Annotated in this window: 32 protein-coding genes (2 of these 32 cut by a window edge); 14 read left to right on the top strand and 18 right to left on the bottom strand. The window is 71.5% G+C overall.

Going from position 1 to position 57,671, the window contains the following annotated elements; genetic code table 11:
• The 6 genes from WMF39_RS23170 to WMF39_RS23145 form a co-directional block, all read right to left on the bottom strand.
• Positions 1-745, bottom strand: partial view of an AAA family ATPase gene (locus tag WMF39_RS23170; RefSeq protein ID WP_437747633.1) — the 5' portion only. The gene continues 512 nt to the left of window position 1, outside the view; the window shows 745 of its 1,257 coding nt (coding positions 1-745); the start codon lies at positions 743-745; its stop codon lies beyond the left edge, outside the window.
• 119 nt (positions 746-864) lie between these two features.
• On the bottom strand, positions 865-1,752 hold the full coding sequence (locus WMF39_RS23165; protein WP_437747632.1) for a hypothetical protein: 888 nt from the start codon (positions 1,750-1,752) through the stop codon (positions 865-867).
• Between the two features lie 530 nt (positions 1,753-2,282).
• Positions 2,283-3,275: a hypothetical protein gene (locus tag WMF39_RS23160; RefSeq protein ID WP_437747631.1), complete on the bottom strand. Its 993-nt coding sequence runs from the start codon at positions 3,273-3,275 to the stop codon at positions 2,283-2,285.
• Entirely contained in the window at positions 3,272-4,279 is a 1,008-nt protein-coding gene (gene mvaD, locus WMF39_RS23155; RefSeq protein ID WP_437747630.1) for a diphosphomevalonate decarboxylase, read from the bottom strand. The genes WMF39_RS23160 and mvaD overlap by 4 nt, the downstream gene beginning before the upstream one ends.
• Positions 4,276-5,304, bottom strand: coding sequence for a mevalonate kinase (gene mvk / locus WMF39_RS23150; protein ID WP_437747629.1), 1,029 nt, complete (start codon positions 5,302-5,304; stop codon positions 4,276-4,278). Before mvk ends, mvaD begins: the two co-directional genes overlap by 4 nt.
• Positions 5,301-6,413 carry a polyprenyl synthetase family protein gene (locus WMF39_RS23145; protein ID WP_437747628.1) on the bottom strand — a complete coding sequence of 371 codons (1,113 nt, stop codon included), beginning with the start codon at positions 6,411-6,413 and terminating at the stop codon, positions 5,301-5,303. The genes mvk and WMF39_RS23145 overlap by 4 nt, the downstream gene beginning before the upstream one ends.
• Positions 6,414-6,634: 221 nt before the next feature.
• On the opposite strand from WMF39_RS23145, the gene WMF39_RS23140 reads away from it, so the two are divergent.
• Complete coding sequence (locus WMF39_RS23140; protein ID WP_437747627.1) at positions 6,635-8,614, top strand: DUF6345 domain-containing protein; 1,980 nt, start codon at positions 6,635-6,637, stop codon at positions 8,612-8,614.
• Positions 8,615-8,894: 280 nt separating this feature from the next.
• Here the strand turns inward: WMF39_RS23140 and WMF39_RS23135 are convergent, their stop codons facing one another.
• Together WMF39_RS23135 and WMF39_RS23130 are read right to left on the bottom strand one after the other, a co-directional pair.
• The gene (locus tag WMF39_RS23135; RefSeq protein WP_437747626.1) at positions 8,895-11,627 is read right to left on the bottom strand and encodes a protein kinase domain-containing protein; all 2,733 of its coding nucleotides are present in this window, start codon (positions 11,625-11,627) and stop codon (positions 8,895-8,897) included.
• 135 nt (positions 11,628-11,762) lie between these two features.
• On the bottom strand, positions 11,763-11,912 hold the full coding sequence (locus WMF39_RS23130; RefSeq protein WP_437747625.1) for a hypothetical protein: 150 nt from the start codon (positions 11,910-11,912) through the stop codon (positions 11,763-11,765).
• 115 nt (positions 11,913-12,027) lie between these two features.
• Here WMF39_RS23130 and WMF39_RS23125 point away from each other — a divergent pair, with 115 nt between their 5' ends.
• The 3 genes from WMF39_RS23125 (at position 12,028) to WMF39_RS23115 (ending at position 20,712) form a co-directional block, all read left to right on the top strand.
• Positions 12,028-12,582 carry a hypothetical protein gene (locus WMF39_RS23125; protein ID WP_437747624.1) on the top strand — a complete coding sequence of 185 codons (555 nt, stop codon included), beginning with the start codon at positions 12,028-12,030 and terminating at the stop codon, positions 12,580-12,582.
• A gap of 346 nt (positions 12,583-12,928) precedes the next feature.
• Positions 12,929-14,818 carry a phosphoenolpyruvate carboxykinase (GTP) gene (locus tag WMF39_RS23120; RefSeq protein ID WP_437748015.1) on the top strand — a complete coding sequence of 630 codons (1,890 nt, stop codon included), beginning with the start codon at positions 12,929-12,931 and terminating at the stop codon, positions 14,816-14,818.
• 179 nt (positions 14,819-14,997) lie between these two features.
• Positions 14,998-20,712: an AAA family ATPase gene (locus WMF39_RS23115; RefSeq protein WP_437747623.1), complete on the top strand. Its 5,715-nt coding sequence runs from the start codon at positions 14,998-15,000 to the stop codon at positions 20,710-20,712.
• Between the two features lie 19 nt (positions 20,713-20,731).
• On the opposite strand, the gene WMF39_RS23110 is transcribed toward WMF39_RS23115, so the two are convergent.
• A complete protein-coding gene (locus WMF39_RS23110) occupies positions 20,732-21,742 on the bottom strand; it encodes a cation diffusion facilitator family transporter (RefSeq protein ID WP_437747622.1) in 1,011 nt (336 codons plus the stop codon).
• A gap of 285 nt (positions 21,743-22,027) precedes the next feature.
• On the opposite strand from WMF39_RS23110, the gene WMF39_RS23105 reads away from it, so the two are divergent.
• Both WMF39_RS23105 and WMF39_RS23100 read left to right on the top strand, forming a co-directional pair.
• Positions 22,028-22,552 (top strand): STAS domain-containing protein, encoded by a 525-nt coding sequence (locus tag WMF39_RS23105; RefSeq protein ID WP_437747621.1) that lies wholly within the window; start codon positions 22,028-22,030, stop codon positions 22,550-22,552.
• 308 nt (positions 22,553-22,860) lie between these two features.
• The gene (locus WMF39_RS23100) at positions 22,861-28,554 is read left to right on the top strand and encodes an AAA family ATPase (protein WP_437747620.1); all 5,694 of its coding nucleotides are present in this window, start codon (positions 22,861-22,863) and stop codon (positions 28,552-28,554) included.
• A gap of 153 nt (positions 28,555-28,707) precedes the next feature.
• Here WMF39_RS23100 and WMF39_RS23095 read toward each other — a convergent pair whose 3' ends face one another.
• From WMF39_RS23095 to WMF39_RS23075, 5 genes are all read right to left on the bottom strand, one after another.
• Positions 28,708-29,526 carry a hypothetical protein gene (locus WMF39_RS23095; protein ID WP_437747619.1) on the bottom strand — a complete coding sequence of 273 codons (819 nt, stop codon included), beginning with the start codon at positions 29,524-29,526 and terminating at the stop codon, positions 28,708-28,710.
• Between the two features lie 77 nt (positions 29,527-29,603).
• Entirely contained in the window at positions 29,604-30,260 is a 657-nt protein-coding gene (locus tag WMF39_RS23090) for a hypothetical protein (protein WP_437747618.1), read from the bottom strand.
• Between the two features lie 37 nt (positions 30,261-30,297).
• Positions 30,298-31,848, bottom strand: a complete 1,551-nt coding sequence (locus tag WMF39_RS23085; protein ID WP_437748014.1) for a hypothetical protein — start codon at positions 31,846-31,848, stop codon at positions 30,298-30,300.
• A 586-nt stretch (positions 31,849-32,434) separates the two neighbouring features.
• Complete coding sequence (locus WMF39_RS23080; RefSeq protein WP_437747617.1) at positions 32,435-32,635, bottom strand: hypothetical protein; 201 nt, start codon at positions 32,633-32,635, stop codon at positions 32,435-32,437.
• A gap of 255 nt (positions 32,636-32,890) precedes the next feature.
• A complete protein-coding gene (locus tag WMF39_RS23075) occupies positions 32,891-33,706 on the bottom strand; it encodes a hypothetical protein (RefSeq protein WP_437747616.1) in 816 nt (271 codons plus the stop codon).
• 287 nt (positions 33,707-33,993) lie between these two features.
• Here WMF39_RS23075 and WMF39_RS23070 point away from each other — a divergent pair, with 287 nt between their 5' ends.
• The 3 genes from WMF39_RS23070 (at position 33,994) to WMF39_RS23060 (ending at position 46,150) form a co-directional block, all read left to right on the top strand.
• Positions 33,994-34,176, top strand: coding sequence for an ATP-binding protein (locus WMF39_RS23070; RefSeq protein WP_437747615.1), 183 nt, complete (start codon positions 33,994-33,996; stop codon positions 34,174-34,176).
• A 244-nt stretch (positions 34,177-34,420) separates the two neighbouring features.
• Positions 34,421-40,123 carry a sensor histidine kinase gene (locus WMF39_RS23065; RefSeq protein ID WP_437747614.1) on the top strand — a complete coding sequence of 1,901 codons (5,703 nt, stop codon included), beginning with the start codon at positions 34,421-34,423 and terminating at the stop codon, positions 40,121-40,123.
• Positions 40,124-40,456: 333 nt separating this feature from the next.
• On the top strand, positions 40,457-46,150 hold the full coding sequence (locus WMF39_RS23060; protein ID WP_437747613.1) for a sensor histidine kinase: 5,694 nt from the start codon (positions 40,457-40,459) through the stop codon (positions 46,148-46,150).
• Positions 46,151-46,203: 53 nt separating this feature from the next.
• On the opposite strand, the gene WMF39_RS23055 is transcribed toward WMF39_RS23060, so the two are convergent.
• The 3 genes from WMF39_RS23055 to WMF39_RS23045 form a co-directional block, all read right to left on the bottom strand.
• Positions 46,204-47,454: a zinc-dependent alcohol dehydrogenase gene (locus WMF39_RS23055; RefSeq protein WP_437747612.1), complete on the bottom strand. Its 1,251-nt coding sequence runs from the start codon at positions 47,452-47,454 to the stop codon at positions 46,204-46,206.
• Between the two features lie 292 nt (positions 47,455-47,746).
• Entirely contained in the window at positions 47,747-48,928 is a 1,182-nt protein-coding gene (locus WMF39_RS23050) for a PD-(D/E)XK nuclease domain-containing protein (RefSeq protein ID WP_437747611.1), read from the bottom strand.
• Positions 48,928-49,692 (bottom strand): tetratricopeptide repeat protein, encoded by a 765-nt coding sequence (locus tag WMF39_RS23045; RefSeq protein ID WP_437747610.1) that lies wholly within the window; start codon positions 49,690-49,692, stop codon positions 48,928-48,930. Before WMF39_RS23045 ends, WMF39_RS23050 begins: the two co-directional genes overlap by 1 nt.
• 58 nt (positions 49,693-49,750) lie before the next feature.
• On the opposite strand from WMF39_RS23045, the gene WMF39_RS23040 reads away from it, so the two are divergent.
• The 3 genes from WMF39_RS23040 to WMF39_RS23030 are packed head-to-tail and all read left to right on the top strand — an operon-like array spanning position 49,751 to position 53,768.
• Positions 49,751-51,034, top strand: coding sequence for a glycoside hydrolase family 1 protein (locus WMF39_RS23040; RefSeq protein ID WP_437747609.1), 1,284 nt, complete (start codon positions 49,751-49,753; stop codon positions 51,032-51,034).
• Between the two features lie 26 nt (positions 51,035-51,060).
• Complete coding sequence (locus tag WMF39_RS23035; protein ID WP_437747608.1) at positions 51,061-52,890, top strand: radical SAM protein; 1,830 nt, start codon at positions 51,061-51,063, stop codon at positions 52,888-52,890.
• Between the two features lie 59 nt (positions 52,891-52,949).
• Complete coding sequence (locus WMF39_RS23030; RefSeq protein WP_437747607.1) at positions 52,950-53,768, top strand: HugZ family protein; 819 nt, start codon at positions 52,950-52,952, stop codon at positions 53,766-53,768.
• 172 nt (positions 53,769-53,940) lie between these two features.
• On the opposite strand, the gene WMF39_RS23025 is transcribed toward WMF39_RS23030, so the two are convergent.
• On the bottom strand, positions 53,941-55,230 hold the full coding sequence (locus WMF39_RS23025; RefSeq protein ID WP_437747606.1) for a PAS domain S-box protein: 1,290 nt from the start codon (positions 55,228-55,230) through the stop codon (positions 53,941-53,943).
• A gap of 316 nt (positions 55,231-55,546) precedes the next feature.
• On the opposite strand from WMF39_RS23025, the gene WMF39_RS23020 reads away from it, so the two are divergent.
• Positions 55,547-56,701, top strand: coding sequence for a lysylphosphatidylglycerol synthase transmembrane domain-containing protein (locus WMF39_RS23020; protein ID WP_437747605.1), 1,155 nt, complete (start codon positions 55,547-55,549; stop codon positions 56,699-56,701).
• A gap of 228 nt (positions 56,702-56,929) precedes the next feature.
• Positions 56,930-57,671: the 5' portion of a chemotaxis protein CheB gene (locus WMF39_RS23015; protein WP_437747604.1), read on the top strand. The gene runs 3,278 nt beyond the window's last position; only the first 742 of its 4,020 coding nucleotides appear in the window; the start codon lies at positions 56,930-56,932; the stop codon falls past the right edge of the window.

The following is a 57,671-nucleotide window of genomic DNA, read 5'->3' as shown; positions in this document are numbered from 1 at the left end:
TGAGGATGTCCAGGAAATCGAGCTCGGTGTGCGTGAAGACGTAGTCAGACTTTGTTCGCGCATGCATCGCTTCCAGTCTGAGAACAAGCACATCCGGCAGGAGAAGGACGCCAACTACAGGGACCAATTTCCCTTTTTGATAGAGTATGGCCCTCTGGTGAGCATCTCTCGACCCGGTGAGCCACGTGAAGAGCTCCAGCGATTCATCGAATCGCCGGGCGGCGCTCGCGAGTAGAACGTTGTCGTGCATGGATTTCGCGATGGGTCCTGGATCCTGCGCCATGTAGACCCAGAGGAACCCAGGATCGAGGCACGATAAGTCGCGAGCCCGCCCGACCGGCGGCTCATCTCCTACTGTGAGTCCATGTTCGCTGTCGTACCGGATGTGGTGACGAGCTCCGGATGACGAGTCCTCGATTGTGACAGCTGCCACTGCTCGCCAATGCTCCGGCGAGTCGATGATGATGCGAGGCATTGTCCCAGCAACGCTCGTCTGATCTTTGTTGCTGACAGCGACGACCGCTTTCGCCTCTCCCGGGATCGCGAGCTCGTACTCCACCGCGAACTCTTCCCTGGCCAGGCTGCTGAAATCCGACCTCACCACCATCGAGATCAGCTCGAGCAGCGTCGTCTTTCCGGTCCCGTTCTGGCCGAGCATCACGTTGAGCCCGTCCGAGAACCGGAGCTCCGTGCCCGGTGCCACGCCCCGGAACTTCTCGATCCGCAGTCGCCTGAGCTTCAGCATCGCGCGCCGACGTTAGCCTGCCGCGCTGCGCCGTCAACGGCACCGGCCCGAGCGCGGCGCCGCGCGCTCCCCCGCGTCGCCGAGCGATCGCGCCGGCCGGCGCCGCCGATCCGCGCCGCTCAGCGCGCGACGAGGCGCATCGGGGGGCGGCTGTGCTGGATGTGCTCGGTCTCGAGCTCCTCGAGCTCGAACGCCCTGTCCATGTCCATGTCGAGCTCCGCGAGCTCGCGCTGCGTGCTCTCGCCGTTGTCGAGATCGTCGAGCTCGCGCATGAACCGGTCGATCTCCACGCACGTCGCGGGCGAATCCACGGGCGTCATCGACTGCTCGTGCATGAGCTGGATGAGCTCCAGGATGGTGGCGAGCTTCTGCGACACGACCTCCAGCCCGTCGCGGGTCTGGCTCCAGCACTCGGCGCGCCGGTAGGCGATCGAGAGGCGCCGCTCGGACAGCCCGCGGGTCCGCCCCGCGGACGTGCTCCGGACCGCCTCGAGCGAGCGGATCGTGTCCATGAGCTCGCCGTGGTTGGTCATCGCGAGCGACTCCTGGCCGGCCTTGTGCGCGATCGCGAGGCGGATGTAGCTCATGATGAGGCGGCTCAGGCCGAAGCCCTCGTCGAGCAGGGGCGGGATCGATCCGCCGCGGCGCCGGATGTTCTCGCGGGTGCGATCGATCAGCCGGTCGAGGCGTGCGAGCTCCTGCTGGTGCCGGATGTCCATCTGCCGGATCAACGACTCGCGCGCCCTCGACCAGGCCGCCCGATCCACCTCGTCGAGCTGCGCGTCGATGCTGCGCCGGAAGAAGCCGCGCCAGGGGATGACGCACAGGATCACGAGCTCCGCCCCGAGCCCGAGCAGCAGGAGCAGCGGGCTCCAGCCGATGAAGCTCAGGAGGAGCGCGCTCCCCACGACGAGCAGGTTGTACGGGTGGACCAGCACCCGCCCCAGGTACGTGCTCGCGGTGCGCCTCCGCAGCGGTGCGACCTGGACGCCGAACGCTGCCAGCATGGCCCTCGACTCGGCCATGCTGGCGCCAAGCACATCCTCCAATCGGCAAAGCTCTCGATCGCACGTCGTCATGGAGCCCCCCTCCTCACCTGGTCCTGTGGTCCTCGTGCCACCTCACCCCGTTCACCACCCCCCGCGGCCGGACCGCGACCGACGGTCGGCGGTCCGGCGCGCCTGCGCGCGCCCCCGCGCCGATGCGTCTCAGCGCGCTGTGAACGCAGGTCACGCCCGCCGAGCCCGCGCCGGCAGCCTCCTGCCCGCGGAGCCCGCCTTGGAGGACCGGGCGCCCACCGCGCTCATCGGCCGTCCAGGCGGTATCACCATGAAAACTCAAGCTTTCACGGCGGCGCTGCAGCATCGCCGGCTCCACGAAGTCCATGCTTTCCCTGCTGTTCGCGTCCCGAAGGCCTCATGAAGGACCGCGGTGCGTCGCCCGAGCGCAGCGCCGCGGTCGATCTGGGAGCGAGCAGAGCGGGCTCCGTGCCAAGCGCTCCGGCACCGCGCGGCGCACGATCGGCGAGGGGACGCGCTCAGGCGGGGAGCGGACGGGCTGCGTCCAGCACGTGGACGCCGGGGGCGCCGAGCGACATCGGCACGCGCTCGAGGCCGACTTCACGCGCCGCGGCAAGCCATGCCGTCGAGGGCGGCGCGCCGCCGACGAAGAGGGAGACGTCACCTCCGCCCGCGCCGCTCGGCGCGATCGCTGCTCCTTCGGCGGCCGCGGCGGGGCGGAGGCGCCTGAGCGCGGGGGTGACGATCGGCGCGCCCGAACGGTCGCCGAGCTCGGCGAGCGCGTCGACCTGCCGATCCAGCGCGGCCACGAGCGCGCGGGCGTCCGCGGCAAAGGCCGCGGCGCGCGCCCCCTCGGCGGCCGCGCCGAGCAGCGCGCGGTGCGTCTCCGGCTCGCGGGCCGCGAGCGCGCGCACGCGCTCGAGCATGGCGCTCGTGCGCGCCGAGGCGTCGCTGGCGAAGACCTCGATCACGAGGCCGCCCGGCAGGGCGTGCGGCGCCACGTCGAGCTCGCCGCCCGGCCCGAGCCGGCAGCAGAGCACGCCGCCGTAGACGCTCGCCGCGACGTCCACGCCGCTGCCGCCGCCCTGCGCGCGCCGGTGCGCCGCGAGCGCGTCGAGGAAGAGCGCGCGGGGGTCCCACGCGGGCGCGCGCTGGCCGGCCGGCGCCGCCCGCGCTTCCGAGGCCGCCGCGGCGCGCGCGGCGAGCGTCGCGACGAGGATGGCGGCGCTCGATCCGAGGCCCAGCTTGCGGCTCGCCTCGCGGGGCGGCGCGCCCGGCGAGGCCAGAGGCGGCTCCGGCTCCGCCGAGCGGAGCGCGGACGCGTCGAACCACGCCGCCACGTCGAGCGCGCCCGCGTCGATCGCGGCCTGGACCTCCTCGGTGACGAGCGCGGCGGGTCGCGCCGGGTCGGCGAGGACGTACCGATCGACGGCGGCCACCAGCGCGGGCGCGCCCTCGAGCACGGCGTAGGCGCCCGAGAGGACCAGCTTGCCAGGCGCCCGGACGATCACGCGCCCCCGGACGAGGGCGCGAGGCGGGCTCCGCCGCCGGGGATCGCCGTGATGGTGCGGAGGACGCCAGGGACGGCGAGCAGCGCCGCGCCCACGGCGGCCTGCGCCTCGGGCGTCGTGAAGACCTTCACGTGCGGGCCGGCGTCGATGGTGAAGAACGCCGGCGTCCCCTGGGCGCGGAGCCTCCGCACCGCGGCGATCACCTCGACGGTGGCGCCGGTCCAGTAGAGCAGGCCCGGCGAGGCGGCGATGCTCGAGGCGTGCATGCACAGGGCGCTCGCCTCGGCGGCGGCGCCGAGCGCGGCGAGGTCGCGCGCGAGGACCGCGGCGCGGACCGCGTCGAAGAGCGACGGCGCCGCGTCCACCCACGCGGGGAAGTACGGGCTCGTCATCGCGGTGTGCCGCATGCCGTCGCTGGAGCCCACGTCCTTCGGGCCCTCGCGCGTCACCGCGATCACGACCGCGAGCGGCCAGTGGTCCTCGGGCGCGAGCGGCGTCGCGGCGAGCGCCTCGTCCCCGGGGCGGCCGGCGCGGAGCTCGACGAAGCCGCCGAACGCGGACCGCGCGGCCGAGACCGAGGTCTTCCTCGCGAGATCGCTCACCAGCGCGGGCGCGGTGGGCAGGCCCGCGGCGGCGCTCGCGGCGAGCGCGAGCGCGGCGAACGCCGACGCGCTCGAGGCGAGGCCCGCCGCTGTGGGGAAGTCGTTCCGGCTGACCACGCGGGCGCGCTCGCGCCGCCCCGAGGCGGCGCGGACCCGGTCGAGGAGCCCTGCGACCCGGCGCGTCGGCTCCGCGTCCGGCGGCAAGGCCGCGCCGCCGAGGTGGAGCTCGTCGCGGTCGAGCGACGCGTCGAAGGCGACCTCGGTCGTCGTCGCCATCCCGGCGAGCGTCACCGAGAGGCTCGGGACGGCGGGCAGGTTGTGGCCATCGGCCCGCTTGCCCCAGTACTTCGCGAGGGCGATGTTCGGATGGGCGATCGCGGTCGCCCGGCTCACGATGCTCATGCTTGCTCCTGTGACTCCGTCCTCGTCACGCCCGCCTTCACCCGGGTGACGAAGCCGCTGTACCCCGCGTCGCGCCAGGCGGCGAGCACGCGGTCCGCGGCGCCGTTCGACGCCTTCGCCCCGCCGTCGCCCGGTGGAGGCGGCGGGAGCAGCGCGATGACCGAGCCGCCGCCGCCGGCGCCGGTGAGCTTGGCGCCGAGCGCGCCGGCCTCGCGCGCGAGCTTGCACAGGGCCTCGATCGCCTCGGTCGAGACGAACATGCCGGCGAGGAGCATCTGGTTCAGGTCCATCAGCCGGCCGAGCGCGACCGCGTCGCCCGCCTCGATCGCGAGGGCCGCGTTCTCGACGAGCGCGGTGATGCCCGCGATGGACGTCGCGGCCAGCGTGGGCTTGCGCTCGAAGAGCCTCGCCACGAGCTCGACCATGCTGCGCGTGGACGACGACACCCCGGTCGAGCCCACGCAGAGCCACAGGTCGTCGCGCGGGGCGACGGAGGTGGCGCCGTGCGCCCGGGTGAAGCGGAAGCAGCCGCCGCGGGCCGCGGCCGTCGTGTCGATGCCCGACGGGTTGCCGTGGAACACGCGCTCCCAGGCGGCGGCGGCGTCGGTCACGGCGGCGGCGTCGGCCGCGGTGTGCACGGCGGTTGCGCTTTCGGACGCGGTCCGCGCGGCGGCCGCGGGCGTGCGTGCGAGCGCGGCCACCGACCGGGCGATCGCGACCCCGAGCGCCGCCGAGCTGCCCAGGCCGCCGCCGGGCGGCAGATCGCTCTCGGCCTCGACGCGCACTGGGCCGACGTCGGGCAGCGCCCCGAGGAGCGCCGCGAACGCCCGCGCGACGTCCTCCTCGGCCGGCGCCGCGCGGAGCTCGCGCCCGCCCAGCCGGAGGGCGCTCGCGCCGGAGCAGCGGGTTGCCCGCGCGCGGGCGCCGCGCTCGATGCCGGCGGCGAGCGCGGGCGCCCCGTACACGACGGCGTGCTCGCCGAGCAGGATGACCTTGCCGGACGCCTCGCCGAGCGCCTCGGTCATGCGCCGGTCCACCGGAGCGCGCTCGCGGCCCCGCACAGGATCTGCCGCGCCGACGCGCTCACGGGCAGCGAGCGCGCGAGGACCTCGGCCTCGCCGCACAGGGCGGAGAGCCGCTCCTCGACCGCGCGCCGCGCGCCGCACGCCTCGAGCGCGAGCGTCGCGGCCGCCACGGCGTCGTCGCTCGCGTCCTTGCGGCCGAGCGCGCGCTCGACGGCGCTCCGGCCGGCGGCGTCGAGGCGCCCCTCGGCCGCGGCCAGCACGGCGGTGCGCTTGCCGGCGCGCAGGTCGTTGCCGACCGGCTTGCCGGTCGCGGCGGCGCTCCCGAAGGTGCCGAGGAGGTCGTCGCGCAGCTGGAAGGCGACGCCCACGGGCGCCGCGAACCGCTCGAGCGCCGCCACGGTCTCGGCCGGCGCGCCGGCCAGCGTGGCGCCGAGCGCGAGCGGGCCGCGCACCGTGTAGCTGCCGGTCTTGAGCGCGTGCATCTGCTCGACGTCCTCGGCCCGGCCGACGACGTCCAGGTGCTGCCCGATCACGACGTCCTCGTGCATCTCGCAGAACAGCCGGACGGCCGCGAGCGTCGTCGCCGGCGGCGCGTCCGCGCCCGCGAGCGTGCTCAGCGCGAAGCTCCAGGTGAGGTCGCCCGCGAGGATCGCGGATGACGCCCCGAGGTGCGGATCGCCGAGCGTCTCGGTCAGCGCGACGTGGACGGTGCGATCTCCGCGCCGGACGGTGTCGCCGTCGATCCAGTCGTCCTGGATGAGCAGGTACGTCTGGAGCAGCTCGAGCGCGACGCCGGCGTCGATCGCGGGGCCGAGCGGCGCGTCCGGCGCGACGCCCTGGTAGGCGGCGACGAGCAGCCCCGCGCGGAACCGCTTGCCGCCGCGCAGGGTGAGGCTCCTCGCCTCGGAGACCATGGCCTCGACCTCGCGGCCGTAGCGCTGCACGGAGGCCGCCTTGTCGCGCCAGCGCTGATCGAGCGCGGCGTCGACGCGGGGGCGGATCGAGGAGAGAAAGTCGAGGAACAGGCGCGCGCCGGGATCCGCTGTCCCTTCGAGCGTCCGATCGCCGGCGCCGGGCGCGCTCTCTCCGTCCTTCGTGTGCGCTGTCATGGAATGCGCGGCAGCCTAGGAGCCGGACGCGAGGCGGTCAATCTCGGCCGAGAGCGCGGGGAGTCTCGCCGCGGAGCGGCGCGGCCGAGGTGGCTTGGGTCGTGCAATGCGTGGTGCTCGCGTCGCGGGGCCGCGAGCGCCGCGCGGAGGCTCCCTGCGAGATCGCTCGTGCGGAGTTGCGCGCCGAGCCTCGCCGTGGCCGCAGGGAAAGGGGGACTTTGATGAAGAGATCACCGGATGGGGTGTTGGGCGTCTTTCTCCTCGTGACCCTCGGCGTCGCCGGGTGCAGCGGCCGCGACGCCCGCGAGGATCTCCCGGAGAGCGCCGATCGCGGCGTGTTCCGCGCGGCGTCGCCTGCCGCGGGGTCGCCTGGCAGGGAGACGCGATTCCTGCCCGCATACCGCGTGATCGGCGGCGGCGCCGACGTCGCGCGGGCGTCGGCGCTCGCCGGCGCGCTCGGGCTCGCGGAGGATCCCGCGCGCGGAGGCGCTGGCGTGCTCGTGGCCGACGGCGCGATTCGCTACCTCGACAGCGCGCGATTCCAGCGCTTGCCCACGAGGAAGGCCGACGCGCCGCCCGCGCCTGGGTTCCGCGACGAGCGTGGCTTCGAGACGTCGGCGGGCGATGACGCCCTGGATTTCGAGGCGCTCGCGGCGCTGCGCGTCCTGCCGGAGCCGGACGCGGCGGCGCGGGCGTGGGCCGCGCTGGACGCCGCGGGCCTGCCGGCCGGGAGCGACATCGCCGTCGGCCACTCGCTGCTCGAGGCGGTCGACGCGGAGGGGCGAACTGTGGCGCGGGCAGAGCTCGACACGCAGGTGAGCTTTCGCGACGAGCTCGAAGGGATCCGGCTGATCGGCCCCGGGGCCAAGGTCCGCGTGACGTTCGACGGCGAGGGCGCCGTGACCCACCTGATCTACGCGCGGCGCGAGCTTGGGCGAGGGGAGGACGTCGCGATCGTCCCGGCCTCCGAGGCCCCCGCGCTGTGCGCCGGCGCGCTGGGCGGCGGCGCGGTGATCGCGGCCGAGCCGGAGCTCGTCTATTACGCGCCGCCGCTCTCCCGCGAGGTACGGCGGATCCTGCCCCATTATGTGTGCAGCGCACGGCGGACGGTCGGCGGGGAGGTGGTGGACGTCCGCAAGCGGATCGTGCCGGCCGTCATAGACGCTCCGAGGGCCGAGATCTCGGTGCGTGTGGACGGCGCGACCGCGCTCGCGGAGGCGAGCGTCACCGGAGGTACTGCTCCATACACGTACAGGTGGGTATCGTCGGCGCGCTCGCTCGACGGGCTCGACGTGCTCGGCGAAGGGCGCGAAGGGCGCGAAGGGCGCGAAGGCGGCGCGCGGGTGAAGGTGTCTGGCGTCTCTGGCCTTCGCGGGGAGACGGAGACGCTCTCGCTCTATGTCACGGACGCCGACGGTCTTGTCGCGACGGCGGCGCAGCGGCTCTCGTTCGGCCGCGCGTCGGCGGGGCTCGGCGCGGCGCGCCCGCCGCTCCCGCCGCCGGTCGACGATGGCCGCGCGGCGGTCGGCGCCGAGTGGGTCGGGCTCTGCGGCGGCCTGGATCACTCGGCGGCGAACGTCGATGGGCTGATGAAGAGCTTCCGGGAGGGGGGCATCGACTCTCGCTTCAACTGGGGCGATCAGCGCGCGTGGGAGGTCGATTTCAAGGATCCGGCTCTGGGCGGCCAGGACGCGTCGTTCGCGGATTCGGTGGATCTCACGTTCTACACGGGGCACGCGAACGGCGTCGGGTTCATGTTCTGCAGCGCGATGAACGACCGGGTCCTCCATTTCAGCGACGCTCGCTGGGGCAACGCCAACCTGGAGTGGATGGTGGTGGCCGCCTGCGGCCCGCTCCAGGACGACGGTGGCGCGTGGCGCTACCGGTGGGCGGGCGCGTTCGATGGGCTGCACCTCTTGCTCGGCTATGCGACGGAGTCGTTCGACGATACGACCGAAGGATCGATGTTCGCGCGCTACCTGCTCGACGACGCGAGCCCGGCGCCGGTGCGGCAGGCGTGGGTGACGACGGCGATCGAGGTCCAGCCGGACGACGAGGTGATCTACGCGGTGATGGGGGCGTACGGGCAGGGGTGGACGGTGCCCAACTACGATGATCATTTCTGGGGGAAGGGGCCGGTTGGGCCGGATCTGGCGGGGGCCGCGAGGATCGGGTTCTGGCGGATCTCCGGGCCGACGTAGCGCGCCGAACAACACCGGACCGATCCAGGCGGACGAGGGCATCGGTATTCACCAAGCTCGTTCGCTCGCGCTCAGGCCACGACGCCCGCCCCACCATCGCTCACCAACGTGAACGTTCACGACTACGACCACGTTCACGTTGGTGACCGATGGGCGGCGGGATTCGTGCACTGAGCCCTCGACTGCCTGGCGACAGGGGGTTTTGTTCGGCGCATTCAGCCGTGTGTTATCGAATTCGTCCTTCAGGCAACGTCAGACGCCCGCTCTGGGTGCACCATTCTCAGTACCCTAGCCACTTCGCGTCGAGCTCGATCGAGCAGCGATCGACGAAACGAAACCCGACCCCGCCCCCGTCCGTGCCCCCGATCGTGTACACCGACTCGTTCGCCTGCGGCCGATGGTCGGTCGCGCTGAACGAGATCGGCCCCGCCGTCATCCCGTCGAGCACCACGTTCTGGAAGCCCTCGAGCGCGGCCTTCAGGTCCTCGCCGGTCGGGTGCGTGCGGCCGGCGTCGACGGCCCGCTCGACGGCCTCGCGCCACATGAGCGCCGCGGCGTGGCCCTGGACGTACGGCTGGTCCTGGTACAGCTCCAGCGGGTGGCCGTCCTTCTCCCGGTAGGCCCTGTGGATCCGCAGCATCTCCGCCATCCCGCTCGAGTGCTGGGTGTCGCCGTAGACGGGCACGGGGAACAGCCCATAGAAGATCCCCGCGCAGCCGGCCCCGCAGATCGCCAGGGTCCTCTCGCCGATGCCCCAGTTGTTCGCCATCACGCGCAGCTGCCAGCGGTTCTTCTCCGGCCCCGGGAACGCCTGCTGGATGAGCTTCTGCGCCGCGGCCGCGCCCTTCCCGACGAAGGACGAGGAGAGGACGCTGTTGCCGGCCCAGAACCAGCTCGCCGGCACATACGACGGGTCCGCTCGCTTCTTCTCGATCTCCCGCTTCACATAGCCGATCACCGCGTCGACGATGCGCCCCTCATCCTCGAGGGACGACGTCTGCGGGACGATCAGATCCTCGCCGAGCAGCATCCCGGGCAGCTCCTCCACGTAGGCCTTGCCCGCGGCGAGCGGATCGACGCAGTAAAGACACTTGTCTATCGTGTCGTGCACCATCGCGATGCGCCCGGGCGCGATCTTCCAGGCGGCCTTGATGCCGATGCGGATCGCTGTCGAGTAGTCCGTGGCCGGAAAGAAGATGTAGGGGTATCCAGGGCTCGTCTTGTGCTCTGTCGCGGAGGCGCTCTGGCCCAGGGCGTTGAACTCGGCATGGGACACGTCCGCCGAGATCGGCACCGGCGTGGCGAGCGAGCCGGCGTACGAGCCGGGAATGATGAGCTTCTTCTCCTCCGTGAGCCTCGGGGCCACACGGGTCGTCGGCCCGGTGCCGAACACGAACAGCGTGGAGACCTCGCTCCACCCGGGCTGCCGCCGCCACGCCTCGATGACCTCCTCCGTCTTGGCGGGGTCGTACTGCGCGTCCTTCATGTCGACGTCGATGGGACAGCCCCGGAGCCCTCCCTGACTGTCGTTGAGGTGACGCAGGTAGTCGTAGACCCCGTAGTTGTAGGGCGGCGAGATGTCGGTGGCCGTCCCCGTGTCGCCCGTCGTGATCCGGACGCGGAGCACCCCGGTGCAGCGAGCGCCGGCGTCCGGCTCGACGAGAACGGCCGCGGCGGAGCCGGCAGCGGGCGCCTGCCCACCATGGCGGCGCGTCGAGAACGCCGCCGCCGCGACCAGCACGGCCGCGCCGAGCGCCCCGATCCAATAGCTGCGCTGCTGAGGCCCGGCGGCCGTGCGGAGGTTCGACTTCAGGCTCGTCGAGTCCGAGGCGGAGCGCCCGGGGCCCGGCGTCCCCGAGGTCCTCTGCCCGAGCTCCTCGTCGAGGGCGATCACGGGCTGAATGCGCCTTCCTTCTGCGCCCTCGAAATGGCTCACGCGAGAGAGGCGGGGCTCGACGGGCACGCTCGGGCGGTCCACGCCCTGCGCGCTCTGCTCGAGGTACGTCTGGACCTGCCGCTGCATGCTCGCCCGGCGCTCCGCGAACACCCCCAGCATGCTCGCGCCGATCTCGTCGGACCCGACGTCCTCGCCCGCCGCGCGCAGGTAGTCCTCGAGCGCCGCGCGCATCTCCTGCGCGGTCGCGAACCGCTTCGCCGGATCGCGGTCGAGCGCCCGCGCCACGATGGCGTCGAGGGCCGGGGGGACGTCCGGCCGGAGGAGCGAGGGCCGCGGGATCTCGTCCACGGCCGCCAGCTTCCAGAGCGCGCTCACGGCGTCGCCCCCGAAGAGCCGCTCCCGCGTGAGGAGCTCCCAGAGCACGATCCCCGCGACGAAGATGTCGGCCCGCCGATCGGTCGACCCGCTGCCGACGGCCTGCTCCGGCGCCATGTACGACGTCTTGCCCTTCAGCTTCCCGGTCTCGGTGAGGTCGGTGTTGATGGACGCCTTGGCGATGCCGAAATCGAGCAGCTTCACCGCGCCGTCGTACGTGACGAAGATGTTGTGCGGGGAGACGTCGCGGTGGACGATGCCGAGCGGCGCGCCGTCGTAATCGCGGAGCTCGTGCGCGTAGTGGAGGCCGCTCAAGAGGTCGGCCACGATCCTGACCCAGACGCCGCGCGTGAAGCCCGCCCCGCCCGGCACCCCCTCGGCCACCGCCCTCATGATCGCGCTGAGCGGCTGGCCCTCCAGGTACTCCATCACGGTGAAGTAGCCGGCGTCGTCGTGATCGACCTCGTAGGTCTGGACGATGTTGGGATGGTTGAGGCGGGCGGACAGCTTCGCCTCGTCCAGGAACATGGTGACGACCTTCTCGCCGTCTCCGCCCGCTCCGCCCACGCCGCGATGGCGCTTGACAACGACGAGCTTGTTGAAGGACCCCGGCCCGCGCGCGATCGCCAGGAACACGTCGCCCATCCCGCCCCGGCCGAGCTTCGCGATCAGGCGGTACTTGCCCATGATCGCCGCCTGGGTCGGCTCCGCGTCCGAGGTGTCTTGACCCGTGCCCACCATGTTACCGGCCGTCCTCAGGGGCGCGCGATGCTCCGAGCGGACTGGGTATAGGAGCAAAGCCGGTTACCCTTGTCAACGTCCCCGCGGGCCGGGCCACGGCAGGCTGCCGGCGTCTTGCGTCTTTCACGTCGCTTTTCACGTCGGGCCGTCGGAAAGCGCGGGCGCAGCCAGCGGGAGCGGGAGCCGCGCCCGCGCGACGGCGTTCGCGCCCAGCGTGACGGCGCGTCGCCACCGGGATATATCTCGGAGCTCCTTCAGCTCCTTCAGCTCCTTCAGCTCCTTCACCTATTCACGAATGCGCCCGAGGTACAGCGCGCCTCGTCCATGGGACGCATGGACGAAGCGCGTGGACGGACCGCGCTCGCCGGAGCGCGGTGGAGCGAGCAGGGCCCAGAGACCCATGCAGGAAAAGCATATTTACCATCGAGACGAGCTCCCCGACTCCTTCCGGTGGCAGGCCGTGTCGTTCATGCGGGTGGCGTGGCCGTCGATATTCACCGGTCCACTCCGGCTGCTCAAGCACACGTATCCGCCCGACATGGGCACGGTCCACTTCACGATCAGCGAGGAGGAGGTGCTGCTCAGCTACGCTTCGGTGATGCGCCTCTCGCTGCCGCACGCGGGGGAGGAGCACGTCGTCTATGGCCTGGGCAACGTCTTCACATTCCCGCCCTACCGGGGCGAAGGCCACGGGAGGCAGGTCGTGGAGATGGCGACGCGCTTCCTCCAGGACAGCGACGCCGATGTCGCCGCGCTGTTCTGCAACCCCAGCCTCGAGCGCTTCTACGCCGGATGCGGCTGGGAAGCGCCGCCCGGCGCGATCACGCGCATCGGCACGCCGGAGCGCCACTCCGAGTACAAGGAGCTCAGGATGATGCTGTTCCTCTCGGAGAAGGGGCGTCGCGCCCGGGAGGCGTTCGCGCGGGAACCGCTGTACGTGGCGTGGCCATGGTGAGCACCGGCGCGCAGGCACCGGGGGCATCGGCGGGCGGCGCGGCTGCCCGCGAGGCAGCCCTCGGGGCCAACCTCCGGGCGGGTTTCGGGCGGATCGACGACCCAGCGCGCGGCGCAGGGCTCGCCCCCCGGGCGCACCTGGTGCGCGCAGCCCTGCTGTAGCGATCGGGCTCAGGAAGAATCAGGGCAGCCTTCCGGCCGCATTTCGGCCAGAATTGGCGTCGAGGGCGGGCAGGGCCTGCGCTTTGCAGAGCGCGTTCGACCCAGAGAGCCAGGAGGGTACGCAAGTGTCCGTAGCAGCCAGCCAGAACAGCCAGAGCTCGTTCCACTCGGAGCCGCCGCCGCCGGTGTCGATCCCCGGCCTGCGGGCGAAGATCGCGAACGAGAAGCTCAGGCAATGGATCGCCGAGGTCGTCGCGTTGTGCCAGCCGGACAACGTGCACGTGTGCGACGGCTCGAAGGAGGAGTACGACGCGCTGTGCGACCAGATGGTCAAGGCGGGCACGCTCATCCGTCTGAACCCGGAGAAGCGCCCGGACAGCTACCTCGCGCGCTCGGACCCGAGCGACGTCGCGCGGGTCGAAGACCGCACGTTCATCTGTAGCCGGCGAAAGCAGGACGCCGGCCCCACCAACAACTGGGCCGAGCCGCAGGAGATGAAGGCCACGCTGCGCCGGCTCTTCGCCGGGTCGATGCGGGGCCGCACGCTCTACGTCATCCCGTTCAGCATGGGCCCGATCGGCTCGCCTTACTCGCACATCGGCGTGGAGCTCAGCGACTCGCCGTACGTCGCCGCGAGCATGCGCATCATGACGCGCATGGGGCGCAAGGTGCTCGAGGCGCTCGGAGACGGCGATTTCGTCCCCTGCCTGCACTCGGTCGGCATGCCCCTCGCCCCGGGACAGGCCGACGTGCCGTGGCCGTGCAACGCCGAGCACAAGTACATCGTCCACTTCCCGGGAGAGCGGCTGATCTGGTCCTACGGGAGCGGCTATGGCGGCAATGCGCTGCTCGGCAAGAAGTGCTTCGCGCTGCGCATCGCCTCGGTCCTCGGCAGGGAGCAGGGGTGGCTCGCGGAGCACATGCTGATCCTGGGGGTCGAGTCGCCGAAGGGCGAGAAGACGTATGTGGCCGCGGCCTTCCCGAGCGCGTGCGGCAAGACGAACTTCGCCATGCTCATCCCGCCGAAGGCGTTCGCGGGCTGGAAGATCACGACGGTGGGCGACGACATCGCCTGGATGAAGCCCGGGCGGGACGGGCAGCTCTACGCGATCAACCCCGAGGCGGGCTATTTCGGCGTGGCCCCGGGGACGTCGGACAAGTCGAACGCGAACGCGATGGCGACCATCCGGAAGGGGACGATCTTCACCAACGTGGGGCTCACGCCCGACGGCGACGTCTGGTGGGAAGGGATGACCGACGAGCCGCCGCCGGAGCTCATCGACTGGCAGGGGAAGCACTGGACCCCGGACTGCGGCCGCAAGGCGGCCCACCCGAACGCGCGCTTCACGACGCCTGCGTCGCAGTGTCCGTCGATCGATCCGCGCTGGGACGACCCGAACGGGGTGCCCATCAGCGCGATCGTCTTCGGCGGGCGGCGCGCGACGACGGTGCCCCTCGTGGTCCAGTCGTTCAACTGGAGCTTCGGCGTCTACACGGCCGCGACGATCGGCTCGGAGATGACGGCGGCGGCGGCCGGCAACATCGGCCAGGTGCGCCGCGACCCGATGGCGATGCTGCCGTTCTGCGGCTACCACATGGGCGATTACTTCAATCACTGGCTGCAGATGGGGCGCCAGATCGTCAATCCGCCCCGCATCTTCTCGGTGAACTGGTTCCGCAAGGACGACCAGGGCAACTTCCTCTGGCCGGGCTTCGGGGAGAACATGCGCGTCCTCAAGTGGATCGTCGACCGCGTGCACGGCCGCGGCTTCGCGGAGGAGAGCCCGCTCGGCTGGATGCCGCGCTACGAAGACATCGAGTGGCGGGGCATGGACCGCTTCTCGAAGGAGCAGTTCTACCAGCTGATGGCGGTCGACCGCGAGGCGTGGAAGGTCGAGTTCGGCTCGCACGGGGAGCTCTTCGAGCGGCTCTACGACCGGCTGCCCAAGGAGATCCTGCTGATGCGCGAGCTGCTCCTGTCGCAGCTCTGGCGCTCGCCGGAGCGGTGGGAGCTCGCGCCCGAGCGCTACCTCGAGGAGCACGAAGACGACGACGTCGACGAGCCCGGCGCGTAGAGGCCTCCCCGGGTGAGCGCGCCCGCGCGGCACATGCTCGCGCCGCCGGTAGGATCGGGGTCGGGCCGTCTCGGCGGGGCGCGCGGACTCGACCGCGCCCGAGTCGACAGCTGCCCCCATGTCCTGCTAGACCGCCAGGATCCAGCGCTCCACGGCGGGCCTTCCGCATGGGGCTCCCCATGGACGCGAGCGCTCCCTCTTACCTGGTCACCGAGACCCTTCACGAGGGCCAGCGGGTCAGCCTGATGCGCGCGGTCCGGAGCGCGGATGGCCTCCCGGTGGTCCTGAAGGTCCTCGACCCGAGGCGCAGCCGCCCGCAGGACGTCGAGCGGCTGAAAAACGAGTACGCGATTGGCAAGCTGCTCGACCACGACGCCATCGTGGCGCCGCTCGCCCTCGAGACGCACGAGGGGCTGCCGGCGCTCGTCCTGGAGGACTTCGGCGGCGAGCCGCTCGACCGCCTCATCGGCGCGCCCATGGCCGCCGAGAGGTTCCTCGAGCTCGCGGTCCGCATCGCGGCCTGCGTGGCGGTGATCCACGAACGGGACATCCTCCACAAGGACCTCAAGCCGAAGAACATCCTCGTCAACACGGCCACCGGCCAGGTCAAGCTCGCCGACTTCGGCCTCGCGTCCCGCTCCTCCCGCGAGCCGCCGCCGGCAGGGCCTCCGCGGCTCATCGAGGGATCGTTGCCGTACCTGTCTCCTGAGCAGACGGGGCGAATGAACCGGGGGATCGACAGCCGCGCCGACCTCTACGCGCTCGGCGTGACGTTCTACGAGATGCTCGCCGGGCGCCTGCCGTTCGAGGCGCAGGACCCGCTGGAGTGGGTGCATTGCCACGTCGCGCGCGTCCCGCCGGCGCCCTCGGCGCTGGTGCCCGAGCTGCCCGAGGTGCTCTCGGCGCTGGTCCTGAAGCTCCTGGCCAAGATGCCCGAGGATCGCTACCAGACCGCCCGTGGCCTCAAGCACGACCTCGAGCGGTGCCTCTCGCAGGTCCGGGCCACCGGCAGGATCGAGCCTTTTTCCCTGGGCGAGCGCGACGTCTCAGGCCGCTTCCAGATCCCTCGGAAGCTCTACGGCCGCGAGAGCGACGTGGCCGCGCTGCTCTGCGCGTTCGACCGCGTGGTGGCCGCGGGCTCCCCCGAGCTCGTCGTGGTCTCCGGCTACTCCGGCATCGGCAAGTCGACGCTGGTCCACGAGCTCTACAGGCCGATCGTCCGGGAGCGAGCGCTCTTCCTCTCGGGGAAGTTCGACCAGTACAAGCGCGACATCCCCTATTCCACGCTGGTCCAGGCGTTCCGGGAGCTCGTGCTCGAGATCCTCGCGGAGAGCGAGCACCGGATCGCGGCCTTCCGGCAGCGATTGCTCGGCGCGCTCGGGAGCAACGGGCAGCTCATCGTGGACGTGATTCCCCACGTCGAGCTCATCATCGGCCGGCAACCGCCTGTCCCCGAGCTCCCGCCGGCCGAGGCGCAGAGCCGGTTTCGGGTCGTGTTCCGGCACTTCATCGGGGTGTTCGCCCGGAAAGAGCACCCCCTCGCGCTCTTCCTCGACGATCTCCAGTGGACCGATTCGGCCAGCCTCGGGCTCCTTCGCGATCTGTTGACGCACCCCGAGACGCATCATCTCCTCGTCATCGGCGCGTACCGCGACAACGAGGTGAGCCCCTCGCACCCGCTCATGGTGGCGATCGAGGAGGTCCGGAAGGAGGGCGCGCGCATCTCCGACATCGCGCTCGGCCCGCTCTCCCGAGAGCACCTCGCCGCGCTCGCCAGCGACGCGCTCCACTGCAGCCGCGAGGACGCCGCGCCGCTCTCGGACCTCGTCCACGAGAAGACGGGCGGTAACCCCTTCTTCGCGATCCAGTTCCTCTCCGCGCTGCACGAAGAGCGGCTGATCGAGCTCGACGAGGACGCCGAGTCCTTCCGGTGGGATGTGGCGAGGATCCGCGGAAAGGGCTTCACCGACAACGTCGTCGACCTGATGGTCGGCAAGCTCGTGCGGCTCTCTCCGAGCGCGCAGAGGGCGCTGCAGCAGCTCGCCTGTCTGGGGAACACCGCGGAGGTCGCCCTCCTCGCGATGGTCCGCGGCCGCACGGAGCAGGACGCGCACGCGGACCTCTGGGAGGCCGTCTCCGCGGGGCTCGTCCAGCGCCTCCCCGGCTCGTACAGGTTCATCCATGATCGGGTGCAGGAGGCGGCCTATTCGCTCATCCCCGAAGGCGAGCGGGCCGAGGCGCACCTCGCGATAGGCAGGCTGCTCGCGGCGCGTACGGCGCCGGAGGAGCTCGAGGAGAAGATCTTCGAGATCGTCAATCAGCTCGACCGCGGCGCTCCGCTGATCACGTCACGGGAGGAGCGAGAGCGAGGCGCAAGGCTCAACCTCGTCGCCGGCAGGCGCGCCATGGCGTCGGCGGCCTTCGCCTCGGCGCTCACCTGCCTCGTCGCCGGCGCGGCGTTCCTGGAGCCGGAAGACGACCGCTGGGAGCGGCAGTACGAGCTCGCCTTCGCGCTCGAGCTGCGCCGCGCAGAGTGCGAGTACCTGACCGGGGAGCTCGGCGCGGCGGAGGAGCGGCTCTCGATGCTCTCGCGCCGCGCAGGGAGCCTGGTCGACGCGGCGGCGGTCGCGTGTGTGCGGGTGGACCTCTACACGACGCTGGATCGGAGCGAGCTCGCCGTCGAGATCTGCCTCGAGGTCCTGCGGCGTCTCGGCGTCGCGTGGTCGCCGCACCCGACGCAGGACGAGGTTCAAAAGGAGTACGAGCGGATGTGGGGTCAGCTCGGGAGCCGGCCGATCGAGGCGCTCGTGGACTTGCCCCCGATGACCGATCCGGCGATTCGCGCGATCATGGACATCCTCAACTGGGGCCAGGCGCCGGCCTTGTTCACCGACCAGAAGCTGCACAGTCTCCTCGTCGGTCGCATGGTGAACCTGAGCCTCGAGCACGGCAACAGCGACGGATCGTGCTTCGGCTACGTCCATGTCGGCGCGGTCCTCGGCTCGCGCTTCGGCGACTACCGCGCGGGGTACCGCTTCGGCAAGCTCGGCCTCGATCTGGTGGACAAACACGGGCTCGGCCGCTTCAAGGCCCGCGTCTACCTGGACTTCGGAGTCCTGGTCAATCCCTGGACGAGGCACGTGCGCACCAGCATCGAGCTCATGCGGCGCGTCTTCGACATGGCGAGCGAGACCGGCGACCTCACCTTCGCAGCCTTCGCCCGCAATGCCTCTCTCGTGCTGCTGCTCGCCAAGGCGGATCCGCTCGGCGACGTGCAGCGCGAAGCCGAGAGCTCGCTCGCGTTCGTACGGAAGGCGAGGTTCGGTCTCATCATCGATTGCATCATCGCGCAGCTGCAGCTCGTCCGGTGCCTCCGCGGTCTGACGCCCAGCTTCTCCTCCTTCAACGACGTGAGCTTCGACGAGGCCAGGTTCGAGCAGCACCTGGAGAGCGATCCGCGCCTCTCGGTAGCCGCCTGCTGGTACTGGATCTGCAGGCTCCAGGCGCACTTTCACGCCGGCGACTACGCTTCTGCCCTCGCCGTGGCGATGAAGGTGGAGCGGCTCCTCTGGGCGGTGCAGTCGTTCCTCCACGTGACCGACTACCATTTCTATGGCGCGCTCGCGCGGGCGGCGTGCTGCGAGGCGGCACCCGGGTCGAACGACGAGCGGCGCCAGCACCTCGCGGCGCTCGCCGCCCACCACGAGCAGCTCGAGGTCTGGGCTTCGAGCTGCCCCGAGAACTTCGGCAGCCGCGCCGCGCTGATCGGCGCCGAGATCGCGCGCCTCGAGGGCCGGGCTCTCGACGCCGAGCTCCTCTACGAAGCGGCGATCCGCGCTGCGCGCGAGAACGGCTTCGTCCACAGCGAGGCGCTCGCGTACGAGGTCGCGTCGAGGTTCTACCGGGCGCGGGGGTTCGACGTCATCGCCGCCACGTACCTCCGCGAGGCCCACGCGTGCTACGCGCGCTGGGGAGCGGACGGCAAGGTCACTCAGATCGAGCAGCGGAATCCTCGCCTCTGGGAAACGAGGACGCTCGCCCAGGCCGCCACCTTCGCGGCGCGGTCCGAGGAGATCGACCTGCTCTCGGTGATCAAGGCATCTCAGGCCATCTCGAGCGACATCGTCCTCGACCAGCTCCTGCGCACGCTGCTCACGTCCGTCCTCGAGCAGGGGGGCGCGCAGCGAGCTTGCCTCATTCTGTGTCAGGACACGCGCCTCGCCATCGAAGCGGAGGCGACGCTCGACGAGAACGAGAGGGGGGTGACGACGACGCTCCTCGCGCCCTCGCAGGGGGAGTCTTCATGGCAGCGGGTCCCCGGCTCGCTCGTTCACTATGTGCAGCGGACGAAGGAGCGCGTCATCCTGCACGACGCGGCCGTCGACGCGGGCAAGTTCTCCGGCGACGAGTACTTCGCGCGGAATCGGCCCAGATCGCTCCTCTGCGTGCCCATCCTGAGGCGGGCCGAGGTGGCGGGCATACTCTACCTCGAGAACAACCTGCTCGCCGGCGCGTTCACGCAGGAAAGGCTCTCCGCCCTCTCGCTCCTCGCCACACAGGCGGCGATCTCGCTGGAGAACGCGCGGCTCCTCGCCAAGGAGCAATCCGCGCGGACCGCGGCCGAGGCGGCGGAGCGGCGCGCGGCCTTCCTGGCCGAGGCCGGGGAGATCATCTCCGCGTCGCTCGATCACGGAGAGGTGCTGTCGCGCCTCGCGCGGCTGTCGGTGCGATCGTTCTGCGACTGGTGCGTCATCGACTTTGCAGAAGGCGGGGAGGCCCGGCGAGCTTTCTGGGCCCACAAGGACCCCGCGAAGGAGCCTTTGCTCGAGGAGCTGCGACGGCGATACCCCGCTGACCGGCACTCGCCCCACCCGTCGGCCCGTGCCTGGCGGGACGGTGGGCCGCTCCTGCTCGCCGAGATCTCCGATGACATCATCCGGAGGCACGCCGAGGACGACGGGCACGCGAGGCTCATCCGCGAGCTCGGGACGCGGAGCTCCGTCATCGTGCCGCTCGTGGCGCGAGGACAGGCGATCGGGATGCTGACCGTCGTCTCGTCCGCGCCGGAGCGCCGCTACGGGGACGCCGATCTCGCGCTCGTGCAGGAGGTGGCGCGCCGGGCCGCGATAGCGATCGACAACGCCCGGCTCTACAGCGCCGCGCAGGAGGCGGTGCGCATGCGGGACGAGTTCCTGACCGTGGCGACGCACGAGCTCAACACGCCGATGACGTCGCTCACGCTCACGCTCGAGGCCATGGAACGGGCCCTCCGATCGGGCCGCTCCTGGGACCCCCAGGCCATGGGCCGGCAGGTCGACCGCGCGCTGCGGCAGGCGGCGCGCCTGACCCGCCTGAACAGCGAGCTGCTCGACGTCTCGCGGATCAACGCGGCTCGGCTGAGGCTCGATGTGGCGGAGGTCGAGCTCGGGGAGATCGTCCGCGACGTGCTCGCGCGGTTCAAGCTGGATCTGGCGCGCGCCGGGTGTTCGGTGTCGCTGCGGGAGCGCGGCCGGGTCGTGGGCCTCTGGGATGGTTCCCGCGTGGACCAGATCGTCTCGAACCTGCTCGCCAACGCGATCAAGTTCGGGGCCGGCAACCCGGTGGAGATCTCCCTCGGCGAGGAGGCGGGGACGGCGCGGCTCTCGGTGCGGGACCACGGGATCGGGATCGACCCGGCGCGCCAGGGGCAGATCTTCGAGCGGTTCGAGCGCGCGGTGTCGGACAGGCACTACGGCGGGCTGGGGCTCGGCCTGTACATCAGCCGCAGGATCGCGGAGGCGCACGGCGGCTCGATCCGCGTCGAGAGCGCGCTCGGCGCCGGGGCGACGTTCGTCGTCGAGCTGCCGCGGACCGGACCGCCGCGCGGGGCCGAGCCGCGCGCCCTGCCGGGCTGAGCGGCGCTGCCGGGTGCCCTCACGCCGGTTCGTCGCGCTCCGGGTCGATGTGCACGAGCACCTCCGCGTCGGGCTCGATGGCGAGGATGGCGTCGCGCGCGCGGTCGCCGGTCGCGTGCGCGCGCGCGAGGGGGAGGTCGCCCGAGAGCTCGATGTGCACCTCCACGAACAGCGTGCGCCCGGCGATCCGCGTGCGCAGCCTGTGGTGGCCGAGGAGCTCGCCGCGCGCGCGCATGGCGTCGAGCGCGTCCGCGATGGCGCCGACGCGCTCCTCCGGGGCGCTCGTGTCGATGAGGTCGCGCACGCCGAGCCGGAGGAGGGTCCCCGCGGACGTGAGGATGTAGACGGCGACCGCGACCGAGAGGACGCCGTCGATGCGGGAGAAGCCCGTCGCGTACGTGAGGGCGACGCCGGCGAAGACCGCGAGGTTCGCGGCGATGTCGGTGCGGTAGTGGACGGCGTCGGCCTGGATCGCGCTCGAGCCGGTGCGCGCGGCGACGCGGCCGAGGTAGGCCACGAGCGCCGCGGTGACGAGCGCGGCGGCGGCCATGGCGCCGAGCGTGACGGCGGCGAGGCGGAGCGGCGCGGGCGCGAGCAGCCGCCGGACCCCCTCGATGAGCAGGTAGACCCCCGAGCCGCCGATGAGCAGGCCCTGACCGGCGGTCGCGAGGGTCTCGATCTTCGCGTGGCCGAACGGGTGCGAGCGGTCGGGCGCGGCGTGGGCCAGCTGGATGGCGAGGGCGTTCGCCGAGGAGGCGAAGAGGTCCGTGAGCGAGTCGACGGCGCTCGCGGTCACGGCCATCGACTGGCCGAGCTGCCCGGCGACGAGCTTGCCGAGGGCGAGGCCGCCGGCGGTCAGCGCCGCGATGCGCCCGGCGCGCAGCGCGGCGCGGGCGCGGTCGGCAGGGTCGAGGCGGCGGCCTTCGGAGGGAGGGGCGCCGGGGTCGACGGCACGGGCGGCGGGCGCAACGCCGGGGTCAGGGCGGGCGGCGGGGGCGGCGAGGCGGGCGGCAGGACGTGGTCCGCTCATGGCCGGGAGGCTACCCCGCGACGCCCTTGCTCGTCATGCGCGTGGTGGTCAGGGCCACCCGAGTGGGTGCACTGCGACGTCGCGCGCGCCCCGACCGCGAGATCGTCGAACGGATGGCCCCGCAGCTCCCGGCGGCCGGCTGCTTGACAGAGATCGAGGTCGACGAGCCGGTGGTGGGGTACTCGGATAAGTCCCGCCTGGAGCAGGTTCTTCTCCGAGGAGGAGGCGCTGGCCTGGCCGCGCAGGGCCCACCCGCCGGGGGCGGCGTGAGCGCGGAGCGCGCGCGTGAGGCAGCAGGCCGAGCGGGCGCTCGTCGAGAGCAAGCGGCAGGCCGAGGGCGCGGTCCTCGTGCGCACCGAGGAGCTGCGGAGGAAGATGCGCCTCGTCGAGGAGCAGGAGCGGGCGCTGCTCGAGCTCTCCACGCCGGTGATCCAGGTCTGGGAAGGCGTGCTCGTCCTGCCGCTCGTCGGCACCATCGACCACCGGCGATCGTCGCTCATCCTGGAGAGCCTGCTCGGCAGCGTCGTGGAGACCTCGTCGGACCGCGTGATCCTCGACGTGACGGGCGTGTCGGTCGCGGACGAGGTCGTCTCGGGCTACCTGCTCAAGGCCGTCCGGGCGGCGCGGCTGCTCGGCGCGGCGTGCTCGTTCGTGGGCATCTCGCCGGCCATGGCGCAGGCGCTCACGCGGCTCGGGCTCGACTGGTCGGGCGTGGAGACCTTCCGGGACCTGCGGGCGGGCCTGAGGGCCGCGATCGCCGGCCGGCAGCGTGCCCCGGCCCGAGCGCGACGCGCAGCGAAGCCCGCCTGATCGCCGCGGCAAGCGCTCGCGAAGGCAGCGGCCAGCATGGAGGTCCCTGCTCGTCGGGGCCCGCGACGTGCACCGCGGAACTGCCGGGCCTGACCCATGGTACCTATCGATAGAGGGGGTGCTGGGGTGACACGATCGTGGGAGGCCGTGACAGAGAATGCGGTCCCCGGCGGGCGCCATGCGCTCACGCCGGTCGTGTGGCTACGTCGCCTCGGCGAGGCGCGCGGACTCGAGCGCTCCGGCGCCGACGGCAGCCCCCAGGGGCCGCCAGGCCGCCGGGCGCCAGCGCTCCACGGAGTGCCTTCCCCATGGGGGTGAGCACCGCCTCGCCATACACGATCACCGAGACCCTCCACGAGGGCCTGAGGACCCGCCTGCTCCGCGCGATCCGGCGCTCCGATGGCCGCTCGGTGATCTTGAAGGTCATCGACCCGAGGCGCAGCCGCCCGCAGGACGTCGAGCACCTGAAGAACGAGTACGCGATCGGCAAGATGCTGAATCACGAGGCCATCGTGACGCCGCTCGCCCTCGAGACGTATGAGGGGCTGCCAGCGCTCGTCATGGAGGATTTCGGCGGCGAGTCGCTCGATCACTTCATCGGCGCGCCGATGCAAACCGAGCGGTTCCTCGACCTCGCGGCGCGTATCGTGGCCGGTGTGGCGGAGCTCCACGAGCGCGGCATCATTCACAAGGATCTCAAGCCCCAGAACATCCTCGTCAACACCGCCACCGGCCAGGTCAAGCTCGCCGACTTCGGCATCGCGTCCTGCCTCTCTCGAGAGCAGCCGCCGGCGGGCCCTCCCCGGCTCATCGAGGGCTCGTTGCCGTACCTGTCTCCGGAGCAGACAGGGCGAATGAACCGGGCGATCGACAGCCGCGCCGATCTCTACGCCCTTGGCGTCACCTTCTACGAGATGCTCACCGGGCGCCTGCCGTTCGAGGCGCGGGACCCACCCGAGTGGGTGCACTGCCATGTCGCCCGCGAGCCGCAGCCGCCCTCCGCGTTCGTCCCGGAGTTGCCCGAGATCCTCTCCGCGATCGTCCTGAAGCTCCTCGCCAAGATGGCGGAGGATCGCTACCAGACCGCGAGCAGCCTGCACCATGACCTCGAGCGGTGCCTGGCCGAGCTCCGGGCCACCGGCAGGCTCGATCCGTTCCCTCTGGCCGAGCGCGACGTCTCCGGCCGCTTCCAGATCCCTCAGAGGCTCTATGGCCGCGAGGAAGAGGTCGTCGCGCTGCTGTCCGCGTTCGAGCGCGTGGTCGGCACGGCAGCCCCGGAGATCGTCCTGGTCTCGGGCTATTCCGGGGTCGGCAAGTCTGCGCTGGTGAGCGAGCTGCACAAGCCGATCGTCCGCGAGCGGGGATTCTTCCTCTCGGGGAAGTTCGACCAGCAGAAGCGCGATATCCCGTACTCGACGATCGTCCAGGCCTTCCGGGAGCTGGTGCTCGAGCTCCTCGCCGAGAGCGAGGAGCGGCTCGCGGTCGTCCGGGAGCGGCTGCTCGCCGCCCTCGGGGTCAACGGACAGCTCATCGTGGACGTGATCCCGCAGGTCGAGCTCGTCATCGGGCGGCAGCCGCCGGTCGCCGCGCTGCCGCCGACCGAGGCGCAGAGCCGGTTCCGCGTCGTGTTCCGGCGCTTCATCGGGGTATTCACCCGGAAGGAGCACCCCCTCGCGCTCTTTCTCGACGATCTCCAGTGGGCCGATCCGGCCAGCCTCGGGCTCCTCGCGGATCTGATGACGCACCCCGAGACGCGGTGTCTGCTCGTCATCGGTGCGTACCGCGACAACGAGGTGACCCCCTCGCACCCGCTCATGCTGGCGCTCGATCAGATGCGGAACGGGGGCGCGAGCGTCTCGGAGATCGTGCTCGGCCCGCTCTCCCGCGAGCACCTCGCCACGCTCGTCAGCGACACGCTCCACTGCCGCCGCGAGGACGCCGCGCCGCTCTCGGACCTCGTCCACGAGAAGACGGCCGGTAATCCCTTCTTCGCGATCCAGTTTCTCACGGCGCTCCACGAGGAGCGCCTGATCGAGTTCGACGTATACGCCGAGGCCTGGCGGTGGGACGTCACGAAGATCCGCGCCAAGGAATTCACCGACAACGTGGTGGCCCTGATGGTCGGGAAGCTCATGCGGCTCCCTGCCAGCACCCAGGACGCATTGAAGCAGCTCGCCTGTCTGGGAAACTCCGCAGAGATCGCGCTCCTGGCGATGGTTCATGGCCGCTCGGAGGCGGCGTCGCACGCGGCTCTCTGGGAGGCCGTCCGCGCAGGGCTCGTCCTCCGCACGGACGGCGCGTACAGGTTTCTGCACGACCGCGTCCAGGAGGCGGCCTATTCGCTCATCCCCGAGGACGAGCGGGCGGCGATGCACCTCGGGATCGGCCGTCTGCTCTCCTCGCGGACGCCGCCCGAGGAGCTCGAGGAGAAGATCTTCGAGATCGTGAACCAGCTCAACCGCGGCGCGGCGCTGATCACGGCGCGGGAGGAGCGCGAGCGTGTGGCCGAGCTCAACCTCGTCGCCGGCGAGCGCGCCAAGAGAGCCACGGCCTACGGCTCGGCGCTGAACTATCTCGCGGTCGGCGCCGAGCTCCTGGGAGGTGAGAGCTGGGACACGCGGTACGAGCTCGCCTTCGCGATCGAGCTCCACCTGGCCGAGTGCGAGATTGTCACCGGCGCCCCGGCGGCGGAGGAGCGGCTCTCCATGCTCTGGCGCCGCGCGCGGGACCTCGTCGAGGCGGCCGCCGTCGCCCGCGCGCGCGTCGAGCTCTTCACGACCCTCACCTGGAGTGACCGCGCTGTCGGGGCGTGCCTTGAATACCTCCTGCGCGTCGGCGTCGCGTGGTCGCCGCACCCGACGGACGAGGAGGTCCAGCGGGAGTTCGAGCGGCTATGGGAGCGGCTCGAGAGCCGCTCGATCGAGGAGCTCATCGACCTGCCCCCGATGACCGATCCGGTCTCGCGGGCGATCATGGACGTCCTCACGTCGACCATAGCGCCAGCGCTCTTCACCGATGCCAATCTGCTCGCCCTCATCCTGGGTCGCGCCGTGAACCTCAGCATCGCGCATGGGAACAGCGACGCCTCGTGCTTCGCCTATGTCTACCTCAGCACGTGCCTCGGCCCTCGCTTCGGCGACTACCAGGCGGCGTACCGCTTTGGCAAGCTGGGCTTCGATCTGGTGGAGAAGCACGGGCTGCTCCGCTTCAAGGCCCGCGTCTACGCGACCTTCGCGTTCATGGTCCTGCCCTGGACGAGGCACCTGCGCGCCAGCGTCGAGCTCATGCGACGCGCCCGCGACGTGGCGCAGGAGACCGGCGATCTCGCGTATGTTGCCTATACCGGCAGCTCCCTGGTCTCGCTCCTGCTCTCGGGCGGCGATGTGCTCGATGAAGTGCAGCGCGAAGCCGAGAGAGAGCTCGAGTTCGCGCGGCGGGCGAGGTTCGATCTCATCGTCGACCTCTACACCGGCAACCGCCGGCTCATCCGGGCGCTCCGGGGCCTCTCGCCGGACTTCTCCTCCTTCAACGACGCGGAGTTCGACGAGGGCCGGTTCGAGCAGCACGTCATGAGCGATCCCACCCTGACGGTCGCCGCCTGCTGGTACTGGATCCGCAAGCTGCAAGCGCGCTTCTATGCGGGCGACCACGCCTCCGCCATCGAGGCGGCGTCGAAGGCAGAGCAGCTCCTCCCGTCGTCAGCGGCGTTCTTCGAGGCGGCGGAGTACCATTTCTATAGCGCGCTCGCGCGGGCAGCACACCACGACGCGGCGACCGCCGACGAGCGGCCCCGGCACCTCGATGCCGTCGTCGCCCACCACGAGCGGCTCGCGAACTGGGCGACGAACTGTCCCGAGAACTTCGGGAACCGCGCGGCGCTGGTCGCCGCCGAGATCGCGCGCATCGAGGGTCGGTATCTCGACGCCGAGCGCCTCTACGAAGAAGCCATCCGCTCGGCCCACGATGGCGGCTTCGTCCACAACGAGGCGGTCGCTTGCGAGGTCGCGTCTCGGTTCTACCGAGCACAGGGGTTCGACAGGTTCGCCGACACAACCCTCGGCGACGCGCGGACCTGCTACGCCCGCTGGGGCGCCCGCGGCAAGGTGGCGCAGATCGACAGGGAGAATCCGCGCTTCCGCGAGCCGAGGCCCACCCCGTTCACCGCCACGTTCGCGGCTCGGCCCGAGCAGCTCGACCTGCTCTCGGTGACCAAGGCCTCGCAGGCCATCTCGGGCGAGATCATCCTCGACAAGCTCCTGCGCACGCTGCTCGAGGTCGTGCTCGAGCAGGGCGGCGCGCAGAGGGCCTGCATCCTCCTGAGTCAGGACGGCAAGCTCTCGATCGAGGCGGAGGCCGCGCTCAAGGAAGGAGGGGCGGTTGTGAGCACCCTCGAGTCGGGGCCGGTGGATTCCTCGCAGCGCCTCCCCTCGTCGCTCGTCGACTACGTGTGGCGGACCAAGGAGCGCGTCATCCTGCACGACGCGGCCGCCGATGCGGGCACATTCTCCGGCGACGGCTACTTCGCGCAGAATCGGCCCAAATCGCTCCTCTGCGTGCCCATCCTGAGGCGGGCCGAGGCGGTGGGCCTGCTCTTCCTCGAGAACAACCTCCTCGCCGGCGCGTTCACGCAGGACCGGCTCACCGCCCTCTCGCTCCTCGCCTCGCAGGCGGCGATCTCCCTGGAGAACGCGCGGCTCCTCGCGAAGGAGCAGTCCGCGCGGACCGCGGCAGAGACGGCCGTGCGGCGCGCGGCATGCCTGGCCGAGGCGGGGGAGATACTCTCTGGATCGCTCGATTGCAGCGAGACGCTGTCGCGGCTCGCGCGGCTGTCGGTGCGATCGTTCTGCGACTGGTGCATCATCGACGTCGTCGATGGTGGAGAGACCCGGCCCGCGGCCTGGGCCCACAGAGATCCCGCGAAGGAGCCTTTGCTCGCGGAGTTACGGCGGCGATACCCTCCTGGCCGGGATTCGCCCCACCCGGCGGCCGGCGTCCTCAGGGACCGTGAGCCGCTCCTGCTCCCCGAGATCTCCGACGAAGTCCTCCGGGGATACGCCGAGGACGACGGGCACGCGAGGCTCCTCCGCGAGCTCGGCGCACAGAGCTCCATCACCGTGCCGCTCGTGGCGCGGGGACAACCGCTCGGGGCGCTGAACGTCGTCTCGTCCGTGCCGGGGCGCCGCTACGAGGACGCCGATCTCGAGTTCGTGCAGGAAGTGGCGCGCCGGGCGGCGATGGCGATCGACAATTCGCGGCTCTACCGTGCTGCTCAGGAGGCCGTCCGGATGCGGGACGAGTTCCTGACCGTGGCGACGCACGAGCTCAACACGCCGATGACGTCGCTCACGCTCACGCTCGAGGCGATGGATCGGGCCATCCGGTCGGGTCGGATCTGGGACCCGCAGGCCATGGGTAGGCAGGTCGACCGCGCGCTGCGGCAGGGAGCGCGCCTGACCCGCCTGAACAGCGAGCTCCTCGATGTCTCGCAGATCGACGCGGCTCGGCTGAGGCTCAGCGTCGCGGAGGTCGACCTCAGGGAGGTCGCCCGCGACGTGCTCGCGCGATTCAGGCACGATCTGGAGCGCGCCGGGTGCTCGGTCTCGCTCCGGGACGGCGCCCGGATCGTGGGCCTCTGGGATCGCTCTCGCGTCGATCAGATCGTGACGAACCTTCTCGCCAATGCGATCAAGTTCGGCGCGGGCAAGCCCATCGAGGTCGTGCTTGGCGAGGAGGCCGGGATGGCGCGGCTCTCGGTCAGGGATCACGGGATCGGCATCGATCCGGAGCGCCAGGAGTGGATCTTCGAGCGCTTCGAGCGCGCGGTGTCCAACCGGCACTACGGCGGGCTGGGGCTCGGGCTGTACATCAGCCGCAGGATCGCGGAGGCGCACGGCGGCTCGATCCGCGTCGAGAGCGCGCCCGGCGCCGGCGCCACGTTCATCGTCGAACTGCCGCGCGCTGGGCCGCCGCGCTCGGTCGATCCGAGCGCTCTGCCGAGCTGAGCGGGGCGGGCGAGCGGCATCGCGTGAGGAGGCTAATGCCGAGGCGGCGCGGAGGACAAGCGGGAGCTCGCCCGCCGCGACGGCGGGGGCGATTGGCTGCCGGAGAGCTCGCGGAGGGGAGCGCCTCGAGTCGACTCCGCCTGTTCAGTCCGCCTATTCGGGAAACCGAAGCGTCTTGACGGCCACGCCGTCCTCTCCCGTGATCATGTTCCCCTCCTGGTCCCAGCTGATGCCGCCCTCGCCCGGCGGTCCCAGCGTGAAGGCGACGCCCTCCACCGTGAGCTGGTCCTCATCGAGGTAGGCGATGCCGATCGAGTCGGCGCCGCGCCCGGGGCCGCCGTAGCCGCCGGGGCCCCCGTCGCCGCCGTTGCCCCCGTTACAGCCGTACGTGCCATCCCCCAGCGCGCCGCCCGGCGCGCCTCGGCCGGGTCTGCCGCCCTTCTCGGGCGGCCCTCCGTCGCCGCCCGTGCCGGCCTGGAGCGTCTCGATCTCGCTGTCGCGCACGGTCACCCGGGCATGGAGCGCGACGATGCCGATGCTCGGATGGCCGTTTTCGCCCCCTCGGCCGCCTCGACCGCCGCAGCCGCCGGCCCCGCCCGAGCCGCCCCCCGCGCCGCCCTTCGACGCTGCGCCGCACACGCTGAGCCCGCCCCGGCGGCCGCCGCCCCCGCCGCCGCCCTGGCCCGGCATGCCCCGGTCGCCGTCGCCGGCCTTGTCGCCTTCCCACCCTGTCTCGCTGATGCGCCCGATGCCTTCGCCCGCGGCACCGGCGGCGCCTTGCAGGCCGGAGAGGCCGACTCTCCCGTCCGCGCAGCCGGTGCCCGGCGGGTCCCCGTCTCCTCCGCTTCCGTAGCCCGGGGGACCCCACATCGGATCGGGCGCGCCGTCGGCTCCGTCCTCGGCGCCGCCGGGCAGCCCGTCCCCGCCCTTGCCGCCGGCGCTCGGGATCCCGCCGTCACAAGGGTTCATCACGGCAGGCCCGCCGGCCACGGTCTCCGCCGAGCACGCGTCGCCGCCATACTTCCCGTGCGCGCCGCCAGGGGCGCGGTTCAGCCCCGACCGCTCCTCGCCATCGCGGCCCCGAATCCGTAGTAGGCGCGAATCGTGCTCCGGGTGATCTCCACCGCGGTGTTGGATCGAGCCAGGATCGCGATGGGGCTGTTCGCAAAGAAGTCCACGTCGACGATCGTCGAGATCCCGTCCGCTGCGCCTGTGTCCCCCGCGCTCGCCGGTTCGACGGTGAGGAGAAACTCATCGCGCTCGCGGATCTCGTCGTGCTGAACGATGGTGTGCGAATCGCGCTGGCGCGTCCAATCCAAGCAATTGTACCCCCCGATGAGATCCACGCCCGAGGGCAAGGTGAGGGGACCGTAGAAGCCGTCGTGGCACGAGAACACGCGCCCTCGCCCCGTGCGAGCTAGCTCGATGCCGCGCTGGAGCGTGCGCACCGGCTTCTCCCGCGTGCCGGGGTTCGCGTCATCGCCGCCGCCGAAGACGAAGTTGGCCACGAACACGCCGCACCCGTCCTCAAGCACGTCGGCGGCGAGACGCTCGAGGCAGAACGACTCCGGCGGCGCCTCATCGTGGCACGACGAGGTGCCGTCGCACGAGGCTCCGCCAGGGTCGACTGCGACGGGTGCGGTGCCGCACCCGGCCACGAGGAGCGGGAAGACGAGAGACAGATAGGTCGCTCGGGGCATGCTCATGGTTCTCCCTCGTTCCGTGTGCCGCGCGCAGGGCCCTTCAGCGCGGTGGTTCCGGGTCCGGCACATCGAACTGACGGTAGGCCATCGAATCGCCAGTCTCGCCCTGGCCCACTGGGTCGCCGGGAGCCGCATTGCCTGCGAGCCCCCCCTCGCCACCGTTTCCCAGGTGCAGGGTGGCCCCCGACCCGAAGGTCACCGAGGCGCTGGCGGACGCCACGCCGTAGGAGGAACCGCCGATGCCGCCCCCGGCGTCGCCCCCGCGACCGCCGCGGCCTCCGTCTCCCCCGTCGCACGCGGGCCACATCTCACTGTCCCCCGGAGGGCGCTTTCCACCGTTGCCACCGGGTGCACCCGCGCCGCCAGGTTGGCCTGTTCCGCCGACCCCGCCGTTGCCGCCGTTGCCCGTGAAGACCTCCGTCGCCTCGAGCGTCACCGCGCTGCCGTACAGCGCGACGACGCCGATGCTCGAGCCGCCATAGCCGCCCCCCTTGCCGCCCAGACCACCGCAACCGCCGCTCCCTCCAGAGCCGCCGGCGGCGCCGCCCTGGGGGCTGCCCGCTCGACACTCGACCATGTGCCCTCGCGCCTTGCTGCCGCCACCGCCGCCCCCTCCTTGGCCGACGCCGCCTTTCTTGCCGTCCTCACCCCGGACGCCGATCCAGCCATACATTGCCGAGAGGTAGCCTGCGCCGGCCGCACCACCCGCGCGCCCACCGTCCGCGCCCTTCTCGCCGTCGTTCCCCTCGGTGCACGGCTCGCTGCTCGCGCCGAGCCCTGCGCGGCCCTTGCCCTCCGGAGTCTCCACCGGCTCGGGCTGCCCTGGAGCGCCGCCGCGCCCGCCGTCGATGCCGCCGTCGCCCCCGGATCCGCCGGTGGACTCGATGCCATCGCCGCACGCGGTCACGGCCGGCAGGGCGCCCCTCACGACGTCCGCCGTGCAGGCGGACGCGCCGTCGTTCCCCTCCACGCCGTCCGTCGCGCGCTCGATCGACGCGTCCTCTCCCGGCTCCCCGTCCTTGCCGTTGCCCGCGACGATCTCGCACGATCGCACGATCGCCCTCGCCCCAGACTCCAGGAGCATCGCGATCGACGACTTCCCATCGCTCGTCGAGGCGTCCGCCGCCACGGCGCGCACGCCGAAGATCATCGACGTCGCGCCGCCTCCCTCGACGACCCGCACCGGGATCCCCACCGGCCCCGGCGCGATGGTGGTCCGGTGCGCGGAGCCCCCGAACGACCAGTCGCCGTCCTCGCAGCGACGGCCGCCCCAGAGGTCGACGCCCGAGGGCAGCGAGATCGCCTCCTCGAACGACCCGCTGCACGCGTACACGCGCCGGGTCGGCGCCTCGCCGTCGCGTCGTCCGCCCGCGGCGAGCCCGATCGCGCGTTGCAAGGTCTTCACCGGCGCGTCCTTCGTGCCAGGACTCCCGTCGTCGCCTGACGACGCGCTGACGAACACCCCACATTCATCCAGGGCCGGCGCGCTGCCGGGCTCTCCCTCGCACGGGTCGGGCGGAGGCTCCGGATCCGGGGCGCACGCCAGCGCTTCCCAGCAAGAGTCGGAGTAAGCACCGCATGCGCTCAGCATGCTCGCCATCCATGCGCAGAGCGCGACAGCGACGACGGACGTCACGGCGCGCCGACCTCCCTGCGAACGCAACCCCTCGTCTCCGCGGGTGTTGTTCGCCTCCGCCGGCCAACGCGTCCTGGTCCCCCTGCGAGCGCGCTCGCCCGCGACTACAAATCGTCCTGGCCCCTCGCGAGCGCGCTCGCCCGCGACCACAACGCGCCCTGGTCCCCTCGCGAGCGCGCTCGCCCGCGACCACAACGCGCCCTGGTCCCCTCGCGAGCGCGCTCGCCCGCGACCACAACGCGCCCTGGTCCCTCCGCGACCGCGCTCGCCCGCGACCACAACGCGTTGTGGTCGGCGGAGACGTATCTCATGAAGAACGCTCGACTATTTTCGAGAACGTGAACCGCATCACAACCGCAGGCGCCTCTCGCATCGGATCGGCCGGGATCTGCTCGTCCGCTTCCGGCGGCGCCTCGATGGGCGGCGCGACGGGCGCCGCGGGCCGGGCTGCTCCGAAGGTGCGGCCACGAAGCCCGTTCAGGCGGCGCTTTTGGACGCGAGCAGAATCACGATGGCCACGGCGCAGGGCCTGTCCAGCGAGCTATGACCACTTGTCCGGCGGAACATCACCGGACAGCCCCTTTCGTCGCGCTGCGCGGACCGCCGCGAGCCAGTGCATCTTCGCTGGGTCGCTGTCCCACGGCGGGGCCTCCCGGTAGAGCGAGTCCCAGAATTCGCGCGCTGCCGCCTCGGCGGTCGCGAGCTCGCTCTCGCCTTCGGGCGCGTCCTCGACGGCATCCACGAGAACACGCCATGGGTCCGAGTCGTAGCCTCTCAGGTTCGGCCACGGCCTTGCGGGTTGTCCGTCGAAGAGCCCATCGCTGCTCTGGAGAAAGCCTCTGGGGGATGGGCCTCGTCATGGAGCTCGGGAGCCCGCGGCGACCGCGCCGAAACCCCCGCTGAAAGGCGCGGAGCGCCGAGGGCCGGTCCACCTCGGGGGCGCCGTCGGCTCAGCTCTTGGAGAGAAAGCGAGCCGCCGCGCGGATGCGCGCTCGGCTCACGCCGGATCGGCCAGCGGCTCCTCTTCCGCCTCCACCGGCGGCGCGGCGGGCGCCTCGGCGGCGTCGCTGGCCTCGCCGCTCGATCCAACCGGCCGCGACTCCCACGCCGCGAGCGGCGCGAGCAGCGCCGCGCTGACCTCCTCGCTGCCGGGCACGTCCGGGTCCGCGTGCGCGGCGACCCGGGTCGCATAGTCGCGAAGGGCTGCGAGCGTCGCCAGAAACGCGGCGCGCACGTCGCCCGTCGGAGCGCTCTCGGGCTTCGGCGTGGTGATGTGCAGCGCCCTGCCGTAAGCCTCGTGCGCCTCCTCCAGGTGGGCCAGGAAGCCCTCGCCGCCGAGCTTCTTGAACGTCCTGTCGTGCCGCGCGCCGCGGATCGCGTCGAGGCGCGCCTTCGACTCCTTCCATTCGAGCTTGTACGGGAGCCGGGTGAAGGAGAGGCCGTCCGGATAGAGGATCTTGAAAAGCTCCTTCGCGTCGTCGATGCTCGGGTTCTGCTCCGGCGGGAGCTTGCACCAGCCTCCGAGCCAGTCGAACGTCGCGCTCCACGCGTTGTCGAGGATGCGATCGGCCTTCGGCTTGGTCTTCGTCTCCACCGGATCGCCCCCTTGCGGCCGGGTGAGCGTCTCGAGCGTGGCGACCGCCGCGGCGAGGCGTCCTTTCGATCGACCGATCGCCTCCGGGAGCTTCTTCGGCTTGAGCTGCCGCTCCCTGGCGTCAGCCACCGTGATGAGCTCCGTGGCAAGCACGACCGACTCGGCGGCGTTGAGGCGCGGGAGAGCGACGAGATCCTGGGAGGTGAATGAACGAGCCATGGTGAACTCCTTCCCTGAAACGGCGCAGTCGACTGCGCCGGGGAGGAACGTCCTGGCAAGAACGGAGCCGCGCACGGCACCTCGGATTTTCGCGCTCTCCAACGCCCGGTGCACGCTCCTGGCCTGGTTTGGCCGGCCTGGCCTGGCCGGCCTGGGCGCCCGCAGGCCAGCGCGCAGGTCGTCGTCAGCGCGCCGCGCCGAGCGCCCCGGCCCCGGAGAGCGCGCTCTCCGGGACCGTCCTTCCCCTTCAGACTTCAGAACGTGGCATCGAGCTGGAGGCGACCGACGTGGCGGCCTTCAGAGGCATCCTTGCCGAAGATGTAGGCCTGTACCTCAGCCGCAGGATCGCGGAGGCGCACGGCGGCTCGATCCGTGTCGAGAGCGCGCTCGGCGCCGGGGCGACGTTCATCGTCGAGCTCCCGCGTGCGGGGCCCCCGCGCGCGTTCGAGCCGAGCTCCCTGTCGGGCTGAGCGCCGCCGCCCAGGCGCTCGCGTTGGCCGGGCATCCTTCATACTATAGTCCGATAGAGATGGAGGTACGACTGAGGGAGAACTTGGCTGGAAGCGTGCTGCCGGGCGGGAGCCAGGCGCTCAGTCCGGTCGTATGGTTGGGCCGTGTCGGAGAGGTGCGCGGACTCGACCGCTCCGGCGTCGACGACAGCCGCCATGTCCCGCCAAGCCGCCGGACGCCGGCGCTTCACGGTGTGTCTTCCCCATGAAGACTGCCTCCCCCTACACGGTCACCGAGACCCTCCACGAGGGCCAAAGGACCAGCCTGCTTCGTGCGGTCCGGAACGCCGATGGCCGCTCGGTGATCTTGAAGGTCCTCGACCCGCGGCGCAGCCGCCCGAAGGACATCGAGCGCCTGAAGCACGAGTACGCGATTGGCACGATGCTGAACCACGAGGCCATCGTGGCGCCGCTCGCCCTCGAGATGTACGACGGGCTGCCGGCGCTCGTCCTTGAGGATTTCGGCGGCGCGTTCCTCGACCACTTCATGGATGTGCCCGTGGAGGTCGAGCGGTTCCTCGACCTCGCGGTTCGTATCGTGGCCGCCGTGGCGGAGCTCCACCAGCGGGACATCATCCACAAGGATCTCAAGCCCCAGAACATCCTCGTCAACGCAGCCACCGGCCAGGTCAAGCTCACCGACCTCGGCCTCGCGTCCCGCCTCCCCCGCGAGCAGCCGCCGGCAGGGCCTCCCCGGCTCATCGAGGGCTCCTTGCCGTACCTGTCTCCGGAGCAGACGGGGCGGATGAACCGGGCGATCGACAGCCGCACCGACCTCTATGCTCTCGGCGTCACGTTCTACGAGATGCTCACCGGGCGCCTGCCGTTCGAGGCGCGCGACCCGCTCGAGTGGGTGCACTGCCACGTCGCCCGCGCCCCGCCGCCGCTCTCCACGCTCGTCCCGCAGCTGCCCGAGGTCGTCTCGGCGCTCGTCCTGAAGCTCCTGGCCAAGATGGCGGAGGATCGTTACCAGACCGCCCGCGGCCTCAAGCACGACCTCGATCGGTGCCTTTCGCAGTGGCGAGCCACCGGCGGCATCGAGCCCTTTCCCCTGGCCGAGCGCGATGTCTCCAGCCGCTTGCAGATCCCTCAGAAGCTCTACAATCGCGACCACGACGTCGCTGCGCTGCTGCGCGCGTTCGAGCGCGTGGTGGGCACGGGATCCCCCGAGCTCGTCCTGGTCTCCGGCTATTCCGGCATCGGCAAGTCGGCGCTGGTCTACGAGCTCTACAGGCCGGTCATCCGGGAGCGAGCCCTCTTCCTTTCGGGCAAGTTCGATCCATACAAGCGCGATATCCCATACTCGACGCTCGTCCAGGCCTTCCGGGAGGCCGTGCTCGAGATCCTCGCCGAGAACGAGGACCAGATGGCGGCCTGGAGGCAGCGGCTGCTCGACGCCCTCGGGATCAACGGACAGCTCATGGTGGAGGTCATCCCCCAGGTCGAGCTCGTCATCGGCCGGCAACCGCCGGTTCCAGAGCTCCCGTTGACCGAGGCGCAGAACCGGTTCCGCGTCGTCTTCCGGCGCTTCATCGGGGTGTTCGCCCGGAAGGAGCACCCCCTCGCGCTCTTTCTCGACGACCTCCAGTGGCCCGATTCGGCGAGCCTCGGCCTCCTTCATGATCTGGTGACGCACCCCGAGACGCGCCATCTGCTCGTCATCGGCGCGTACCGCGACAACGAGGTGCCTCCCTCGCACCCGCTCACGCTGGCGCTCGACCAGCTGCGGAAGGAGGGCGCGCGCATCTCGGACATCGTGCTCGGCCCGCTCTCCCGAGAGCACCTCGCCGCGCTCGTCAGCGACGCGCTCCACTGCTCCCGCGAAGACGCCGCGCCGCTGTCGAACCTGGTCCACGAGAAGACGGCCGGCAACCCCTTCTTCGCGATCCAGTTCCTCACGGCGCTGCACGAAGAGCGGCTGATCGAATTCGACGAGCGGGCCGAGGCCTTCCGGTGGGACGTTGCGAGGATCCGCGAAAAGGGCTTCACCGACAACGTGGCGGCCCTGATGGTCGGCAAGCTCGCGCGGCTGCCGGAGGGCGCCCAGGGAGCGCTGACGCAGCTCGCCTGCCTGGGAAACACCGCAGACGTCGCCCTGCTGGCGCTGGTTCATGGCGGCTCGGAGGAGGACATGCACGCGCAGCTCTGGGAGGCCGTCCGCGCGGGGCTGGTCCTGCGCCTGGACGACACGTACAAGTTCCTCCACGACTGGGTCCAGGACGCCGCCTATTCGCTCATCCCCGAAGACGAGCGGGCGGCGATGCACCTCGAGTTAGGCAGGCTTCTCGCGTCGCGCACGGCGCCGGAGGACCTCGAGGAGAAGATCTTCGAGGTCGTGAACCAGCTCAACCGCGGCGTCGGGCTCATCACGTCGTGGGAGGAGCGAGAACGGGTCGCCGAGCTCAACCTCGTCGCGGGCAAGCGCGCCAAGGCGTCGACCGCCTATGCGTCGGCGCTGGCGTACCTCACCGCTGGCGCGGCGCTCCTGGCCGAGGACGGCTGGTCCCTCCGCTACGAGCTCATCTTCGCGCTCGAGCTCCACCGGGCCGAGTGTGAGTTCCTGACCGGCGAGCTCTCGGCGGCGGAGGAGCGGCTCTCTGTGCTCTCGCGCCGCGCCCGGAACCTCGTCGACTTCGGCGCCGTCACGTGCGCGCGCATGGCCGTTTACACGACCCTGGATCAGATCGACCGCAGCGTGGAGGCATGCCTCGAATACCTCCGGCGCGTCGGCGTCGAGTGGTCGCCGCACCCGTCGGACGCGGAGGTCCGGCAGGAGTACGAGCGGATTTTGAAAAAGCTCGAGGGCCGCCCGATCGAGGAGCTCTTCGACTTGCCCCCGATGACCGATCCGGACTGCCGCACGACCATCGACGTCCTCTCGTGGTGCGAGGGGCCGGCCTGCTTCTCCGACCAGAACCTGCTGATCCTCGTGGTCGCTCGCATGGTGAACCTCAGCCTCGAGCATGGCAACAGCGACGCATCGTGCCTCGCGTACGTCCGGCTCGGCTCGCTCCTCGGGCCACGCTTCGGCGACTACCGGGCGGGGTTCCGCTTCGGCAGGCTCGGCCTCGACCTGGTGGAGAAGCGCGCGATGCTCCGCTTCAAGGCCCGCGTCTATCTGGCCTTCTGGTACGCCGTCAACCCCTGGACGAGGCACGTGCGCACCAGCCTCGATCCATTGCGGCGCGCCTTTCACGCGGCGCAGGAGGCCGGCGATCTCACGTATTCGTCCTATCTGTGCGACGCCTTGATCAGTCTCCTCCTCATCGAAGGAGATTTGCTCGGCGAGGTGCAGCGAGAGGCCGAGCGCGCGCTCGAGTTCACGCGGAAGGCCAAGTTCGGCCTCATTGTCGACTCCATCACCGGAAAGCTCAGGCTCATCCGGACGCTCCGGGGGCTCTTGCCGGATTTCGCCTCCTTCAACGATGACCACTTCGACGAGGGCCGGTTCGAGCGGCACCTCGAGGGCGATCCGCGCCTCTCGATCGCCGCGTGCTGGTACTGGATCTGCAAGCTGCGAGCGCGTTTTTACGCAGGTGACTACGCCTCTGCCCTCGAGGCCACCGCGAAGGCGCAGCGGCTCCTCTGGACGTCGCCGTCGTTCCCCGAGGTCGCCGAGCACCACTTTTTCAGCGCGCTCGCGCGGGCAGCGCGCCACGACGCGGCACCTCCATTTGCCGGCGAGCGGCCCCAGGATGTCATGGAGCTCCTCGCGCACCACGAGCAGCTCAAGGTCTGGGCTTCGAGCTGCCCCGAGAACTTCCTCCATCGCGCGGCGCTGGTCGGCGCCGAGGTCGCGCGCGTCGACAGCGAATGGGAGAAGGCGGCGCAGCTGTACGAGCAGGCGATCCGCGCCGCGCGCGACAGCGGCTTCGTCCACAACGAGGCGCTCGCCTACGAGATCGCGTCGAGGTTTTACCGGGCGCGAGGGTTCGACCTGATCGCCGCCACGTACCTCCGCGAGGCGCGCGCCTGTTACGCCCGCTGGGGGGCGGACGGCAAGGTCCAGCAGATCGACCAGCAGAATCCGCATCTCTGGGATACGAGGCCGCTCGCCCAGGCCGCCACCTTCGCGGCGCGGTCCGAGCAGCTCGACCTGCTCTCGGTGACCAAGGCATCGCAGAGCCTGTCGAGCGAGATCGTCCTCGACAAGCTGCTCCGCACGCTGCTCACGGTCGTCCTCGAGCAGGGCGGCGCACAGAGGGCTTGCCTCCTCCTGTGCCAGGACGAGCGCCTCTCCATCGAAGCGGAGGCCACCCTCGAAGAGAAAGGGGCGGCGACGACCCTCCTCCCGCCGAAGGCGGAGGAGCTCTCGCGGCGCGTCCCCATGTCGCTCGTCCGCTATGTGCAGCGGACGAAGGAGCGCGTCATCCTGAGCGACGCCGCCGCCGACGCGGGCAAGTTCTCCGGCGACGAGTACTTCACGCAGGTTAGGCCCAAGTCGCTCCTCTGCGTGCCCATCCTGAGGCAGGCCGAGGTGGTGGGTCTGCTCTATCTCGAGAACAACCTCCTCGCCGGCGCGTTCACGCAGGATCGGCTCACCGCCCTCTCGCTCCTCGCCACGCAAGCAGCGATCTCCCTGGAGAACGCGCGGCTGCTCTCCACGGAGCAGGCCGCGCGGACCGCGGCCGAGGCGTCGGAGCGGCGCGCGGCCTTCCTGGCCGAGGCCGGGGAGATCCTCGCCGGGTCGCTCGATTACGCCGAGACGCTCTCGCGCCTCGCACGGCTATCGGTGCGATCGCTCTGCGACTGGTGCATAATCGACCTGGTGGAAGACGGAGAGATCCGGCGGATCTCATGGGCACACAGAGACCCTGCGAAGGAGTCGTTGTTCGAGGAGCTAGAGCGGCGATATCCTCCTCGCCGGGATTCGCCCCGCCCGGCGGCCAGGGTCCTGCGGAGCGGCGAGCCACTCCTGGTCCCCGAAGTCTCCGAGGCAGTCCTCCGGGACTACTGCGAGGACGACGGGAAGGCGAGGCTCATTCGCGAGCTCGGGACCCACAGCTTCATCACCGTACCGCTCGTGGCGCGGGGACAGGCGATCGGGGTGCTGAGCGTCGCCTCGTCCGCGCCGGGGCGCCGCTACGGGGGCGCCGACCTCGAGCTCATCCAGGAAGTGGCGCGCCGGGCCGCCATCGCGATCGACAATGCGCGGCTCTACCACACTGCCCAGGAGGCCATCCGTGCGCGGGACGAGTTCCTGACCGTGGCGACGCACGAGCTCAACACGCCGTTGACGTCGCTCACGCTGACGCTCGAGTCCGTGGATAGGGCGCTGCGAGCGGGCCGCTCCTGGGACCCGCAGGCCTTGGGCCGGCAGGTCGACCGCGCGCTGCGGCAGGCGGCGCGCTTGACCCGCCTGAACAGGGAGCTGCTCGACGTCTCGCGGATCCACGGGGATCGGCTCTCGCTCGAGGTCGAGGAGGTGGACCTCGGGGCGGTCGTCCGCGACGTGCTCGCGCGATTCAATCTGGATCTGGCGCGCGCCGGGTGCTCGGTCTCGCTGCGGGAGTGCGGCCGGATCGTGGGCCTCTGGGATGGTTCCCGCGTGGACCAGATCGTCTCGAACCTGCTCGCAAACGCGATCAAGTTCGGGGCGGGCAAGCCCGTGGAGATCTCCGTCGACGAGGAGGCGGGGACGGCGCGGCTCTCGGTCCGGGACCACGGGATCGGGATCGACCCGGCGCGCCAGGGGCAGATCTTCGAGCGGTTCGAGCGCGCGGTGTCGGACAGGCACTACGGCGGGCTGGGGCTCGGCCTGTACATCAGCCGCAGGATCGCGGAGGCGCACGGCGGGTCGATCCGCGTCGAGAGCGCGCTCGGCGCCGGGGCGACGTTCATCGTCGAGCTCCCGCGTGCGGGGCCCCCGCGCACGGAGATGGAGAGACGCGCAGCGTCGAGCGGGTAGCCCAGCTGCAGGCGGCGGCGGATGCGGGTGCCGAAGGATGCGGGCGGGCGTTCACGAGAGCATGGAGCTCCCTGCTCGTCGGGGCCCGCGACGTGCACCGCGGAACTGCCGGGCCTGACCCGTGGTACCTATCGATCGAGGGGGTGCTGAGGTGACACGATCGTGGGAGGCCGTGACAGAGAATGCGGTCCCCGGCGGGCGCCATGCGCTCACGCCGATCGTGTGGTTACGTCGTCTCGGCAAGGCGCGCGGACTCGAGCGCTCCGGCGCTGACGGCAGCCCCCAGGGGCCGCCAGGCCGCCGGGCGCCAGCGCTCCACGGAGTGCCTTCCCCATGGGGGTGAGCACCGCCTCGCCATACACGATCGTCGAGACCCTCCACGAGGGCCTGAGGACCCGCCTGCTCCGAGCGGTCCGGAGCGCCGATGGCCGCTCGGTGATCTTGAAGATCATCGACCCGAGGCGCAGCCGCCCGCAGGACGTCGAGCACCTGAAGAACGAGTACGCGATCGGCAAGATGCTGAACCACGAGGCCATCGTGAAGCCGCTGGCCCTCGAGACGTACGAGGGGGTGCCGGCGCTCGTCATGGAGGATTTCGGCGGCGAGTCGCTCGATCACTTCATCGGCGCGCCGATGCAAACCGAGCGGTTCCTCGACCTCGCGGTCCGCATCGTGGCCGGCGTGGCGGCGCTCCACGAGCGGGGCATCCTTCACAAGGATCTCAAACCGCAGAACATCCTCGTCAACGCGGCCACCGGCCAGGTCAAGCTCACCGACTTCGGCCTGGCGTCCTGCCTCTCCCGCGAGCAGGCGCCGGCGGGGCCTGCGCGGCTCATCGAGGGCTCCTTGCCGTACCTGTCCCCGGAGCAGACAGGGCGAATGAACCGGGCGATCGACAGCCGCGCCGATCTCTACGCCCTTGGCGTCACCTTCTACGAGATGCTCACCGGGCGCCTGCCCTTCGAGGCGCGGGATCCACCCGAGTGGGTGCACTGCCATGTCGCCCGCGCCCCGCATCCGCCCTCCGCGCACGTCCCGGAGCTGCCCGAGATCCTCTCCGCGATCGTCCTGAAGCTCCTCGCCAAGATGGCGGAGGATCGCTACCAGACCGCCAGCAGCCTCCAGCACGACCTGGAGCGGTGCCTGGTCGAGCTCCGGGCCACCGGCAAGCTCGAGCCGTTCCCCCTGGCGGCGCACGATGTCTCGGGCCGCTTCCAGATCCCTCAGAAGCTCTATGGTCGCGAGGACGAGGTCGTCGCGCTGCTCTCCGCCTTCGAGCGCGTGGTCGGCACGGGATCCCCCGAGACCGTCCTCGTCTCGGGCTATTCCGGGATCGGCAAGTCTGCGCTGGTGAGCGAGCTGCACAAGCCGATCGTCCGCGAGCGGGGATTCTTCATCTCGGGGAAGTTCGACCAGCAGAAGCGCGATATCCCGTACTCGACGATCGTCCAGGCCTTCCGGGAGCTGGTGCTCGAGCTCCTCGCCGAGAGCGAGGAGCGGCTCGCGGCCGTCCGGGATCGGCTGCGCGCCGCCCTCGGGGTCAACGGACAGCTCATCGTGGACGTGATCCCGCAGGTCGAGCTCGTCATCGGGCGGCAACCGCCGGTCGCCGCGCTGCCGCTGGCCGAGGCGCAGAGCCGGTTCCGCGTCGTGTTCCGGCGTTTCATCGGGGTGTTCACCCGGAAGGCGCGCCCCCTCGCGCTCTTTCTCGACGATCTCCAGTGGGCCGATCCGGCGAGCCTCGGGCTCCTCGAGGATCTGATGACGGATCCCGAGACGCGCTGTCTGCTCGTCATCGGCGCGTACCGCGACAACGAGGTGACCCGTTCCCACCCGCTGATGCTGGCGCTCGATCAGATGCGGAAGGGGGGCGCGAGCGTCTCGGAGATCGTGCTCGGCCCGCTCTCTCGCGAGCACCTCAGGGAGCTCGTCAGCGACACGCTCCACTGCCGCCGCGAGGACGCCGCGCCGCTCTCGGACCTCGTCCACGAGAAGACGGCTGGCAATCCCTTCTTCGCGATCCAGTTTTTCATGGCGCTCCACGAGGAGCGCCTGATCGAGTTCGACGTCTACGCAGAGGTCTGGCGGTGGGACCTCACGAAGATCCGTGCCAAGGGCTTCACCGACAACGTGGTGGCCCTGATGGTCGGGAAGCTCATGCGGCTCCCTGCCAGCACCCAGGACGCATTGAAGCAGCTCGCTTGTCTGGGAAACTCCGCCGAGATCGCGCCCCTGGCGATGGTTCATGGCCGCTCGGAGGGGGCGTTGCACGCGGTCCTCTGGGAGGCCGTCCGCGCAGGGCTCGTCCTCCGCACGGATGGCACGTACAGGTTTCTCCATGACCGCATCCAGGAGGCGGCCTATTCGCTCATCCCCGAGGGCGAGCGGGCGGCGATGCACCTCGGGATCGGCCGTCTGCTCTCGTCGCGGACGCCGCCCGAGGAGCTCGAGGAAAAGATCTTCGAGATCGTGAGCCAGCTCAACCGCGGCGCCGCGCTGATCACGGCGCGAGAGGAGCGCGAGCGTGTGGCCGAGCTCAACCTCGTCGCGGGCGAGCGCGCCAGGAGAGCCACGGCCTACGCCTCGGCGCTGAGCTATCTCACGGTCGGCGCCGAGCTCCTGGGCGGGGAGAGCTGGGACACGCGGTACGAGCTCGCCTTCGCGATCGAGCTCCACCTGGCCGAGTGCGAGATCGTCACCGGCGCCCCGGCGGCGGAGGAGCGGCTCTCCTCGCTCTGGCGCCGCGCGCGGGACCTCGTCGAGGCGGCCTCCGTCGCGCGCACGCGCGTCGAGCTCTTCACGACCCTCACCTGGAGCGACCGCGCCGTCGGGGCCTGCCTTGAATACCTCCGGCGCGTCGGCGTCTCGTGGTCGCCGCACCCGACGGACGAGGAGGTCCAGAGGGAATACGAGGGGGTATGGGAGCGGCTCGGGAGCCGCTCGATCGAGGAGCTCATCGACCTGCCCCCGATGACCGATCCGGTCTCGCGGGCGACCGTGGACGTCCTCACGTCGACCATAGCGCCAGCGCACTTCACCGATGCCAACCTGCTCGCCCTCATCCTGGGTCGCGCCGTGAACCTCAGCATCACGCAGGGCAACAGCGACGCCTCGTGCTGCGCCTACGCCTACCTCAGCACGTGCCTCGGCCCGCGCTTCGGCGACTACCAGGCGGCGTACCGCTTCGGCAAGCTGGGCTTCGATCTGGTGGAGAAGCACGGGCTGCTCCGCTTCAAGGCCCGCGTCTACTCGACCTTCGCGTTCATGGTCCTGCCCTGGACGAGGCACCTGCGCGCCAGCGTCGAGCTCATGCGACGCGCCCGCGACGCGGCGCAGGAGACCGGCGATCTCGCGTATGTTGCCTATGCCGGCAGCTCCCTGGTCTCGCTCCTGCTCTCGGACGGCGATGTGCTCGATGAAGTGCAGCGCGAGGCCAAGAGAGAGCTCGAGTTCGCGCGGAGGGCGAGGTTCGATCTCATCGTCGACCTCTTCACCGGAAACCGCCGGCTCATCCGGACACTCCGGGGCCTCTCGCCGGACTTCTCCACCTTCAACGACGCGGAGTTCGACGAGGGCCGGTTCGAGCAGCACGTCATGAGCGATCCCACCCTGACGGTCGCCGCCTGCTGGTACTGGATCCGCAAGCTGCAAGGGCGCTTCTTCGCGGGCGACCACGCGTCCGCCATCGAGGCGGCGTCGAAGGCAGCGCCGCTCCTCGGGTCGTCGGCGTCGTTCTTCGAGGCGGCGGAGTACCATTTCTACGGCGCGCTCGCGCGGGCAGCGCACCACGACGCGGCGACCGCCGACGAGCGGCCCCGGCACCTGGATGCCATCGTCGCCCACCACAAGCAGCTCGAGGTATGGGCGACGAACTGTCCCGAGAACTTCGGGAACCGCGCGGCGCTGGTCGCCGCCGAGATCGCGCGCATCGAAGGCCGGTATCTCGACGCCGAGCGCCTCTACGAAGAAGCCATCCGCTCGGCCCACGATGGCGGCTTCGTCCACAACGAGGCGGTCGCTTGCGAGGTCGCGTCTCGGTTCTACCGAGCGCGGGGGCTCGACAGGTTCGCCGACACAACCCTCGGCGACGCGCGGACCTGCTACGCCCGCTGGGGCGCTGACGGCAAGGTGGCGCAGATCGACAGGGAGAATCCGCGCCTCCGCGAGCCGAGGCCCACCCCGTTCACCGCCACCTTCGCGGCTCGGCCCGAGCAGTTCGACCTGCTCTCGGTGACCAAGGCCTCGCAGGCCATCTCGGGCGAGATCATCCTCGACAGGCTCCTGCGCACGCTGCTCGAGGTCGTGCTCGAGCAGGGCGGCGCGCAGAGGGCCTGCATCCTCCTGAGTCAGGACGGCAGGCTCTCGATCGAAGCGGAGGCCGCGCTCAAGGAAGGAGGGGCGGTGGTGAGCACCCTCGAGTCGGCGCCGGTGGATTCCTCGCAGCGCCTCCCCTCGTCGCTCGTCGACTACGTGTGGCGGACCGGGGAGCGCGTCATCCTGCACGACGCGGCCGCCGATGCGGGCACATTCTCCGGCGACGGCTACTTCGCGCGGAGTCGGCCCAAATCGCTCCTCTGCATGCCCATCCTGAGGCGGGCCGAGGTGGTGGGCCTGCTCTTCCTCGAGAACAACCTCCTCGCCGGCGCGTTCACGCGGGATCGGCTCACCGCGCTCTCGCTCCTCGCCTCGCAGGCGGCGATCTCCCTGGAGAACGCGCGGCTCCTCGCCAAGGAGCAGTCCGCGCGGACCGCCGCAGAGACGGCCGAGCGGCGCGCGGCCTTCCTGGCCGAGGCCGGGGCGATCCTCTCCGGATCGCTCGATTACGGGGAGACGCTGTCGCGGCTCGCGCGGCAGTCCGTGCGATCGTTCTGCGACTGGTGCATCATCGATGTCGTCGATGGTGGAGAGACCCGACTCGCGGCCTCGGCCCACAGAGATCCTGCGAAGCAGCCTTTGCTCGCCGAGCTACGACGGCGATACCCTCCTGGCCGGGATTCGCCCCACCCGGCGGCCCGCGCCGTCAGGGACTGTGAGCCGCTCCTGCTCCCCGAGATCTCGGACGAGGTCCTCCGGCGATACGCCGAGGACGACGGGCACGCGAGGCTCCTCCGCGAGCTCGGGACACAGAGCTCCATCACCGTGCCGCTCGTGACGCGGGGACAACCGCTCGGGGCGCTGAACGTCGTCTCGTCCGTGCCGGGGCGCCGCTACGGGGACGCCGATCTCGAGCTCGTGCAGGAAGTGGCGCGCCGGGCGGCGATGGCGATCGACAATTCGCGGCTCTACCGTGCTGCTCAGGAGGCCGTCCGGATGCGGGACGAGTTCCTGACCGTGGCGACGCACGAGCTCAACACGCCGATGACGTCGCTCACGCTCACGCTCGAGGCGATGGAGCGGGCCATCCGGTCGGGTCGGATCTGGGACCCGCAGGCCATGGGCAGGCAGGTCGACCGCGCGCTGCGGCAGGGAGCGCGCCTGACCCGCCTGAACAGCGAGCTCCTCGATGTCTCGCAGATCGACGCGGCTCGGCTGAGGCTCAGCGTCGCCGAGGTCGACCTCGGGGAGGTCGCCCGCGACGTGGTCGCGCGGTTCAGGCACGATCTGGAGCGCGCCGGGTGCTCGGTCTCGCTCCGGGACGGCGGCCGGATCGTGGGCCGGTGGGATCGCTCCCGCGTCGATCAGATCGTGACGAACCTCCTCGCCAATGCGATCAAGTTCGGCGCGGGCAAGCCCATCGAGGTCGTCCTCGGCGAGGAGGCCGGGATAGCGTGGCTCTCGGTCAGGGATCACGGGATCGGCGTCGATCCGGCGCGCCAGGAGCGGATCTTCGAGCGCTTCGAGCGCGCCGTGTCCAACCGGCACTACGGCGGGCTGGGGCTCGGGCTGTACATCAGCCGCAGGATCGCGGAGGCGCACGGCGGCTCGATCCGTGTCCAGAGCGCGCCCGGCGCCGGGGCGACGTTCATCGTCGAGCTGCCGCGCGCCGGGCCGCCGCGCACCGTCGAGCCGAGCGCTCTGCCGAGCTGAGCGCCGCTTTCAGGGGGGTGGGCGCGGCGCCGCCTTGAGCAGGCGGCGCCGCGCTATGCGACGGCGCGGTCCAGGTGGGCAGGCGCCCCCGCCCGCGACGGGCGGAGCTCGACCTTCACCCACCCGGCGTCTCGCCGATCGAAGGCCTTGTAGGCGTCGACAGCCGACTCCAGGGGCGCTTTCTTGGTGAGGATCGTGGTGGGATCCACCTGGCCGGTCTGCACGAGGTCCACGAGCTTCGGGATGTACTTCCTGTGATTGCAGTTGCCCATCTGGAGGGTGAGGTTCTTGTTCATGGCCTCTCCGATGGGGAACGTGCGCGACGTCTGCGGATAGACGCCGATGACCGCGATGGTCCCCGCCTTGGCCACGCACCGGACGGCCCACTGCAGCACCTGCGACGGCCCGTCGCCGGCGCGGAAGGCGTCGCCCGTGGTCCGCGCGTTGGGGGCGATCTGCTTGACCTCGAGGTCGAACGCCTTGGCCTGCTGCTTCGCCTCCTTGTGGGCGGGGCCTTCGTGCGGGCGCTCGGCGTCGACGCCCACGGCGTCGATCGCCCGGTCCACGCCGATGCCGCCGGTGAGGCGCAGGATGGCCTCGATCGGGTCCTCGGCGGAGAAGTCGATGGTCTCGGCGCCCTGCTCGCGCGCCATCTCGAGCCGGTCGGGCACGCGATCGACGGCGAGGATGCGCCCCGCGCCCATGAGCTTGGCGCTCGCGATCGTGAACAGGCCGACGGGGCCGCAGCCGAAGATCGCGACCGTGTCGCCGGGCTTGATCTCGGCGAGCTCGGCGCCGAAGTACGCCGTCGGGAAGATGTCGGAGAGCAGGATGGCCTGGTCGTCGCTGACGCCGTTCGGCAGCTTGACGAGGCCGACGCCCGCGAAGGGGATGCGCGCGAGCTCGGCCTGCAGCCCGTCGAACGGGCCCGACATGGCGGGGCCGCCGAAGAACGCCGTGCCCGCGTGCTTGCCGTTCGGGTTCGCGTTGTCGCACTGCGCGTAGTACGCGGCGCGACAGTACGAGCAGTAGCCGCACGCGATCGTCGAGGGCACGACGACGCGATCGCCCTTCTTCAGGTTCCGCACGTCGGCGCCGAGCTCCTCGACGACGCCGACCGCCTCGTGGCCGAGGACCGTGCCCGGCACCATCCCCGGCATCGTGCCGCGGACGAAGTGGAGATCGGTCCCGCAGATGGCGCTCGCCGTGATCCGGAGGATCGCGTCGGTCGGCTCCTTGATCTTCGGCTCCTTGACGTCGTCCATCCGGATGTCGCCGACGCCGTGAAACACTACCGCCTTCATGGGTTCTCGCTTTCTCCCTCGGGGGGCGGCGCGCCGGCCGGCCGAGAGGCGCAGGCCGCCGCGCTCTGCAGAGATGGCCGAGGTCCTGGACGCCGCGTGTCCGTGCCGATCCCGTGCCAGCCTGCGCGTGCAACCGCGGCGCGGAGGGTGGAGCAACCGAGGTGCCAGCGGGACATCGCCGGGAGATCCGGCTCCGGCGCGCTGCTCGCATCCGCGGCGCGCTGCTCCTCGGGCGGCGGGGCGATCGTGACAATCTGCCCCGTCCGGGGCCGCCCGCCGCAGGGGAGCCCGGTTATCCGGGCTCCCCGGACCGGACGCGGACGACCTTACCGTCGAACGCGACGGCCATCGCGAAGATGGGCGCGGCGCCGCTCGCGCGGAGCTCGGCGGCGTAGTCGCGCGCCCGGATCTGCGCCACGGCCTCGTCGAGCGCCTGCTCAAGGCTGACCCGCGACGCGCGGGCGACCTTGAGCTCGAGCACGACGCCAGGCCGGCCCGGCTGCACCGGCCGGATCATCACGTCGAGCCGCCCTTGCCCGGATTCGCGGTTGGAGCGCACCTGATGGCCCGGCTCGAGCGCCGCGAGCAGGCCGGCGACGAAGCCGTGATAGACCGCCTCCGGATCGACCCTCGTCGCGTCGTGGTACGAGAGCACGCCGGCCACGAAAGCCTGGAGCTCCGCTTCGAACCCCGCCGCGTCGCCCGAGAGGAGCGCGGCGAGGAGTCGTTGCATGCTGCTGCCCTGCCGCCTGAGCCGCGCCTCCGCCCAGCGGCGGAACGTGCCCGTGTAGAGCAGCCGCACCTCGCGGTTCGGGATCTTCAGGGCGTGCGCGGGCTGCTCCCCGTGGCCGCGCGAGCGCTTCTCGGCGCGCAGGTATCCCGAGAAGACCAGCAGCCCGAACAGCGCATCTTCGTTCTGCGCGAGGTCGCCGATGGCCACGTTCTCCTCGAGCACGCGCTCGATCTCGCCTCCCTCCATCAGCACCTCCAGCGCGGGCTGCAGCGTCACGGCGTGCTCCTCGATCACCTTCTGGATGAGATCGTTGGAGCTCGTGCCGAGCCAGAACGGGAGCGGATCCTGGTCTTGCCCTTCGAGGAAGCTGAGGATCGACCAGGGGTTGTAGATGACGGCGCCGCCGAAGTCGTACCCGTTGTACCAGGCGCGGATCACCTCCAGCAGGCCGCGCCGCCCCGCCTTCTCGAGCAGCGCCTCCACCTCGGCCTCCGTGAACCCGAAGCAGGTGTTGAAGTCCGATCGGAGGAGCGAATAGGCGACCACGTTGTTGAGCCCGGAGAAGATGCTCTCGCGCGCCACCCGGAGGATGCCGGTGAGGACGGCCCTGTGGAGGTGCGGATTGCCCTTCAGCCCCTCGGTGAGGAACGTGCGCACGAAGTCGAGGATCCTCGGCGCATAACCGTGCAGATACCCGGCGTGGATGGGCTCGTCGTACTCGCCGGGCCGGCGTCGTGGCATCACCGCCCTTCGCGCCGCCGATCCGCCGCGCTCCCCCGCGCAGGCGCCGCGGCGTGCCGCGCGAGCGCGCGCCGGACCGGGCCGCGATCGGCGCCGCCGGCGCGCACGGGATCGGCCTCGCCGACCAGCACCGACAGCGCGCGCGCCTGCGTCGTCGCCGTGGCCGCGAGGGCGCGATCGCCGTTCCGCGCGGCGAGCGCCGAGAGCCGCCGCGCGACGCCGAGCGCAGCCGGCAGCGCGCCCGCCGCCACGTACGCGGCCGCGAGCTCCTGGAGCAGCCTGCCGTCGTCGCCGCGGAGCGCCGCCGCCGCTTCCAGGTCGGCGATCGCCTCCTCGCGCCGCCCCTCGCGCGACCGCAGCGCCGCCCGGGCGCGGTGGCCCTCGACGAAGCCGCTCACGTGGTCCAGCCCCACGGTGTACGCGCGCTCCGCCTCGCGCGGATCGCCCGCCCGCTCGTACAGCGCGCCCAGCCCGAGGTACGCCGGGCCGTAGGTCGCGTCGAAGCGGACCGCCTCCAGGTACCGCTGCAGCGCCACGTCGGCCTCGCCGGCCGCGGCGCGGGCCTCGGCCTGGCGCGTCATCTCGGCGGCCTGGGCCGTCGCCCAGCCGACCCCGTCCGCCCGGGCCGGCGCGGCCCCGTGCAGCAGCGCCGCGGCGAGCGAGGCGGCGGCGAGGGCGCGCGCTCGCCGCCGCGCGCCTCCCGCATCTACGCACCGCGCCGCGCACACCGGGCCGAGCGTACCGGCGCCCGGCCCCTGGAGCAATCGGACGGCTGCTCCGGAAGGCAGCCGCCCGGCGCGAGTTCGCGTAGGATGCGCGCTCATGGGTGAGGATCTGCGCTTCCCGGACGGGTTCCTGTTCGGCACTGCCGCCTCCGCCACACAGGTCGAGGGGCACTGCGCGCAGAGCGACTGGGCCGCGTTCGCGCGCGAGCCGGGGCGCGTCCGCGGCGGCGACACGCCGGACGACGCGTGCGACCAGCTGCATCGCTTCCGCGAGGACGTCGCGCTCCAGGCGCGGCTCTGTATGGGGGCGCACCGGCTCTCCATCGAGTGGGCCCGCGTCGAGCGGGAGCCGGGCGAGTTCGATCCGGCCACGTGGGACCACTACCGGGACGTGCTCGGCGCGCACCGGGACGCCGGGATCACCCCGATGGTCACCGTCCATCACGTCACCCTGCCGCGCTGGGTCGCGCAGCGGGGCGGCCTGCTCTCGCAGGATCTGCCTTCGCTCCTCTCGCGCTTCGCCGAGCGCGCCGTCGAGGCGCTCGGCGACCTGTGCCAGCTCTGGGTCACCATCAACGAGCCCAACATGCTCGCCCTGCAGGCCCACCTGCTCGGCGTCTGGCCGCCGGCGCGGAGCTCGCCCGTCGAGGCGGTGCGCGCCCACCAGAACCTCTTCCGCGCCCACGCCGCCATGTACCGCGCCATGCACGAGGCCGCGGGCCGGCGCGGGCATTCCATCTCGGTCGGCGTCGCGCACCACCTGCGCGTCATCGAGCCGGAGCGGTTCGGGCGGCTCGCCGACCGCATGTGGGCGGCCCTCTTCGAGCGGCTGTTCAACGACGCGTTCGCGCGCGCCGTCTGCGACAGCGGCCTGCACGACTTCTTCGGCGTGAACTACTACAGCCGTGACCTGGTCCGCTTCTCGGCGGCGCACGCGCGCGCGGGGTTCCTCCGGCGGCTCGTCCCCGAGGGGGCGGAGGTCAGCGATCTCGGCTGGGAGATCTACCCGGAGGGGCTCGGCTACGTGCTCGACGCCTGGTGGCCCCGCGCCCGGGTCCCGATCTACATCACGGAGAACGGCATCGCCGACGCCGACGACGACCAGCGCCCGCGGTTCCTCGTGCGGCACCTCGCGGAGGTCGCGCGGGCCATCGAGCGCGGCGTCGACGTGCGCGGGTACATGCACTGGTCGCTGCTCGACGGCTTCGAGTGGGCCGAGGGGTACGCCCCGCGCTTCGGGCTGGTCGAGGTCGACCGCGTGACCCAGGAGCGCAGCCCGCGGCCGAGCGCCGAGCTCTACGCCCGGATCGCGCGCGCGCGCCGCATCGAGGCAGACGGCCCGGGCGGCGCGCGGAGCGAGCGCGGCGCCGCGCCCGCGTGACGGACGGCACCGGAAAGGCAGGATCGATGCGCATCGCGCTGCTCTACCCACCGCCCTGGAAGATCCCCGCGCCCGGGGAGGCGCCCGACACGAGCGGCGACGGCCCGCCGGCCGAGTACCGCGAGGGCGACCTCGACCCGGACTTCCACCAGACCCCGTACGGGCTCTTCTCGCTGGGCGCGCAGGCCCTCCGCGCGGGCCATCAGGTGAAGGTGCTGAACCTCTCGTCGTACCCGTTCTCGCAGGTCGAGCGGGTCGTGCGCGAGCTCGGCGCGGACGTGTTCGGCCTGTCGTGCTGGACCGCCAACCGGCGCGGCGTGGCGCTCACCGCCCGGTGCATCCGGCGGCTCCACCCCGGAGCGCACATCGTCGTCGGCGGGCCGCACGCGACCCCGCTCGCGGCCGAGATGCTGCGGCACCACCCCGAGATCGACACGGTGACGCTCGGCGAGAGCGAGCACTCGTTCCTCGAGCTCCTCGAGCGCCTCGAGGCCGGCCGGCCCGCGCTCGGCGTCGCCGGCACGGCGTACCGCGTCGACGGCCGGGTCGAGCTCGGCCCGCCCCGGCCCGCGATCGAGGAGCTCGACGCGCTCGCGTCGCCGCACGATCACTTCGCCACGCACATCGTGATGACCTCGCGCGGCTGCGCCTGGGCGTGCACGTTCTGCGGGGCCGAGGCGACCTGGGGCCGCGGCTTCCGGGGCCAGTCGGTGCCCTACGTGCTCGACTCCATCGAGGCCGCCGTGGCGAAGCTGCCGGTGAAGATGGTCCAGATCAAGGACGACACCTTCACGACGAACCGCAAGCGCGTCATCGAGATCTGCCGCGGCATCCGCGATCGGAAGATCTCTTTCCTGTGGAGCTGCGACACGCGCGTCGACGTCCTCGGCGAGGAGCTGCTCCGCGAGATGCGCCTCGCCGGCTGCCAGCGCCTGAGCCTCGGTGTCGAGTCGGGCTCGCCGTCCATCCTGAAGAACATCGACAAGAAGATCACGGTCAAGAAGATCATCGAGTCGACAGAGCTCGCGAAGAAGTACGGGATCCAGGTCCGCTACTACATGATGCTGGGCAACCGCGGCGAGACGGCGGAGACGTTCCGGGAGACGCTCGCGTTCCTGGAGGCGGCGAGGCCGCACCAGTACATCTTCTCGTGCCTGTCCATCTACCCCGGCACGCGCGACTTCGACGACGCGGAGGCGGCCGGCTGGCTTCAGCGCGACGTCTATTTCCGCGGCGACTTCCAGGAGCTCAAGACGCCGTTCGACGCCTCGGAGGAGGACACGGCGCTGATGAGCGCCTGGTTCGAGCGGAACAAGGGGCTGCGCGAGGTCTACCGCGAGGGGGTGGGGGAGCGCCTGGCGATCCTCGAGCGGCTCGGCGATCACCACGCGGCGCACCTGGAGCTCGGCGTCGCCTACCTCGACGCGGGGCAGCTCGACCTCGCGGAGCGGCACGCCGCGCGCGCGCTGGAGCTCGGCCATCCGCTGCCTGGGCTCGCTCTCAACGCGCTCGCGTGCGTCGCCGCGGGCCGGCGCGACTGGCAGGCGATGCAGGACCACTTCACGGCGGCCGCGAAGCGCGACCCGCAGCACGCGGTGCTCATCCGCAACGTGCAGGCGGCGCGCGCGTGGTTCGCGAAGGGCGGGCCGGGCAAGGGGCTCCCGCTGGATCTCGTCGCGCGCTGCGACTTCCAGCTCCTGGAGCGGACGGCGCAGCCGGCGCTCCCCGGGCCGCTCCCGGAGGACTTCGCCGTGTGGCCGCAGGCCGTGGCGCGGCCCGCGCCGCCGCGCGCGGCCGAGACCGCCGGCCGCGACGCAGCGGCGCAGCGCGGGCGGCTCCGGGTGCTGCCGTCGTAGCGCCGGGCGGCGCGGCGCCCCGGTTCCTCCGGCCCTCCCGGCGTGCTACCCGCCCTTCCATGGCGACGAGCACAGACCACGGCCGCCCCGGCGCCGGCCCGGAGCCGGCGGCGGATCCACCTCTCCAGGGCGCGAAGGCGCCGAGCCACGCCGAGCGCTGCCGCACGCTGGCGCAGCGGGCCCGCGCCGCCACGCTGTGCACGCTCGCGCGGGATCCCGCCGGTTATCCGTACGGCTCGCTCGTCGCCGTCACCGTGGACGCGCACGGGCGCCCGCTGCTGCTGCTCTCGGCGCTCGCCGAGCACACTGGCAACCTCAAGGTCCGCGCCGAGGCGTCGCTGCTCCTCGCCGAGCCCGCCGAGGGCCTGGCCGACCCGCTCGCGCTCGGCCGGATGACGCTGATCGGCCCGTGCCGCCCCCTCGAAGGCGCGGAGGCGGCCGCCGCCCGGACGAGCTTCCTCGCGACGCACCCGCGTGCGTCGTACTACGTGGATTTCACGGACTTTTCTTTCTACCGGCTCGACCCGGTGTCGATCCGGTACGTCGGCGGCTTCGGCCGCATGTCCTGGGTCGAGGCCGACGCGTACGCGGCCGCCGAGCCCGATCCGCTCGCCGCCGACACCGCGGGCATCCTCGAGCACATGAACACCGATCACGCCGACGCGGTCCTCGCGTACGCGAAGGTCCTCGCCGGGATCAAGGACGCCACCGGCGCCACGATGACCTCGGTCGATCGTTACGGCTTCGAGCTGGATATCATCACGCCGGCGGGGCCGAAGGCGGCACGCCTCCCGTTCGACGCGCCCGTATCGAGGACGGACGAGGTGCGGAAGGCGATGGTGGCGCTGGTGCGCGAGGCCCGCGGCCGCACCGCCTAGCGGCGCGCCGCGCGGGCGCCCTCCTGCCGCCGCCGGCGTGGGTGAGGCCGCCGTCCGCCATGGCGGCGCCAGCCCCGGAGCGCGCCACGCCCCCCGGCGCCGAGCCGATGCACCGCTGACCCGAGCGCGATCCTGACGGCGACGCCCCGCCGGGCAGGAGCTCCGCAGCCCGTCACCCGTCGCGGCGCCGCGGGCTGCTCGACCTCCTCCCGCCGCGGCGCGAGCGCCCCAGCGCGTGGTGGAGCCCGCTCTGGAGCGAGCTCAGCGTGACGATCTCCCGGAGGTCGATGCCGATACCCACCATCGTCTGCGCCACCTCGGGGCCGACGCCGGTGAGGATGACCTCCGCGCCGAGCAGCTTGACCGCCTGGGCCGCTCTGATCAGCGAGTCCGCGATCTCGGCGTCCACCACCGGCACGCCGGTGACGTCGAGGATGACCGTGGCCGCGCGCTGCGCCACCACCCCCTGCAGCAAGCGCTCCAGCAGCTGCTCGATGCGCACCCGGTCGAGCCGCCCGACGAGGGGCATCACCAGGATCCCCGCGTCGAGCGGGATGAGCGGCGTCGAGAGCTCCCGGATGGTCGCCTCCTGCGCGTCGATCATCTGCGCTTGAAGCGCCGCGCGCTCCGCCTCGGCCCGCCGGAGCTCGGTCACGTCGTAGCCCTCGGCGATCAGGAGGACGCTCTGGCCCAGCGTGTCGAGGATCGGCTTCATCTTGAGGTCGAGCGTCGCCACGCGCCCGCCGGGCCCGTGGAGCTTCACCTCGCACGACGACGGCTCGCCCGCCGCCGCCCGGCGGACGCACTCCCTGATCCGCTCCCCTGCGCTCGCTCCGCCGACCCAGAACGGCGCCTGCCAGAGCGGCCCGCCGCGCGCTTCGCCCGGCCGCGCCCCGGTGAAATCGGCCATCGTCCGGTTGCACTCGATCAGGTCCCCGTGCGGGGTGAGCAGGCCGATGAACATCGAGGTCTCGTCGAAGATCGCCCGGAACTTCTGCTCGCTCTCGCGCAGCGCCTGCTCGCGCTTCAGCTGCTCCGTGAGGGGGCGCGAGAAGGCCGAGAAGAACTGCTCATCACCGCTCTGGACGAGGTGAGAGCTCACCTCGACGTCGATCAGGTGGCCGTCCTTGTGGCGGTGCCTCGCGAGGAAGCGGAGCGACCCCTTGGCCTTGATCTCCTCGATGACCATGACGATCTCGTGCGGCGGCCGCGGGTCGATCTGGCCGATGTTCATCGTCAGGAGCTCGCTCCGGTCGTAACCCACGATGCCGGCGAAGGATGGATTGCAGTCGAGGATCTCGCCGTTCATCCCGACGACGTGGAATCCCTCGCCGGCCGCCTGCAGGATCAGCCGCGTCCGTTCCTCCTGGCGCCCCAGCTGCTCATCGAGCCTGTCGATCTCCTTGCGCAATCCGGCGTTCTCCACCCGGAACCGCTCGATGCTGTCCTGATCCGTCTCCACGTTCGCTCTTCCTTCCATCCTTCTGGCCGCCCCCCTCCCACCCCGCCGAGGAGCCGCTCTCCCCTCCCGCGCGTCTCCAACGAACCAGGACGATAGCCGATCCCGGCGTCAAGCCGCGCGCTCGTCGGCTGCCCGGGCGCGTCGGGCGCGCTCGACCGGAGCGGACGAGCTCGACGCACCGCCGCGCTTGTCGCGGCGTGCCGCGACGTGTCGCCGCGGCGTTGCGCCCATGACATCAGCGCGCGACGCGCCTGCGCGATACGAGCACTCGCCCTCAACCTTAGGCCCTCGGCCGGCGCCGGAGCGCGAACGTGCGATGACCTTCCTTGCCCGTGACGCCCACGATGAGCCTCTCCCCGGGGCGCGAGCCCGCCCGGGCGCGGGCGCCGTCGCGCTGAGGTGGCTCGGGGTCGCCGTCGCGGGGGCGGCGCTCTGGAGCACGCTGCGCGGCGCGGATCTCCCGAGCGTCGCGGCGCTCATCGCCTCAGTGGGAGCGCCGATGATGGCGCTCGCCCTCGTCCCCAACCTCGTCGCGCGGCTCTTCCAGGCCGAAGCGAGCCGGCGCGTCTTCGACCTGTGTAACCCCGCGTCCGGGCAGCGCGCGCCGTTCTCCCGGTATCTCGCGCTCACGCTGTCGACCGAGGCGATCACCATGAGCGTCCCCGCCGGCGCCGCCCTCTCCGAGTCGGTCACGTTCTATCTGCTGCACCGGTGGTGCGGGATCCCGGGGCCGCAGGGCGTCGCCGGCATCGCGGCGCGCAGGGCGCTGATCGTCCTCGCGAACGCGGCGTATGTCGCGATCGCCCTCGCGCTCGGCTTTGGCCACCTGGAGCGCGCCTCGCGCCCCCTGATCGGCGGGCCGGGGCTCCCGTGGCTCGTGGTCCTCTCGGGGCTCGGCCTGCTCGCCGTGGCGCTCGCGCTCGGGGGCGCGCTCCTCTCGGGCACGGTCGCGTCGCGGGTCTTCGCGTGGCTCAAGCGCCTGCCCGGCCAGCGCGTGAAGGCCTATATCGACGCGAGGGCCGCGGCCTTCTCCGCGACCGACAGGCACGCGGCCGCGCTCGGGGAGCGTCGCGCTGCGCTCGCCGCGGCGGCGCTGCTGCTGCTCGGGATGTGGCTCGCGGAGGGGGCGGAGACGTACTTCTTCCTCCGGCTCCTCGGGGTCGACGTCTCGCTCTCCGAGGTCTTCTCGTTCGAGGTCGTCCTCGCGCTCCTCCGCGCCGCCGCCTTCATGGTGCCTGCCGGGCTCGGCGTGCAGGACGCCGGCTATGTCGCCTTCCTGACCGCGCTCGGCGTGCCCGCCGCCGCCACGGTGGGCGCCGCCTTTGTCCTCATCAAGCGCGCCAAGGAGCTCGTGTGGATAGCGCTCGGCCTGCTCGTGTTCTTCGGCGGCCGGGCGGCCTTCCGCCCGGCGCCCGCCCCCATGGCGGGAAGCAAGGCGACGAGAGGACGAGACGGTGTGGTGACGAGATGACGAGGCCGTCGCGACGCCGCAAGACCACCACATGTGGCGCGCAGCGAGGCAATTTGTCACACGTCCGACGTCCGCCCTCCGCCTGAATTCCGGGGATTTTGGCCCAGGTGAAGGCGCTCGCCAGCGGCCACAGCCTGGGCATGCTTGCTGCCGTCGAGGTCGGTCATGTCGACCGAGCGCGAGCTGCGCGATGCCACAAAGACAAGAACCCGCGCAGCCCGGCCAGCCGTGGCGCCTTACGTGGTGGGGATCGGCGCTTCGGCGGGGGGGCTCGAGGCGCTCGAGCACTTCTTCGAGAACATCCCGAAGGAGAGCGGGATGGCCTTCGTCGTGGTCCAGCACCTGTCGCCAGACTTCAAGAGCCTGATGGACGAGATCCTCGGGCGCCGCACCGAGCTGCCCATCCACCTCGTCGAGAACGGCATGCCGGTCGAGCCCGACCACATCTATCTGATCCCGCCGAAGAAGGAGATGATCATCTCCGGCGACCGCCTCCTCCTCAGCGAGAGGGACCGCGACCAGGAGCTCGCGCTGCCGATCGACGTGTTCTTTCGATCCCTCGCGCAGGACTGCGGCCCGCGGGCGATCGCCGTGATCCTCTCCGGGGGTGGGAGCGATGGCTCACGGGGGATCCGCGCGGTCCACGAGGCCGGCGGGCTGGTCGTCGTGCAGGACGTCGACAGCGCGCAGTTCGATGGAATGCCGAAGACCGCGCGTGACGCCGGCGTGGCCGACTGCGTCCTGCCTCCCCAGGACATGCCGCGCGTCCTCCTCGAGCACGTGAGGTCCCAGGGGCGCCGGCCGGAGCGGGACGCGGCCAGCGTCGATCAGGGGATGAGCGCGGTCTACAGGATGCTCGAGGAGCAGTTCGGCATCGACTTCACGCACTACAAACCGAGCACGGTCACCCGGCGCATCGAGCGACGAATCCAGCTCGCGCATACGGACGATATCGAACAGTACGTCGAGC

It is taken from the genome of Sorangium sp. So ce1504 (genome assembly GCF_051521635.1).
In the GTDB taxonomy this organism is placed as follows: Bacteria; Myxococcota_A; Polyangia; order Polyangiales; family Polyangiaceae; genus Sorangium; species Sorangium cellulosum_B.
The sequence above is the reverse complement of the archived record's forward strand: the minus strand, read 5'-3'. Positions and strand labels throughout refer to the sequence as shown.

Coding starts and splice junctions, on each gene's coding strand:
- WMF39_RS23055 (WP_437747612.1), bottom strand. CDS start 47,454: ATGAAGGCGGTAGTGTTTCACGGCGTCGGCGACATCCGGATGGACGAC.
- WMF39_RS23100 (WP_437747620.1), top strand. CDS start 22,861: ATGGGGGTGAGCACCGCCTCGCCATACACGATCACCGAGACCCTCCAC.
- mvaD (WP_437747630.1), bottom strand. CDS start 4,279: ATGAGCATCGTGAGCCGGGCGACCGCGATCGCCCATCCGAACATCGCC.
- WMF39_RS23050 (WP_437747611.1), bottom strand. CDS start 48,928: ATGCCACGACGCCGGCCCGGCGAGTACGACGAGCCCATCCACGCCGGG.
- mvk (WP_437747629.1), bottom strand. CDS start 5,304: ATGACCGAGGCGCTCGGCGAGGCGTCCGGCAAGGTCATCCTGCTCGGC.
- WMF39_RS23030 (WP_437747607.1), top strand. CDS start 52,950: ATGGCGACGAGCACAGACCACGGCCGCCCCGGCGCCGGCCCGGAGCCG.
- WMF39_RS23060 (WP_437747613.1), top strand. CDS start 40,457: ATGGGGGTGAGCACCGCCTCGCCATACACGATCGTCGAGACCCTCCAC.
- WMF39_RS23065 (WP_437747614.1), top strand. CDS start 34,421: ATGAAGACTGCCTCCCCCTACACGGTCACCGAGACCCTCCACGAGGGC.
- WMF39_RS23110 (WP_437747622.1), bottom strand. CDS start 21,742: ATGAGCGGACCACGTCCTGCCGCCCGCCTCGCCGCCCCCGCCGCCCGC.
- WMF39_RS23135 (WP_437747626.1), bottom strand. CDS start 11,627: ATGGTGGGCACGGGTCAAGACACCTCGGACGCGGAGCCGACCCAGGCG.
- WMF39_RS23140 (WP_437747627.1), top strand. CDS start 6,635: ATGAAGAGATCACCGGATGGGGTGTTGGGCGTCTTTCTCCTCGTGACC.
- WMF39_RS23125 (WP_437747624.1), top strand. CDS start 12,028: ATGCAGGAAAAGCATATTTACCATCGAGACGAGCTCCCCGACTCCTTC.
- WMF39_RS23040 (WP_437747609.1), top strand. CDS start 49,751: ATGGGTGAGGATCTGCGCTTCCCGGACGGGTTCCTGTTCGGCACTGCC.
- WMF39_RS23075 (WP_437747616.1), bottom strand. CDS start 33,706: ATGGCTCGTTCATTCACCTCCCAGGATCTCGTCGCTCTCCCGCGCCTC.
- WMF39_RS23085 (WP_437748014.1), bottom strand. CDS start 31,848: ATGCTGAGCGCATGCGGTGCTTACTCCGACTCTTGCTGGGAAGCGCTG.
- WMF39_RS23035 (WP_437747608.1), top strand. CDS start 51,061: ATGCGCATCGCGCTGCTCTACCCACCGCCCTGGAAGATCCCCGCGCCC.
- WMF39_RS23145 (WP_437747628.1), bottom strand. CDS start 6,413: ATGACAGCGCACACGAAGGACGGAGAGAGCGCGCCCGGCGCCGGCGAT.
- WMF39_RS23020 (WP_437747605.1), top strand. CDS start 55,547: ATGACCTTCCTTGCCCGTGACGCCCACGATGAGCCTCTCCCCGGGGCG.
- WMF39_RS23090 (WP_437747618.1), bottom strand. CDS start 30,260: ATGAGCATGCCCCGAGCGACCTATCTGTCTCTCGTCTTCCCGCTCCTC.
- WMF39_RS23165 (WP_437747632.1), bottom strand. CDS start 1,752: ATGCTGGCAGCGTTCGGCGTCCAGGTCGCACCGCTGCGGAGGCGCACC.
- WMF39_RS23115 (WP_437747623.1), top strand. CDS start 14,998: ATGGACGCGAGCGCTCCCTCTTACCTGGTCACCGAGACCCTTCACGAG.